Source organism: Mesorhizobium sp. WSM4830 (genome assembly GCF_055811495.1).
In genome coordinates this window covers 67233-110290 of record NZ_JBVVQI010000023.1, presented here as the reverse complement: position 1 = coordinate 110290, position 43058 = coordinate 67233, and the positions used below count along the sequence as shown (strand labels likewise).

The window sequence follows — 43058 nt, the reverse complement described above, 5'->3', positions numbered from 1 at the left end:
ACGTCTCGCCTCTTCCCGTGGTGGGGGTGTCTGTGGGCGGCGCCGCGCCCGCCCCCCTCCACACAATCACCCACTCCCCCCCCCCCCCCCCCCCGGGGGGGGGGGGGGCGGCCCCCCCCCCCTCTCGCTCTCTTGTGTGGCAGTATGGGCCGGCGAGGCGATCCAAATCGGGATGCAAGGGCGCGACGACGGTTCGCAAGTCTGGTTCGACCCGATCGGCATTCTGATCAAGCCAGGGCAGACGGTCCGATGGACCAACCTCAATCCTGGCAATTCGCACACGACGACGGCTTACAATCCGGCAAACTTCGGGCGACCGCTTCGCATGCCCAAGACGGCAAAATCGTGGGATTCCGACTACCTCCTGCCTAAGGAAAGCTTTTCGGTTACTTTCACAGAGCAGGGAGTCTACGATTATTACTGTATCCCGCATGAGCATGCTGGAATGGTCGGCCGTGTTATCGTCGGCGAACCAGGGGCACATGGCTGGGCTGAAATGGTCGGAGCAAATGGCGACCTACCGGAGGAGGCCCTAAAGGCATTCCCGACTGTCGAAGACATCATGACGAAAAGGGTCGTCCGGCGCGCTTAGATCATGCGCATGAAAGGCGCGGCCCTCCGCAACAAAAGCGACCGAAGATGCCAAAACGGGGCGAGAGCTCCTTGGGTGTCGTGAGTGAGGGACTTTCATGACAGGCTGCGTGTTTCCGTGTGAAACTCAAACATCATCTCAGGCCGGACGCGACGCGCGCACCCAAGTGCCGGACGCACCTCTCGATGCCCGAACTGCTGCCGAGCAACGCGAGCGTGCAACGCACCGGCTTGCCGCCTTGGGCGAGATGACTGGCGGTATAGCCCACGACTTCAGAAACCTCCTGGCAGTAATAGAATCCGGGCTCGGGCTCGCTGAGCGAAGAGCCGACGAGCCCGAAAGGGTTCGTGCCTACATTGCGGCAGCGCGGGAAGGAATCGATCGAGGGATCGAGCTAACGTCACAGCTATTGACCTTCGCGAAGCATCAGGAACTCGATATCCACGCTGGCAATTTGAATGAGTTCCTCACGTCTTTCGAGCCTTTCCTGAGGTATGGCGCGGGAGCCGATGTCCGCGTCAGGCTGGAGCTTGGTTCCGGTGTCCCAGACTGTTTGATCGATCCCGCACTTTTCGACACCGCAGTGCTTAATCTCGTCATGAACGCACGAGATGCGATGCCAAGTGGCGGGGAGATCCGCGTCATCACCGAGCGATTGGTGCAGACAACCGCGACACCTGACCCGCCCGGTCCTGGAACCTACGCATGCGTTCGCGTCAAAGACCACGGTTGCGGTATGGCTCCTGAAGTCTTGCGGAAGGTGTTTGATCCATTCTTCACGACGAAGGGTGAGAAGGGTACCGGGATAGGGATGCCACAGGTGCAGGCACTGACCCAGATGGTTGGTGGTCGGATCCGGATAAAGAGTGAACGAGGGATTGGAACAACGGTCGACCTTCTGTTCCCGTCAGTCCCGTCGGACATTTAGACGCCCAACTAGAACTCTCACAATTTGATGTCGCCGCTTGCGACGGAATGCAATCCCGTCAGCGCTGGACCAACTACGCTCTCGTCCGCACTTGCGGATTGCACCGCATAGACCGGATAGGAGAACTGCGGCATCTCAGGCACAAGATGCAGCCGGCCGGCTTCTATGTGAGGCTGCACAGAACTCATCCTGAAATATCCGGAACCGCCGGTTGCTAGAACATAGTTCAGTGCGAGCGGACCGAGATCGAAAGACAGATCCGGCGCAGCGCTTGGGAAATTCATCCCGTGGTGAAGCCCAAAATCCGGCCCCCAATCCATGTAAACATAGTCGGATTCGTCCAGGAGGCGTGCTTCGGAATTGGTAGTCACGAGAACAAGTTTTTCTTCCAGTAGCAGATCGATCTTCAAACCCGGTCTGTGCGGGGGCGCGTACATGATGGCTAAGTCGACCATTCCCGACGCGACCTGATTGATCAAATCCTGCGGCACATCGACGTGCACTCGAAGCGCAATATCCTCAAGCGAGGCGCGCATCCATCGGACCCAGTCAAGCAGCAGAGGTTGCGCAAGGCTGACTTCGCTGCCCACCGTCAGAACAGCCCGGCGTCCCGGCGGCACGGCAACCTGGTGAAGTGTACGTTGCCATAGCTGGACGAACATCGGGGCGTGGCGCAGAAATTGCTCGCCGGCCGGGGTCAGCGAAGCTCCGCCTTTGTGGCGGACAAAAAGGGCCCGGCCCAGTTGCTGCTCGAGGTTGCGGATTCGTGCGCTTACCGTCGTCTGCGCAACATTCAAGCGCTCGGAGGCCCGAATGAAACTGCCGGTCGATACGATCTCGATAAAGGTGCGGGCGAGTTCGATGTCCATCACGGATATAGCATAAAATTTGCGTTTAAATGTCAATCAATTTCGCTTGCCACATAGTTAGTGTGAGCACTACGCTCGAAGAATTCCACCAAGGCTAGCGCTGGATGCTGCGCAGCGCCGGTTGGAGCGGGCGCAAGCTCTCTCCAACCTCACTCATCCTTGCCAGCAGGGTCACAGGAGAAATCATGTCGACGAAAGACAAGAACCAAGACGACGTGGGGCGTCGCGACTTTCTGAAGCTCTTCGGTGCGGCAGGAGCGGCGGCGAGTACCCTGCCGCTGGGTGGGTCCGCATCGGCGACCGAAATGATGGCCGCGGCGACCGGCAAGCCGCATCATCACACAAGCGACGCCTCGAAATCCGATGCAGGCGGCTCCGCTTATGAATTCTTCAATGTCGATGAGTCCGCCTTCATCGAGGCCGCGGTGGACACACTGATTCCGAGCGATTCAACAGGCCCCGGCGCCAAGGAACTCGGCGTTGCGATCTACATCGATAGACAAATGGCCGGCGGGTACGGAAAGGGCGACCGGCTGTATCTGGAAGGGCCATTTGGCGAGGGTACGCCCGAGCAGGGTTATCAATTGCCGATGACGCCATCGGAACTGATCCGGGCCGGCATCGCCGACGTCAGTGCCTACGTGCAGAAAAACCACAAGAGCGCTTTCGAGAGCCTTTCGGCAAAAGATCGTGTCGCGGTGATGAGCGACCTCGAGGGCAAGAAGGTCGAGCTTCCAACAGTGCCAACCGAAACCTTCTTCGGGCTTCTGCTCCAGCTCACGATCGAGGGTTATTTCGCTGACCCGATGTATGGCGGAAACAAGGACAGGGCGGCCTGGAAGATGATCGGTTTCCCAGGCGCCGACGCCATGTACATGGACAAGATAGAACCATTTCGGAACAAGGCCTATGCGGCTGACCCGAAGGGAATTCAGGATCTCGTTTAATCGACGAAAGAAGACGAAGGAGACTGTAGCATGGCCACCAAACTCAACGAGGTCGATGTCCTGATTGTCGGCCTTGGCTGGACGGGCGGAATCATTGCCAAGGAGCTTGCATCGACCAAGCTGAAAATCGTCGCTCTAGAAAGGGGAGGCCCGCGTGACACCAATCCGGACTTCATCGACCCGCAGATCCATGACGAATTGCGCTACGCCGCCCGACACGACCTCATGCAGAACGTGCGGCGGGAAACCATCACCTTCCGCAACAGTGAATCGCAAACGGCGCTGCCGATGCGCCAGCTCGGCTCGTTCCTGCCCGGCCAGGGCGTTGGTGGCGCCGGCGTGCACTGGAACGGCGTCACCTGGCGCTGGCTCGAATGGGATCATCAGGCGCGTACCCGCACGATCGACAAATACGGAGAAAAGATCATCCCTTCAGATATGCAGCTGCAGGACTGGCCGATCACCTATGACGATCTCGAGCCCTATTACGACAAGTTCGAAAAGACCTGCGGCACCTCCGGCAAGGCCGGCAATATCAACGGCCGGAAGATCGACGGCGGCAACATCTTCGAGGCATCGCGAAAGGACGAGTACCCCAATCCGCCTATGATTGCGGCGCAAAGCATGGTGATGTTCGAGAAAGCGGCCCGCAATCTTGGCTATCACCCTTTCCCCAATCCTTCCTCGAACGCGTCGCGGGACTATGTCAATCCCGATGGCGTCGCCTTCGGCCAGTGTCACTATTGTGGCTTCTGCGAGCGCTTCGGCTGCGAGGCGAATGCCAAGGCGAGCCCGCATTTCACCGTCATTCCGCTGGCGCTGGAGAACCCCAATTTCGAGTTGCGCACCAACTCGATCGTGCTGAAAGTCAATCTGGACTCGACCCGCAAGAAGGCAGTCAGCGTCACCTATCTCGACGCACGAGGGCGGGAGTTCGAACAGCCTGCCGACCTCATCATCCTGTCGGCCTATGCGCTCGGCAACGTCAACCTGCTGCTGCAATCGGGCATTGGCGTGCCTTATGATCCGGCAACGGGCAAGGGCGTGGTCGGCCGCAACTATGCCTATCAGTGCGGTGGCGGGGCTACCGCCTTCTTCGACAAAAGAACCATCCTGAATCGCTTCATGGGGGCCGGCGCGCTCGGCACCTGCATGGATGATTTCAACGGCGACAACTACGATTTCGAGAAGGCCGGCTACATCGGTGGCGGCGGCATCAGCTGCAGCAACTCGGGCGCCAGGCCGATCCAGTCGCATCCCACGCCGCGGGGCACGCCGCGCTGGGGCTCCGACTGGAAGGAGGCAGTGGTCGACAATTATGACCACGCGGCCAGCATTGGCAACCAAGGCGCGGTAATGGCGTACCGGCAGAACTATTTGAGCCTCGATCCGACCTACACCGACGTTTTCGGACGTCCGCTGATGAGGATGACGTTCGATTTCCAGGACAACGAGGTAAAGCAGATGAACGCTCAGGCCGACATCTGCGTGACGATCGCCAAGGAGATGGGTGCGACCAAGGTCGATCGGAGCATTCCCCCGGTGCCTTATTCGATCGTGCCTTACCAGAGCACACACAACACAGGCGGGGCAGTCTTCGGAGCCGACTCGAGCACCAGTGTTCTGAACAAATACCTTCAGGTCTGGGATGTCCCGAACGTGTTCGTCACCGGCGCTTGCGTGTTTCCCCAGAACGCGGGGAAGAACCCGACCGGACCCGTAGGCGCTCTTGCTTACTGGGCGGTGGATGCGATCAAGAACCAGTATCTGAAGAGTCCCGGCCCACTTGTTCCCTCCTGAGGCGACATCAATCGATGCGGATCGGCGGTTTGGATCCGGATCCGGGACTCCAGGGATGTTTCGTACCATATTGCCCCGGCCAGTTCGGCCAGAACCAACCCGTGCTCGTTGAAAGCAGCAAACATGAAATGGACCATGCCTGGATTGGCGACCGCGATTCTCACTGCAGTCGGTTCGGCCCATGCGCAGGACACATCTTCCGGCAATGCCGAAGCCGGCGCCGTCGTCTTCAAGAGATGCATGGCGCCTGCCACAAGGTCGGCCTTGAGGCAAAGAACGGAGTGGGCCCGGTCTTGAATGGCGTCGTCGGCCGAGCGGCCGGTGAGTATCCCGATTACAGCTATTCCTCGGCGAACAAGAATTCGGGTCTGACCTGGGATGAACCGACGCTGACGACCTATCTGAGGGCGTCGCGCAAACTGGTGCCCGGCACAAAGATGGCGTTTGCCGGTCTCAGCAAGGACCAGGAGATCGCCGACGTCATCGCCTATCTGAAACAGTTCAACGCTCGGGGCCAGAAGGTCGGCCCCTGACCAGACGGGAAGCTGTCCCTGGGCAAAGTGCAACCTTGATGAAATTTCTCCTGCACAAGGGTCTGGGGGATTCCACGATCCAACAGATCGGCAGCTACCTGCGTAGCCGCGGCGCCGGCCATCACTGGATCGAGCGATATCGCGGCGACATCTTCGTATTCGTGTCGGATGCGGTCGACGAAGAAATCCTGAGGAGCAAATTCGCCAGCCTTCTCGATGCCGTCAACGACACAGACATGGACGGGACAGGATCTCGATGAGCGAAGAAATCTTCAACGAGAGAGTAAGATTGAAGAGGGCATATGAGAGGCCTGCTGCCGGCGATGGCAAGCGCGTATTGATTGACCGGCTTTGGCCGCGTGGGGTCAAGAAGACCGAAGCGGCCATCGACCATTGGGTGAAGGACCTCGCGCCAAGCACCGAGCTTCGGAAATGGTTCGGACACGATCCAGCCCGCTGGTCGGAATTCCGCCGGCGGTATGCGGCGGAAATCCAGGAGCATCGCGGTGAGCTTGACCGGCTGCGCGAGATGATACGGGAGGGCACCGTCACACTCGTCTACTCGGCTCATGACGAGACCCACAACGATGCCGTCGTCCTTAGAGAGCTTTTGCTGAGACAGCGATGAAGACGCCGCATCGCTCCTCCGTTGCCAAAGACGTAGGCGTGCGGTCTCGACAGCGACAACAAACCCGTCTCCCGGAACCAAACCAAGGAAAATTCATCCAATCATCGATGGGCGGGCTCAGTTGAGGAGAAAGACAATGAAATTCTTTGTCGATACCGCCGATATATCTGAAATTCGAGAGCTTGCTGCCGCTGGAATTCTCGACGGGGTAACCACAAACCCGTCCCTTATCGCAAAGACTGGCCGACCGATCAGAGATGTGATCCAGGAGATTGGCCAGACGATCGAGGGCCCGGTTTCAGCGGAAGTCACGGCCATCGACTTTGACGGTATGGTCGCCGAGGGACAGCGCTTGGCCGGCATTGCGACCAATGTGGCTGTCAAGGTGCCGTCCACCTGGGATGGATTCAGGGCTTGCCGGGCGCTCAGTCAGCTCGGACACAAGGTCAATGTCACCCTGTGCTTTTCGGCCAACCAGGCACTGCTCGCGGCAAAGGCAGGCGCGACCTTCATTTCACCATTCGTCGGCAGACTTGACGATCTCGGTCTGGATGGCATGGAGGTGATCCGAGAAATCCGCACGATCTATGACAACGATCAAGCGTTCACGACGGAAATCCTGGCGTCCTCTATTCGCACGCCTCTGCATGTCAAACTGGCGGCAATGGCGGGCGCCGATATCGCAACCGTACCGCCCGCAGTACTCAGAAACCTCGCCAAACATCCGCTCACCGACAAGGGCCTCGAGTCCTTTCTTGCCGACTGGGGGAAGGCAGGGCAAACGATCCTGTAATCGCCCGGGCGAGGAGATGCAGGGAGGCTATCATAAAACTTGCACTCAATTGCCGATTAAATTCGTTTGCATGATGCCGGGAATGGCGGGAAATTGAGCCGTGGAGCGCCAGTTTCGCTCTAGTCGGGCGAAAGCGAAATCGAGAATTCGAAGACGCGCTGGCTTTGTGCGCTCAGAGGCTAATGAGCCTGTCGCCGCTCCCCTGGATGCGATTTTGTCGAAATCGCCAAGGAGAAGAAAATGGCTGTGCACCCTACCGAGGTGATCGGACCAGACCTGGTCCAGGGCATCGCGTTCGCCGATCTTCCCGACGGTGGAAAGCTGGTCGGCCATTGCGGCAATGAGCAGGTGCTGCTGGTGCGCCGCGGGGCCGAGATCTTCGCCGTCGGGGCGACTTGCACGCATTACGGCGGACCGCTCGTCGACGGCCTTGTGGTGGAAGACACGGTCCGGTGTCCGTGGCATCACGCGTGCTTTGATTTGCGTACAGGCGAAGCCTTGCGAACGCCTGCCTTCAGGCCACTCGCGTGCTGGTCGGTGGAACAACGCGATGATCAGATATTCGTGGGCGAGAAGCGCAATCGAACCGCACCCAAGCCGCGCGATGGAGGCTCCGGCCCCGTTCCGGAGAAGATCGTCATCGTCGGCGGCGGCGCAGCCGGTTTCGCGGCGGCCGAAATGCTGCGGCGCGAACACTATCAAGGCAGCGTCGTCATGCTCAGCAATGATGAAGCACCGCCAGTTGATCGCCCCAACCTTTCCAAGGACTACCTCGCCGGCAAGGCACCGGAAGACTGGATTCCGTTGCGTGGCGAAAGCTTCTACGCAAAGAACAATATCGACCTGCGTCTTAATGGCAATGTCGCTCGCATCGACGTACGTTCTCGCGAGGTTGTGCTCGCGGACGGGAGCTCGACTCCTTACGACAAGCTGCTTCTTGCGACCGGGGCCGAACCGGTTCGCTTGACCATACCCGGGGCAGACCAGCCGCATGTCCACGCACTGCGCTCGTTCGCAGATTGCAAGGCGATCATTGAGCGAGCCACCACTGCGCATATCGCTGTCGTGATTGGTGCCAGTTTCATCGGGCTGGAAGCTGCCGCGGCCCTGCGCTCGCGCAAGATCGAAGTTCATGTCGTGGCGCCGGATAAGCGGCCCATGGAGCGGATCCTGGGTCCGCAAATGGGTGACTTCATCCGCACTATCCATGAGGAGAACGGGGTTGTTTTCCATCTTCAGGACACGGCGAGCAGCATCGATGGCAAAAAGGTGAAGCTCAGCAGCGGCGGCACGTTAGCTGCCGACTTCGTCGTCGCCGGCGTAGGCGTGCGCCCGCGGATCGGCCTCGCGGAAAAGGCCGGGCTCATCCTTGACCGCGGGGTTCTCGTGAACGCCTTTCTGGAGACGAGCGCACCAGGCATATTCGCCGCCGGCGACATTGCGCGGTGGCCAGATCCTCACAGTGGCGAGAACATTCGGGTCGAGCACTGGGTGGTTGCAGAGAGGCAGGGGCAAGCAGCCGCGCTCAACATGCTCGGCCATCGTGAGAAATTCGAGGCCGTGCCGTTCTTCTGGAGCCAGCATTACGATGTTCCCATCAACTATGTCGGTCACGCCGAGCGGTGGGACGAGATCGCGGTAGACGGCGACATTGCCGCCAAAGATTGCCTGCTCCGCTTCAAACGAGAAGGGCGCACGCTGGCTGTCGCCTCAATCTTCCGCGACGTTGAAAGTCTGCAGGCCGAGCTGGAAATGGAGCGCCAAATGGCAAGCTAGCTTCGACTTCCGAAAAGCGGAAGTCAGAGTCAGAATGGCGAAGCGGAATGTGGTTGTGACTGAAAGGAGTTCGACTATGTCCACAGAGCAGCAGGAACTAGGTGTCACCCGTGGCTTGGACATGGTTGCGCCCGCCCAGCGTTATTCAAAGATCGTGAAATTCGTCGACGAGGTCGCCAAGCAGGCGGCTAACGATGCACCGACCCTGGTTGAAATCTTCTCGGACAGCGGCCGCTGGTATTGCCGTGTTCGTCGCGGCGATGAAAAGACCCGGCCAATGGGTCCATACACCAAACAACAGGCTCAGCGGATCCAGGAAGCTCGGAGAATGTTGCTCGCCAAAAGAGGTGCCGCTCGCATCATGTTCGAGTAGGAGAAGGAACCCTTGCAATCGTACCGGCCGGCGGACTCCTGCCACAATGATCGTCATGAGTTTTCGAACAATGCAGAGCAGGCCTCCGGCGTCTAGCCGAGCCGGAGGCAAGGACGTCTCAGGCTGGATAGATATTCCGGCATCGTCAACAGACCAGACGGACCTTGTGAGAGAAATTCTCGAGCTTCTCTAGCTTGCGCGTATGCAAGTGTGGTTATGCCCTGACCGCGTCAAATTATAAGATGCGATGTAAAGGGCCTTTGCCGTTCTCCGAGGAAATTTAGGAGCGCGAACGCTTAGCGTGCAGGGTTGGGGTTGCTCATCCTCTATTGATTTTGTACCAAGTAACGATCGACAAACCTGGGATCTGATTATGGACGACTACGATAACCAGAAAGGCGCTGAGCCTGAGGACGTGCGCGCCGCATTGAAGGGGTAGGCATGGTTTGGTGTTCTAATGAGCATTGTCTTTGGTGTCGCCTACGTCCTGATTGAGATGTAGTGGCCCACGAAGCAGCTAGCCCTTGCGGACTGCCCGAGAAGATCGGCAACGTCATTGGCGCGTTTGCAGTGACTTGGGCTGTGCTCGGTGCTGGTATATTTAGGCTGCGGACTAATAAAAGCGAAGTGACGATCTGATGACCGCCAAAGCCATGCTCGACAAGAAGGCGCCGCTGGCACTTTCATCGGTATAACGGGCTTTGGCGCCAGCGGCCCGGCGGAGAAACTCTAAAAAATTTTCAATATGCCGCAAAGCCGGTGCGACATATTGACCGGCGGTCTGTATGCCCATTTCAGGAACACCGGCTCGATGATTCCCAGCACGCTCCAAGCACCCGACTTCCCGGCAAACGTTCGCGAGCTCGACGATGAAGCGCTGCTGGATATCGTGCAACGGCAAACGGCCCGGTACTTCTGGGAAGGCGCACATCCCGTCAGTGGTCTTGCCCGAGATCGCCAGAAGACCACCGGTGCTCCGGCCAACGATCTCGCAGCCATTGGCGGCTCTGGCTTCGGCATCATGGCAATCATCGTTGCTGTTGAACGCGGTTGGATCGATAGCACGGCCGCATTATGCCGATTGCAGCGAATGCTGGATTTCCTGGAAAGCTCGCCGCGCTACCATGGCGTGTTCCCGCATTTCATCAATGGCCGTACCGGTGCGACAATTCCATTCCGTCGCAAGGATGACGGCGCTGATCTGGTCGAAACCACTTTCCTGTTTCAAGGTCTGATCTGCGCCCGCGAGTATTTCGCCGGGATGGCAACCGAGGAGGCACGCCTTCGCCATAGCGTGAACGCGCTGTTGTCACAGGCCGAGTGGAATTGGTTCGCACGCGGGGCCCGGCAACTGATGTGGCACTGGAGCCCGAACCACGGCTGGGCGATGGACAGCCCGATCAGAGGTTGGAACGAATGCATGCTCACCTTCGTGCTGGCGGCGGGATCAACTCGCCACTCCATTGATCCGGGCATCTATCACGAAGGCTTTGCTGGTGGATCCGACTTTCGAAACGGGCGCGATCATTACGGGATCGTGCTACCATTGGGAATGGATTCTGGTGGTCCGCTCTTCTTTTCGCAATATTCCTTCTGCGGGCTCGATCCACGAGGCCTAAGCGACCGATACGCCGACTACTGGCAACAGAACCTCCGTCATACGCAGATCAATTATCGGCATTGCGTCCGCAACCCCCATAACCATTTGGGATACGGCCCTGACTGCTGGGGTCTGACCGCGAGCCATGGGCCGCGAGGATACATCGCAAGTGCACCCGACAGGGACTTTGGCGTAATCACCCCGTCCGCTGCCCTGTCGAGTTTCCCTTATGCTCCGGGGGAAGCGATGCGCGCACTGCGCGGTTTCCTGACCAAGCCTCGAAACCGCATATGGGGCCGCTTCGGCTTTGTCGACGCGTTTTGCGAACCTCGCAACTGGTACTCCCGGACATATCTGGCGATCAATCAGGGGCCAATCATCGCAATGATCGAGAACCATCGTACAGGGCTTTTGTGGAGGCTGTTCATGGGCGCGCCGGAAGTGCGCAGGGGCTTGGCGAGGCTGGGCTTCACCAGCCAGCACCTCGACACATCAACGTCTGCTCAGGGGCCACGAGCTGCCGCGGGTATGGTTCCACTGGGTTGCACTTAGCGCCGCAGGGTGGTTTTGTCCCTGAGTGATCTGCTGGCAGGTCGGAGCAGTTCGCGAAGCGCGTCCCGCCGCGTCCTAGCTACTGCTCAGGATCGGGTAATGTCAGCGACTTGGTCTCGAGAAAGTCTAAGCGCGGGCTCCAAGCACCATCATGTATTCCCGAAGACGATCGAATAGATAGCGGCACCAATAAATAGCGCAGCCGACATTCTCATGAATAGCTGAAATGAAAAATAATCTCTCATCGCGGCCTCCTTTGTTTCTATTAATTTTTCTCGGCCAAGATTTGACCATATCACATGAGGATACGATCTGGTAATTTATTTCCAGGCCCTGCTACGCAGCTCGCTGCTTGAAAATGGTCGACTGAGCCCGTGTCATGTCCAATTAATCGCGACAGGCCAATAGTGGGTGGGTGCTGTCAAAGAATGACAAATCCGCTCAGGCCACGCAACGCTCCGGGTTGACTGCCCTTCAACGGTGACACGGGAGGCAGGCTTCTCGGAAGAGCACATACCTGTTAGTCGCCCTCGGTGGCGATCAAAACCCAGTCGCGCTTCGTTGACTGTGTTTCGCGGGCAAACGTCCAGGTGTCGATCACCTCAACAATCAGCGTGGGATCGCCAGCCACGACCCGGTCGTTGGCTGAACGGGTGACACTGACCACCTCGGAAACGAAGCGAACGCCGATCTCTGCGGTCCCATTCTCCTCGAGAGCCTCGATGACTTTTGCTTCACTCACGCCGATGAGGGTCAGCTGCAGCGTCTCTTCCCGATCCCGGCGCCCGGCAATAGCTCGTTCGAAGGTCTCAAGCACTTCCGGCCCGACAAGGCGTTTCAACGTTTGGATGTCGCCATTTGCATAGGCCCGCAGGATAACTTCATAGGCCGTTTTGGCGCCGGTCAGAAACGCGGCGAGGTCAAAATTCGGATCGATGTCGCGGATCACATCCAAGGGCTGGCCCGCCGATGAAGTGTAATCGGCAACGCCGCTTCGTTGCTCAGTCACCGCATCGCCCAGCTTGGTCTGGTCGTCACCAGAGCGCGGCAGCAGCTGGTCCCAACACGCCAGCAATGCCCAATAAAACGCGACAATTGCTACGAGCAGGATCTGGTTGTTTGGATCTGTGGTCTCGTTCATGACGGTCTCCCGACAATAAGAGATGCCGATTTGGAGCTGGAGGCGAGTGTTAGAGAATGCGCGGCAGCTTTTCCCATTGGTGGAAGGGTGGCGGCGACGGCAGCAGCCATTCGAGGGTGGTCGCCCCTTCGCCCCATGGGTTGGCGCCAGCCTGGCGTTTGCGGCTGAAGGCTTCCGCTACCGTGATGAAGAAGACGACAAGTCCGGCCGTTGAAATGTAGGACCCGATCGAGGAGACGAAATTCCAGCCGGCGAAAGCGTCGGGGTAGTCGGCATAGCGTCGCAGCATGCCGGCCATGCCGAGAAAATGCTGCGGGAAAAAGGCCAGATTGACGCCAATGAACATCACCCAGAAATGCAGCTTGCCCATCGTTTCGTTGTACATATAGCCGGTCATCTTCGGGAACCAGTAATAGAAGCCGGCGAAGATGGCGAAGACCGCGCCCAAAGACAGCACATAATGAAAGTGGGCGACCACAAAATAGGTGTCGTGATACACGCGGTCGATACCGGGGTTTGCAACCATGATGCCGGTGACGCCGCCCATGGTGAACAACAGGACGAAACCGAGAGCCCACTGCATCGGCGTCTTGAACTCTATCGATCCTCCCCACATAGTCGCCAGCCAGGAAAACACCTTCACGCCGGTTGGAACGGCGATAACCATCGAGGCGAAGGCGAAGTAACGCTGGGTGTCCACGGACAGGCCGGTCGTATACATATGATGCGCCCACACGACGAAGCCGATCGCGGCGATCGCCACCATCGCATAGGCCATGCCGAGATAGCCGAAGATCGGCTTCTTGGCGAAGGTCGAGATGACATGGCTGATGATGCCGAAGCCGGGTAGAATCATTATGTAGACTTCGGGATGGCCGAAGAACCAGAACAGATGCTGATAGAGGACCGGATCACCGCCGCCGGCGGGCGCGAAGAAGGTCGTCCCGAAATTGCGATCGGTCAAAAGCATGGTGATGGCGCCGGCGAGTACGGGCAGCGACATCAGCAGCATGAAGGCAGTAACCAGCATCGACCAGGCGAACAGAGGCATCTTGTGCATCGTCATGCCAGGCGCGCGCATATTGAAGATGGTGGTGATGAAGTTGATAGCGCCAAGGATCGAAGAGGCACCCGACAGGTGGATTGACAGAATCACGAGGTCGACCGCGGGGCCTGGCTGGCCATCAGTCGACAAGGGCGGGTAGAGCGTCCAGCCGCCGCCATGGCCAAGCGTGCCGGGCGCTCCTGGAACGAACATCGAGGTGATGAAGAGGATAAATGACATCACCAGCAGCCAGAATGAGATGTTGTTCAAGCGCGGAAAGGCCATGTCGGGGGCGCCAATCATGATCGGTACCATCCAGTTGCCGAAGCCACCAATCAGTGCCGGCATTAGGACGAAAAAGATCATGACCAGCCCGTGGGCACTGACGACGACGTTGTAGACCCCCGGATCGCCAAATATCTGCAGGCCCGGCTCCTGCAACTCCATGCGGATCAACACGGAAAGCGCTGTACCGAAGACTCCGGCCATGATCGAGAACAGCAGGTAAAGCGTCCCGATATCCTTGTGGTTGGTGGAGAACAGCCACCTGACGACAAACCGTGGCTTATGATCATCCAAGGCCGTGGTGGCTGGATTGGACATGATTTGCTTCCTGCTCTTCACTGGAGGCGCGGCGGACTCAAAGATGGACCCGGCCGTCGGCGATCCGCCGTCACAGGAGGATCAGGTCTCGCCTGCACTCATTCATTCATCGGTGACGATCACATCCATCGGAATGTCGTGTGGCTGCGGATAGATGGTCTGGATCCTGCTGCCGGCGTAACCGACGCCCACGACGAGAGGCCGCTTCGGCACGGCCGCCAGGGTCCGGTCAAAAAAGCCCCCGCCATAGCCCAGGCGGTAGTTAGCCTGGTCGAAACCGACAACCGGCGCGATGACGACATCCGGCTGGACCGATGGCCCATTTGACGGAACAAGAATGTTCCAGATGCCGCGTTCGAGCGGGTCTCCTGGTCCCCAGATCCGAAACTCCAGAGGCCAACCTTTTTTGATGACGACCGGCAGCGCGATCCGCCCGCCGCGCTCGATCACCCGTATCGCCCAGTTGCGAAGGTCCGGCTCGCCGCGAAAAGGCCAGTAGCCGCTGATGATGCGCCCGCTGACCCGGCCGACAGCCCGGTCGAGCGCGGAGGCAACGCGAGTAGACCTCGCCAAGCGTTCCTCGGCGTCGACGGCAAGACGCTCATCGATCAAGCGCTTGCGCTCCGCCTTGCGCCATCGACAGACTTCTGTCCATGCGTCTTGCACAACCGGCCCGGTGCCATATCCGGGAACGAGTTCGTGCATGAAGCACGGCGGCGAGGCGTACTCTCGCGTTTCCAAGGGAAGATCCTCCTGATCAGACATTGTGCGCTCCATCAACTCTTGCGGCGGAAGCCAGCGCGACCTTCTGAACGTTGCGCTGCGTAAAACAGGAAGGCAAACGGAATTAAATGCTGTATTGATGCAAAATTATTGCACTGACGGGAGCCAGAATGGACATCGACCGCGCTCGCACTTTTTTGGAAATCGTCCATTCCGGCAGCTTTCTGAAAGCCGCCGACCGGCTCCACGTTACCCAGACCACGGTAAGCGCGCGGATACGCACGCTGGAAGACGAACTCGGCCGTCAGCTCTTTATCCGCAACCGCAATGGCGCGCAGCTGACTCCGGCGGGCCGGGAATTCGAGCGGTTCGCCCAATCATTCGTACAAATCTGGGAACGGGCACGGCATCAGCTCGCCATCCCATCGGGACGGACAAGCGTGGTTGCCTTGGGCGGAGAGCTCAGTCTGTGGAATCCGCTGCTGCTCGACTGGCTGGTCTGGATGAAGAACGCCAGGCCGGAAATCGCCATCCAGGCCCAGGTCGGCGTTCCGGACCAACTCCTCGAGCAGCTGAGGACCGGCGTTCTGGACATTGCCGTGCTCTATGCGCCGAAGCTGCTGCCGGGTTTCAAGGTAGAGCTTCTCGTCGAGGAGCAACTCGTCCTGGTTCGGACCACGGACGGAGACCGGGGAACGGTCGGGTCCAAGGATTATGTCTATGTCGATTGGGGACCGCTGTTTGCGGCCCAGCATGATGCCAGCTCCTCAGCCTTCGGCGAGCCAGGATTGATGGTCGGCCTTGGTCCGCTCGGGCTGAGCTATATCCTGCGCGCCGGCGGAATGGGTTATTTCCGCAGGGGCGCCGCAGCGCCCCATATCGAGGCGGGACAGCTGGAGGTGGTGGAAGGCGCCCCGGAATTCACTTATCCAGCCTATGCAGTCTATCCGGAAGCAAGCGAGGCGCGTGCCGACGTGCAGGAGGCGTTACGTGGTCTGAAGCAGGTGGTGAAATGACAGCGTTGTTTCAGTTCCAAATCATCGGTCATCAAGCCGGAAAGAAATCCGTTGCCATGGGTTGACCGTACATGCCTTATCCATTCCACACCATCGGTCACTCGACGCGGTCGATCGCCGAGTTCGTCGCCCTGCTACGGATCGCAGAGATCACCCTGGTTATCGACATCAGGACTGTCAGACGCTCGCGGGCGAACCCGCAGTTCAACAGCGAGGTGCTTCCCGAAGCGCTGGCAGCGTTCGGGATCGGATATGAATACATTGCCGAGCTTGGCGGCCTGCGCGGCAAGGCGCACGACGTTCCACCTGTGCTCAACGCATTCTGGATCAACCAGAGTTTTCACAATTACGCCGACCACGCGCTGTCGGCGGAGTTTCTTGACGGCCTGAATCGGCTTCTGTCCCTCGGCAGGCAGCGGCGAAGCGCCATCATGTGCTCGGAAACGCTCTGGTGGCGCTGTCACAGAAGAATCGTCGCCGATTATCTCCTTAGCCGCGGCGAGGCTGTCTTTCATTTAATGGGCAAGGATAAGATCGAGCCGGCGAAACTCACCGACGCCGCGAAGGCAAGGGCCGACGGAACGCTTGTCTACCCGTCTTCACATCCTTCGGGATAGTCGAGCTCTCAGGCCGCCGACGGACCTGGGTCGTCGAACCCGGTGTCGAAGGCCGCGATGTTTTTGTCCGCCGCTTGGTCCTGCATCTCATCGGAACGATGAACGACGCGCAGAACCGGCCCGGCCGATCGCGACGAGCCCGGCGCGGCAGCTCCCGCCAGCTTCAATCTCTCGCGCCTTGCGGTTTCCGGCTGATAGACCACTTCATGCACACTCAGCGTTTCAAGGCCGCCGTCCGCAGTTGGAATGGACATCGACTCACCTTCGGCCAAGCCAAGCAGCGCCAGACCGCGCGGATTGGTGATAGGCAAAAGCATTCCAACCAGACCGCGCATCTCGTCATGTGCGACGATGCGGGTTTCGGCAGGGCCGTCGTTTACCCGATAAGCCACGCGGCTGCTGAGCGTCACGACGGTTGCCGGAACATCATCCCGAAACATTACAACGGCGCTCGAAATCTTCCGGTCAAGGATAGCCGAGAGGATTTCGCCGCGGCTCGGATAGCGTTCCCGCATTACTTCAAGAATTGCGTAGTCCTTGGTGGTCAGTTGACAGCTGTCGGTAGTGGGCATGGCGCGTCTCCAGCCGGTTCCGCGGGGCGGAATCCGGCGTTAAGCAATTGATCGGGTGGGAAAACTTCCCCCTGTGCCGGACCATAATAGGCCGGCACAGGGGTCAGACTCCCGCGATCAAGCTGCCCGCGTGATTGAGGAGACGCACGGAAATGCCCATGTCTAGACGCTCGCCTCGATAGTCGAAGGCGCTGGCGGGCGCTGTTCGGTCACGCCTTCCGGAGCCGGTTGTTTCACCGCTAGCACCGAGAGTTCGTGCCGCCGCCCGTCTCGCGCAGTCCACATGATCGACTGTCCGGCCGAGAGGCCGATCAGGGCCGTGCCGATCGGCGTGAGGATTGAAACCTTGCCTTCGGTGATATCCGCATCGCCAGGAAAAACCAGCGTGACCGTTTTCGCGTCGCCGGTGTCTGGCTTGAACGTCACTGTCGAGCCCATCTGGACGGTACCTGTGGGAATCCAACCGTCGGGGACGATACGAGCCCGTTCCAGTTCGGCGAGCAGTTCATCGGAAGCCTCCGGATTTCGTGCGGCGACGGCGCCCGCGAGCGCCGACAGACGCGCATGGTCCGACTGCGAGATGCGGATGTTCGGCCTACGCCGGGTCTTCTTGTCATGCATTTGAATACTCGTATCTCGTTGGGACGCCGCCGCGAAAGATGATGCGAGCGGCCAATTCAAGAATGTCCTGCTCACAGCCGAGCCGAGTCGATCGGCGGCCCGCGGACTTCCATGTCGATTTTTTAAGTGTTGCCCCTCGGCTCGGGGGCACATGCCAGCCGAGCCGGGGGTTACGATCCCGCGATGGGGCAAACCCGGAAAAGAAAGTCGTGACGGATTTTAACGGCGGCATTCATATCATGATAGTTGGTGAACAGATCCGGGAAGTCAAGGAAGCCGCCTCGGCGGGTATTAAAGTCGCGAGCTAGTCAACGCGAGCGCCAAGCAAGGTGTTTATCACCAGCTCTCTTCGAGAGTTTCTGCCTGTCCCGCTCGGTCTCTCTTCGGCAAGCCCGAGGAGATAAGGCGTTCGGCCAATACTTTCGACAGCGCCTGGCAGGTCCACGGTTCGTGCGTTTGAGCGCCGCTGCTCCTCCTCGGTGAGGTCGCTCCAGCCCAGAGCGCGGCCTAAACCGCTGCCCACGAACCTCAACGCTCAAGACGACACCAGAAATTCGGCTGAGCCCATGATCCGGGCTACATTTCGCGTGCGAAGAACGCGGCTGGCGAGATCGTGCCCGCGTTCATGCGCGCGAAGTTGTCCTCGGCTTGCCGGTTGCCAGCGATCGCCCCGAAGAGTTGCTGCATCTCCATTGGCGGCTCCTCGTTGCGAGTTGGCAGGTGAACTCATACATCGGCAGCGAGTGTTGGTCGCGCTGTCGCTGATAGTCCGCCATAGCCGCCTCGAAACTGCTGTCACCCGGCATCGCCAACGAGCGCCCAGCTTTGCAGAGGAGAGTGCTTTGATCCGGCGTTGCGTACAGGACGCAGCCGGCCTATCTGGACAGCGGCGGCCGGCCGGGCGCATTGACAGGCGCGTGTCGCTCACGGACGAACGCTGATGATCGTCTTCCCCGAGCGTCGCTCGGTCGTTTTGAACGCGGAAACGGCATCGTCGAGGGTCGAGATGTTGCCGATGTTCGTCCGCAGCCGTCCGTCCCGCACGCGCTGGACGATTTCACTCAGTTGAGCACGATCGGACTCGACAACGAAGTCGACCGCCAGGCCATTGGCGGGCGGCGCGTCGGGCGGCCCGACGACGGTCACCAGTGTTCCTCCGGCTCGAACCGCAGGAGAGGGGCCAATCCGTGCTGCTTGTCGATGTCATGGGTTCACCGAAAGAAACTTTTGTCTCTTGGACGGCGAATGCCCGCTTCGCGCCTAATGTCGGTCGTTGCGATGATGTGCGAAAATCCCAAAAGCGGACACTCGCCCCGGCGGCTTACCTCTGCGCCACGAACAGTTTGATCAAGGCAGGCAGATGCCGGCAAGGGAAGCAACTGGCTTGATGATATGATATATAGGCAAAGTCATGCAGATCTGCCCGTCGGCGAATAGAATTCGCCGGAGAGCAAAAAGGGGAGACCAAGCCGTCTGCGCGGGCTTGGCCATACGACAGCCACGGCCAGCGAAGCCGTTGAGAGTGAAGCTACGATAGGGTCTCGTCACGGCCGTCGACAGCAGGCGCAAATCTGGCTTTCGCCCGCCGCTTGAAAACAGTGTAGCATGCGAAAAACTGTGCGGACGTTCTCATGAGTTTTGATGATATCGACCTCAATTTGCTACGAGTATTCGACGTTATGATGCGTGAAAGGAGCGTAACGCGTGCAGCGATCGAATTGGGAAGAACACAATCCGCTGTAAGTCATTCCCTATCAAAGCTTCGGTATCTCTTGCAGGACGAATTGTTCACGAGAGACGGGGGGGAGATGCGGCCAACCCCACGGGCGGTGGAGTTGCTGTCAGATATTTCTGCCGCACTGGCAACGATCCGCGCGTCGATCGACCGGCATCAGGTGTTCAATCCGGCAACGACGCGACGCAACTTTCGCGTTGGACTTACCGATTACCACGCCATGATATTTATCCCTGGGCTCATTCGAGAATTTTCGAGGCAAGCTCCTGGCGCGACGCTGAACGTCATTCCCGCAAACGGACCCGAGATCGGTTCATCAGTCTATTTGAGACAAGTCGACTGTGCGCTGACGGGAGCCGCGATACGCGATGACCCGGGTCTCCTGAAGGTGGAACTTGGCCAGGATCAGCTATTTTGCGCGGTGTGGAGTGGAAGCAAGATAGCCAGGAACGCAATGACACTGGAAACGTATTTGGCCAGTTCTCACCTGCAGATTTCCGCAGATGGTCTGGCAGAAGGTCTTGCTGATGCCGCCCTCAAGCTAATGGGTCTACGGCGCAATGTCGTTGCGACCATCCCGAATTATCTGGTGCTGCCCTGGGCGCTTCGCGGCACTGAACTGATTACCCATTGCGGCGATGCCATCCTGCAAATGCTGGATGAGAGGAGCGAGGTGACGCTGGTCCCGCCGCCCCTTCCGATATCAAATGTGAATGCGTGGCTCATTGTTCACCGCCAGATGGCGAATGACCCGGGTACCAAATGGCTCCGGGAAATCATCATTAGCATCTACAACGAGTCGCGGACCAAGAGAGATCAAGGGCCAACCGTCGGAGCACCGGGGTTGGCTGCACAATAGATCGCGCGCACTGTCGCTCATTCGATCAGCCCGCTCAAGCAAACCGGCCCGATCACCACTCAAGTCCCTTTTCACCCGAGAGCGGGTGCCTCGTAAATTATGAGCAGCGCTCATTTTCGTAATGAGAACAATCAATTTGACGAATACTTATGCTTGAGAGCACAGTCTCTTGAAGAAAAACAGGGGAATACCGAAATGAGATCCACGTTCAAGGGCCTCCTTGCCCTCGCTATCGCGTGCACCGCCTCCTCGGTGTGGTCCGCAACCCTCGACAATGTCAAGAAAAATGGCGTGTTGACGTGTGGCACAAATTCGGCCACGGCTGGCTTCAGCCTTCCCGACAATGAAGGCAAATGGACCGGATTTGTGGTCGACTATTGTCGCGCCGTGGCCGCTGCCGTGCTCGGGGATGCGCAAAAGGTCAAGTTCATCCCATTGACGCCAAAAGATCGCTTCACCGCCTTGCAGTCGGGAGAGATCGACATTCTCGCACACAACGCAACCTGGACCTCCTCCCGCGATACATCCCTCGGCATACTGTTTGCCGGCACGTATTTTTATGACGGTCAGGGATTCATGGTGCGCAAGGCGGACAACATCACGTCAGCCAAGGGGCTCGAGGGCGCATCGATATGCGTCACCCAGGGCACCACGACCGAGTTGAACCTTGCCGACTATTTTCGCTCGCAGTCGATCAAGTATACGACGGTTGGTTTCGCCGACGAGGAAGCGGTCGTGAAGGCTTACGAGGAGGGTCGTTGCGACGTCTTGTCCGCGGACACCTCCACCTTGAACGCGTCGCGGCTTCGCATGGCCAAGCCGGACGACAGCATTGTTCTTCCCGAGCTGATCTCAAAGGAGCCGCTTGGCCCGGCGGTGCGGCAGGGTGACGACCAGTGGTTCAATGTGGCGAAGTGGACGCTCTACGTCATGGTAGCCGCGGAAGAAAACGGGGTCACCTCCAAGAACGTCGATGCCATGAAGTCGTCGGACAATCCCAGCATCCGCCGTCTGCTTGGCGTGGACGGTAGCATAAGCAAGGACATCGGGCTCGGCGACGACTGGCCGGTCCAGGTGATCAAACAGGTCGGCAACTACGGTGAAGTCTTTGATCGCAATATCGGCAAGGATTCGCCGCTGAAAATGGAGCGTGGCATGAACGCGCTCTGGAACAAAGGCGGCGTTCAGTACGCTCCGCCGATCCGCTAGGCAAAGCATGGTTGCAAGGCGCTGGCGTGTTACCACCAGCGCCCTGCACGGATCCCGATAGGAACAGGCCATGTCCCATTTGTCGCTTGCCGCGCCGTCGCGCAGGAGCCTGTCGCTGCACGATACGAAAGTGCGAGGCGTTCTCTACCAGCTCTTGCTCGCTGGCTGTCTGCTGGCCTTGGCCCTGGGCATCGGGATGCAGACAGCATCGAATATGCGGGTCCGGGGGATTCCGCTCTCATTCGATTTTTGGAATGAGGCTGCCGGCTTCGACATCAGTCAGACCCTGATCCCGTACGATGCGCTGTCCACCTATGGTCAGGCCTTCTGGGTGGGAGTGGTAAACACCCTCTACGTCAGCGTACTCGCAATCCTGTTGGCGACCTTGCTTGGCTTCGTCATCGGCGTTGCCCGCCTGTCGCGGAACTGGATCGTTTCGAAGGTGGCGACCGCCTATGTCGAGCTTGTGCGCAATGTCCCGTTATTGCTGCAGCTGCTGTTCTGGTACAACGCCGTCCTCAAGCCGTTGCCCTCCCCGAAGGCGTCCATCGCCATTCCCGGCGGCATTTATCTCAACAATCGCAGCCTCATCATTCCGGAGATCCAGTTGCATCCGGGAGCGGGGTTGGTGAGCCTGGCATTCGTGACGGCCATTTCCTGCTGCGTTGCATTCTGGTTTCGCGCCAGGAGCGTCCAGAGACGGACGGGCAAGCAGCTGCCGGTGCTTTTGGTCAGTCTGGCGACGTTGATAGGATTTCCGCTGGTCGTGTTCCTGGCGGCTGGCGAGCCGGTCTCGTTCGTCGCGCCGCAGCTGCGCGGCTTCAATTTTCAAGGCGGGCATCAGCTCTATCCGGAGTTTGCCGCTCTCCTGATCGGTCTGTCGGTCTACACCGGTTCATACATCGCCGAGATCGTTCGAGGTGGAATCCAGGCAGTGCCAAAGGGCCAGACGGAGGCTGCGTATGCGCTGGGGCTGGCGCCGGGCAAGACGCTTCGTCTGGTCGTCGTTCCCCAGGCGCTGCGGATCATCATACCGCCTTTGACAAGCCAGTATCTCAATCTCATCAAGAACTCGTCGCTGGCGGTGTTCATCGGCTATCCCGACCTCGTGCAGATCTTTGCAGGGACGGTGCTCAACCAGACCGGCGCGGCCGTCCAGGTCATGGCGATCACCTTGTCTGTCTATCTCGTTATCTCCCTCGCCACGTCGTTGGCCATGAACGCGTGTAACCGACATTTTGCGATCGTCGAGAGGTGACGCGTGAGCGATCAGTCCATGCATTCGCCTTTTGTCAGCGGTGCGCTCATACCAGCGATGGCGCCCCCCGCCGACGTTCGGCCAGGTCCAGTGACCTGGATGAAAAAGAATCTGTTTTCGACGCCGGCTTCAGGCGCGCTGACAATCTGCTTTGTCGTCCTCGCCGTGTGGCTGCTGCATCACTTTTTGAGCTTTGCGATCTTCGACGCGGTCTGGAGCGGCGGTCGCGAAGCATGCCGTGCGAACAGCCAAGGAGCTTGCTGGCCTTTCATTGCCGAGAAGTTCGACTACCTGCGATACGGCGCGTACCCGGTTTCCGAGCGGTGGCGCGTGGATCTTGCGCAGGCGATCGGCGCCATCCTCATCGTTTGGCTCCTGTGGACGAAGGCTCCGCGGCGCGAAGTGGCGGCGTTGCTATTCTTCCTCGTCTACCCCATTGCCGCGTTCGTTCTGGTGCGCGGCGTCGCCTGGCTCCATTTGCCTGTCATCGACACGACGCTCTGGGGCGGTCTCTTGATCACGCTGCTGATGTCGATTGTGGGCATCGTCTTCTCGCTTCCGATCGGAGTTATCCTGGCGCTTGGACGCCGGTCGGAACTCCCTTTCGTCAAGACGGTTTGCGTCACATTCATCGAAGTCGTCCGGGGCGTGCCGTTTATCACGGTGTTGTTCATGGCGAACTTCATGATGCCGCTTTTCGTCCCCGACTATCTGACGCCTGATCGTCTGCTGCGCCCGCTCATCGCGATAGCGTTGTTCTCATCCGCCTATATGGCCGAGGTTGTGAGGGCCGGCCTTCAGGCGATCCCGAAGGGCCAATACGAAGCGGCGAAAGCGCTCGGGATCAACTACTTCGACATGATGCGCCTGATCGTCCTCCCCCAGGCGTTGACGATCGTTATCCCGAGCATCGTGTCGACCTTCATCGGCCTGTTCAAGGACACGACGCTGGTCGCCATCGTCGGCATAGCAGATTTCCTGAAGGCCGTCGAAACGGCGCGAGTCGATCCGAACTGGGCAGGCCCGACGATCTCCTCAACCGGCTACCTCTTTGCCGGACTGGTCTACTGGGGCTTTTGCTTCGGCATGTCCCGCTACTCGCAATCGATGGAGCGCCAATTGGCGCGTGGCCACAAATCCTAGGACGAGATGATGATGCCACAAGCAATGCACGCAGCGACGAAGGCAACGCCCTACGGCAAGGCGATGGCCATCGAACTGCGTGGCGTCAATAAATGGTTCGGTTCGTACCATGCGCTCAAGAACATCAACCTCTCGGTGACGCGGGGGCAGCGCATTGTGATCTGTGGCCCCTCCGGGTCGGGCAAGTCGACGATGATCCGCTGCATCAACCATCTCGAGGAGCATCAGTCGGGCGACATCATCGTCAACGGCAAGTTGGTAACCGAGGATCTGCGCAAGATCGACGCAGTGCGCAGCAACGTCGGGATGGTGTTTCAGCACTTCAATCTGTTTCCCCACCTTACGGTGCTTGAGAATTGCACGCTTGCGCCGTTTTGGGTGAGAAAGATGCCGCGGTCGGCCGCTGAGGAATTGGCGCGCCATTATCTCGATCGCGTCAGAATTGCGGAGAAGGCGGAGAGCTACCCAGGGCAGTTGTCGGGTGGCCAGCAGCAACGCGCTGCAATTGCCCGGGCTCTCTGCATGAACCCAAAGATCATGCTTTTCGACGAGCCGACCTCTGCCCTCGATCCGGAGATGGTCAAGGAGGTGCTCGACACGATGGTGTCGCTTGCGAGTGAAGGCATGACGATGCTGTGCGTGACGCATGAGATGGGCTTCGCGCGGGAGGTGGCCGATCGGGTGGTGTTCATGGACCGCGGGGAGATCGTCGAAACCAACACGCCCGATCAGTTCTTCACCAACTCCCGATCGGAACGGGCACGGCAGTTTCTGGCGCAAATCCTCAAATAGGGACGTCCGCAGAAGCAAAGCGGCTGTAACCGTAGCAACAGATTTTCTAGGTGACTATCAAATGGCTTGTGCAGACACGCCCGCATCGGCGCTTGGGCAACGAAATATCGCGGGAATAGATTTCGACCAAATCCACGACCGCCAGCAATTCGGATCCGCCAAATGGGCCAACCAGTGGGATGAGTTCTCTCCGCAGGTCGAGGGCCAGAACCTGCTGTCCCTATGGACAGCGGATATGGATTTCCGCGCTCCGGAAACCGTCATCGCGCGGCTGCGCGAGGCCGCGGACCATGGCATTTACGGCTACACACGCCGCGATCCGCGCCATTATGAGATCGTGCAATCGTGGTTCGCGCGCCGGCACAACTGGTCGCCGAAAGTGGAGACCTTGCTTCCCGCCCCGGCGATCATGCCTTCGGTCGCTGCGATACTGCGAACCTTCACGAAGCCCGGTGACGGCGTCATTGTGCAGTCGCCCGTGTACTCCCCCTATTTCGAAGTGGTTCAGGGAAACGGGCGGGTTCTGCTTACGAACCGGCTGAGATTGCACAACAACAGATATGAGCTCGATCTGGAGGATTTCGAGAGACTGGCGGCTGGCGGTGCCAAGGCATTCCTGCTGTGCAATCCTCACAACCCTGCCGGAATGGCCTGGACACTCGAAGAATTGGCGGCGCTTAACGACATTTGTGAGTGCCATGGGATCCTGGTCATATCCGACGACATTCACTGCGACATAAGGTTGTCGGATCGCCCCCACATCGTCTTCTCCTCCATCTCGGAAGATGCCGCGGAGAAATCGTTCATCTGCACCGCGCCAACGAAGACTTTCAATCTTGCCGGGGTTCCTTCGGCAACCATTTCAGTTGCCAGCAAAAAGCGCCGCGAGACGCTTCTTGCCGCAATGCGGGCGTCATTCATGGTAAATGCAAACTTTTTCGGCCGCTTGGCCCTGGAGGTTGCCTACAGCAGCGGCGCGCCATGGCTCGACCAACTCACGCGTTACATCGCCAGCAACATTGATCTGGTTTGCGAGTTCGCCGGTGAACACCTTCCAGGCATCACGCCCATGCGGCCCGACGCATCGTTTCTGGTGTGGCTGGACGCGTGCGCGCTCGATCGCAGAGTGGGTGGTATTCAGAAGTTCTTTGTCGATCAGGCCGGGGTCAATCTCTACGACGGCCGCGTCTATGGGCCTGGCGGCGAAGGCTTCATCCGGCTGAATGTCGGCTGCCCGCGTCCTCTGTTGCACCAAGGGCTGGAGCGCATGTCCAGCGCGCTGGCATCTTTGTGATTGAGCGCAACCAAGCCGGAATGCTGCGAATGCGAATTGCCGTCATCAATCCCAACACGACCGCTTCGTCGCAGCCGCCATGGCGGTGGCGGGCCCAGGGACCGAGATATTGGGCATGCAGTCCATGGCTGGACCTGAAGCGATCGAAGGGCCATTTGACGGTGAACTCTCCGTACCGGGCCTGCTCAAGCAGGTGGTCGCGGCGGAAATGGACAATGTCGACGCCATATTATTGCGTGCTTCGAGGCACCATTGCTGATCGACGCCCGCAAGCAGGGGGAAGCCTCAAGGTGATCCACCGGGTGTCTACTCGCAAATTGGCGACCCGCCCGCCGCCTAATTTACGCGGCGCGTCGTTGAGCGAGGACCGAACGGGCCCGACGAGGGTCGACAGCGGTTACGATGCCGTGGTGGTGATCGCAGTAGACGCGGTCCGGCGAAGTTGACCCAGCACAAAAACGGTAACCGCCGGGTACCGACGGGTCTTCGCTTACCGGGAAGCGGCACTGATAGAGGCCTAGCTGAATGAGGGGGACGTCTCTCGAAATTACTCTGATATTTTCAGGCATGGTTTTCAGGTTCCTAGTTCATAGCCATTGCCGGTTGAGGGCCGCAGTGCGACCGCGGCAGGCCAGCTTCTCTCGTTTTGGAGGGCAATGGATCACCATATGGTGTTGGTTGCAGCGTCAATGAAGCCCGACGGCCTGGTTTCTGAAGCCAATAGTTTGCGACTTAAGGCCACAGTTGCCGCTGGGTAGCGTGCGGTTGACAGCGCGAAGGCGGCCCGGCGCCCATGTTGCCGTACCTCTGATCGTGGCGGTCACTGCCCCTGCCTCAGGCCGGCGAAACCGATGCGTGGGGAACAAGGGTGACAAACAGAGCTGGAGGGCGTATGTTGACATAAAGATGTCTTTATGTGACTTGAGTGCGACTGTCGTCTCGAGGATGAAAAATGTCGCAAAGTTCCTCATCGCTGGATGACCTGTTCGGCCCCGCCACAGCAAAGCCCAACGGTTCCGAAGTGCTTGCTGCGCTGACCGCAGCGGTGCACGAACGCATCCTCATCCTTGACGGCGCAATGGGCACGCAGATCCAGGGCCTCGGGTTTGACGAAGACCATTTTCGGGGTGAGGCCTTCGCCGGCTGTGCCTGCCACCAGCAGGGCAACAACGACCTGCTGATCCTGACGCAGCCGAGGGCGATCGAGGAGATCCACTATCAGTACGCCATCGCCGGCGCAGATATCCTTGAAACCAACACCTTCTCCTCGACCTCAATCGCCCAGGCCGATTACCGCATGGAGGATGCGGTCTACGCGTTGAACCGCGATGGCGTGCGACTGGTGCGCCGCGCCGCTGTTCGTGCCGAGCAGGAGGACGGCAAGCGCCGTTTCGTCGCCGGCGCGGTCGGGCCGACCAACCGCACCGCCTCGATGTCGCCAGACGTGAACAATCCCGGCTATCGCGCCGTAACCTTCGACGACCTGCGCCTTGCTTATGGCGAGCAGTTGCGCGGTCTCATCGACGGCGGCGCCGACATCATCCTGCTCGAGACGATCTTCGACACACTCAACGCCAAGGCGGCGATCTTCGCCTGCAACGAGATCTTCATCGAGAAGGGCGTGTACCTGCCGGTGATGATCTCCGGCACCATCACCGACCTGTCCGGCCGCACGCTGTCCGGGCAGACGCCGACCGCCTTCTGGCATTCGGTGCGCCATGCCAGCGCCTTCACCATCGGCCTGAATTGCGCGCTCGGCGCCAACGCCATGCGCGCGCATCTGGCAGAGATATCCGGTGTCGCCGATACGTTCACTTGCGCCTATCCGAATGCCGGCCTGCCCAATGAATTCGGCGGGTATGACGAGAGTCCGGAATTCATGGCCGCGCAGATCGAGGATTTCGCGCGCGAGGGATTGGTCAACGTCGTGGGCGGCTGCTGCGGCTCGACGCCCGACCACATCCGCGCCATCGCAGCGGCGGTGAAGAAATATCCGCCGCGTGCGGTTCCCGATATCGAACCCAGGATGCGCCTGTCTGGCCTCGAGCCGTTCACGCTGACCGACGAGATTCCGTTCGTCAATGTCGGCGAGCGCACCAATGTCACGGGCTCGGCGAAGTTCAGGAAGCTGATCACGGCGGGCGACTATGTCACCGCGCTCGACGTCGCGCGCGACCAGGTCGCCAACGGCGCCCAGATCATCGACATCAACATGGACGAGGGCCTGATCGATTCGAAGAAGGCGATGGTCGAATATCTCAACCTGATCGCCGCCGAGCCCGACATCGCCCGTGTTCCCGTGATGATCGACAGTTCCAAATGGGAGATCATCGAGGCCGGCCTGAAACGCGTGCAAGGCAAGCCGCTGGTCAACTCCATCTCGATGAAGGAGGGCGAGGAAGCCTTCCTGCATCATGCGAGACTCGTGCGCGCCTATGGTGCGGCGGTGGTCGTCATGGCCTTCGACGAGGACGGCCAGGCCGACACCAAAGCGCGCAAGGTCGAAATCTGCACCCGCGCCTACAAGCTGTTGACCGAGCAGGCCGGATTCCCGCCGGAGGACATCGTTTTCGATCCGAACGTCTTTGCCATCGCCACCGGCATCGAGGAGCACAACAATTACGGCGTCGACTTCATCGAGGCCGCGCGGCAGATCACCACGACACTTCCCCATGTCCATATTTCGGGCGGCGTGTCGAACCTCTCCTTCTCGTTCCGTGGCAACGAGCCGGTGCGCGAGGCCATGCATGCCGTGTTCCTCTACCACGCCATCCAGGCGGGCATGGACATGGGCATCGTCAATGCCGGGCAGCTTGCCGTCTACGACACCATCGATCCGGAGCTGCGCGAAGCCTGCGAGGATGTCGTCAACAACCGTGAGCCGAAAGGTGGTAGCACGGCGACCGAGCGCATGCTGGAACTTGCCGAACGCTTCAAAGGCACGGCCGGCAAGGAGGCGCAGGAGCGCGATCTCGCCTGGCGCGACTGGCCGGTCGAGCAGCGCATTTCGCATGCGCTGGTCAACGGCATCACCGAATTCATTGACGCGGACACGGACGAGGCGCGGGGTGCGGCCGAGCGTCCACTGCATGTCATCGAAGGTCCGCTGATGGCGGGCATGAATGTCGTCGGCGACCTGTTCGGCTCCGGCAAGATGTTCCTGCCGCAAGTGGTGAAGTCCGCCCGCGTCATGAAGCAGGCCGTTGCCGGCCTGCTCCCCTACATGGAGGCGGAGAAGCTGGCGAACGCCGCCCACGGCATCGACAATGGCGAGCGCCAGACCGCAGGAAAGATCCTGATGGCGACGGTGAAGGGGGATGTCCACGACATCGGCAAGAACATCGTCGGCGTGGTTCTGGCGTGCAACAATTATGAGATCATCGACCTCGGCGTCATGGTGCCGGCGACGAAGATCCTGCAGACGGCGCGCGAGCAGCAGGTCGACATCATCGGCCTGTCCGGCCTGATCACGCCGTCGCTAGACGAGATGGCGCATATGGCGGCCGAGATGGAACGCGAAGGCTTCGACATTCCGCTGCTGATTGGCGGCGCGACCACCAGCCGCGTGCACACAGCGGTCAAGATCCATCCACGCTACACCAGCGGCCAGACGGTCTACGTCGCCGATGCCAGCCGCGCGGTCGGCGTTGTTTCGGCGCTGCTGTCGAACGAGGCCAAGGCCGGCTACGTCGACAACGTCCGCGCCGAGTACAAGAAGGTCGCCGACGCGCATGCCCGCTCCGAAGCCGACAAGCAGCGACTGCCGCTGCCCAGGGCGAGGGCCAATGCGCACCGGATCGACTGGTCGGCCTATGAGCCACCGAAGCCGTCCTTCACCGGCGTAAAAGTGTTCGACAACTGGGACTTGACGGAGCTTGCGCGCTACATCGACTGGACGCCATTCTTCCAGACCTGGGAGCTGAAGGGCCGTTATCCTAGGATCCTCGAGGAGGAGGCGCAGGGGCCAGCCGCGCGCCAGCTGTTCGAGGATGCGCAGGCGATGCTGAAGAAGATCATCGCCGAAAAATGGTTCGCGCCCAAGGGCGTGATTGGCTTCTGGCCGGCGAATACCGTCGGCGACGACATCAGGCTGTTCACGGACGATAAGCGCTCGCAGGAACTGGCGACCTTCTTCACCTTGCGCCAGCAACTGGCCAAGCGAGACGGCAGGGCCAATGTCGCGCTGTCGGAATTTCGTCGCGCCCGCCGACAGCGGTAAAGCCGACTATCTCGGCGGCTTCATCGTCACCGCCGGCATCGAGGAAGTGGCGATCGCCGAGCGCTTCGAGCGGGCGAACGACGATTATTCCTCGATCATGGTCAAGGCGCTGGCCGACCGTTTCGCCGAAGCCTTCGCCGAGCGCATGCATGAGAAGGTGCGCAAGGAGTTCTGGGGTTACGCGCCCGACGAGAACCTGGCACCGGACGACCTGATCGGCGAACCTTATCGCGGCATCCGCCCGGCACCCGGCTATCCAGCGCAGCCCGACCACACCGAGAAGGCGACGCTGTTTCGCCTGCTCGACGGCGAGCGCAATGCGGGCGTCAGCCTGACCGAAAGCTATGCGATGTGGCCGGGCTCTTCCGTGTCGGGCATTTATCTCGCCCATCCCGAAAGCTATTATTTCGGCGTCGCCAAGATCGAACGCGACCAGGTCGAGGATTATGCTAGCCGTAAGGCGATGCCAATCGCCGATGTCGAGCGCTGGCTGGGCCCCGTTCTCAACTATGTGCCGGCACACTATGCCGAGGCGGCTGAATAGTGGGAACGGCGGCATCGTAAATTCGTGCCTTCTAAATCTCCGCTGCCTTTTCGACCGGATGGCTTTCGACAGTTTCTTGTGCTCCTTCCTTGCCAAGCGTTTGAGGTAGGCAAAAGACTCTTGAAGCGGGCGGGTTTCGGCCTTCGTAAGAAGGGCTACTTAGCTGGTGCCGGGTCCGCATCGTGCGATACGGACTGAGATACAAACTGTGATACAAATCGCTACGGAATTCTACCAAAAACCCCTTTAAAATCAACGCGGGAGGCGGTGCAGCGTTGCATCTCGACCGCACCAATCAAATTCGAAAGCGGAACCTCACCCGTTGAATTCGAGCACGGCAGTGACCTTGTCAGGGCACGTGCTTTTTGCCTGATTGCGGTCGCGAGTTTGGCCGATGCGAAGAAGCAATCAGCGCGCGTAGCCATATATGCGGTTGGCGCACCTGATTATTCGCGCACCAGGCGTCCGGTCGCCCACCAGATCACCGACACAACAACGATCGATGCGTAGCCGTCCACGGCATAGTGCCAGCCAGTGAACACCGATCCGTACAGGATCAGGTCCGCGTTGTAGCCTGTCTGTTCATTTTCCCGGACATCTGAGTTCACCGTTGGTGATGAACATCGCAGCGAAAGTAAGCACCTTTGCGCTTGCCTTGAAGGCATCCTACTCTGGAGGATAATAGCCGCTCGTGAGCATAGAATGTCGGTACTGCCTTTCTTAAGAATCTACGCACCGCTCAACGCGCTGCTGGCTGCGACTGGGCTTGTGGCGGTGGCTGCGCTCACGACACCGGATATGTCCGCACGAAGCAGACTGGCTCTGGCTACCGTGCTCGCGGTCATTTGGGGCGTCTATCTCCTGCAACTGGCTGAGACGGTCCTCAAGCGCCGGGCGGGAGACGTTCGGGTCAGGACGCCGGCAATTGCCATTGATATGCTCGCGGTTTTGGTTCCACTCGCCGCATTTCTGCTCGTCGGTACGCCTGACCGGAGCCTCTACTGTGCTGTCTGGCTGCTGAAACCGCTGCGCGACTCGACTTTCTTCCCGCTGCTGGGCAGGATCCTGACCAACGAAGCGCGCAACCTGATCGGCGTCACCACGGTCTTCTGCATCGTTCTGTTCGGTGTTTCGCTCGCGGCCTATGTCATCGAGCGCGACGTCCAACCGGAAAAGTTCGGCAGCATCCCCCAGGCAATGTGGTGGGCGGTGGTCACGCTGTCCACCACGGGCTATGGCGACGCTATTCCGGAAAGCTTCGCCGGCCGCGTCCTTGCCGGGGCGGTCATGATGAGTGGCATCGGCATCTTCGCGCTCTGGGCTGGCATTCTTGCCACCGGCTTTTATCAAGAAGTCCGTCGCGAGGATTTCGTCCGCAATTGGCAATTGATCGCCGCCGTGCCGTTGTTTCAGAAGCTCGGCCCGGCCACACTAGTCGAGATCGTGCGCGCATTACGACCTCGCATCGTGCCGGCGGGCGCTGTGATCTGCCGCAATGGCGAGACCGGTGATCAGATGTTCTTCGTCGTGGAGGGGCGCGTCAGCGTCGCGACGCCGACCCCGGTGGAGCTTGGCCCTGGCGCCTTCTTCGGCGAGATGGCGCTGATCAGCGGCGAACCGCGCTCGGCGACCGTCAGCGCCACAACGGTGGTCTCACTCCTGTCGCTACACTCGGCGGATTTCCAGCTGCTGTGCAGCAGCAGCCCGGAGATCGCGGAAATCATCCGCAAGACCGCGCTCGAGCGGCGCGGCGCGGCGCCTAAGGGTTGACCGTGATTAGGTGTTCGTCAGGAGGAGGATGCGACCGATGCAAAATATCGCTCGGTGCGGGTCCCCAGGTGGGAACACACCAGCTGAAACATCAGGACCCGTGCCTTATCCACCTTGGCCAAGTCTATTGCAATGACCCGCGAAACGTCTCCTTTTGCATATTTACCAGCCGCTACCCTACTCGGCGGCCGTCTCCGATGCCGCATCTGCCGGCCCCGAAGGCTCGGCCTCGGTGCGGGGCTTGCGCCGTGAAAACAGCGACCTGAGCGTGACGTAGAACACCGGCGTCAGGAACAGGCCGACGAAGGTGACGCCGAGCATGCCGGAGAACACCGCGGTGCCAAGCGACTGGCGCATTTCTGCGCCCGGGCCCGTTGCGATCACCAGCGGCACGACGCCGAGGATGAACGAGAAAGCGGTCATCAGGATCGGCCGCAGCCTGAGCCGGCAGGCTTCGACGGCAGCCTCGGCGGCCGACAGGCCGCGTTCCTGCGCCTGGCGCGCGAATTCGACGATCAGGATCGCGTTCTTGGCGGCAAGCCCGATCAGCACGATGAGCCCGATCTGCACGAGGATGTTGTTGTCCAGCCCTCGGAAAGACACGCCGAGCAACGCCGCGAGCACGCCGAGCGGCACCACCAGCACAATGGCGAACGGCAGCACCCAGCTTTCATATTGCGCCGCCAGCGCCAGGAACACGAACAGCACCGACAGTCCGAAGATATAGACAGCGGCATTGCCGGTGTTGCGCTCCTGATAGGCGAGCTCGGTCCATTCATAGGAGGTACCGGCCGGCAGCGTCTTTGCCGTGATCCCTTCCATCAATGCCAGCGCGTCGCCCGTGGAAACGCCGGGCGCGGCGTTGCCCTGCAGCGGCACCGAGACGTACATGTTGTAGCGCTGGACCAGCGCCGGGCCGGTGACGTCGCGGATCTCGATCAACGTGCCGAGCGGAACCAGCGCGCCGGTCGCCGAGCGCACCTTCAGTTTCAAGATGTCGGCGCGATCGAGGCGGAATGCCTGGTCGGCCTGCGCCCGCACCTGGTAGACGCGCCCGAAAGCGTTGAAGTCGTTGACGTAGGCGGTGCCTAAATTGATCGACAGCGTCTCGAAGATGTTGGGGATCGGCACGTTCAGGATGCGCGCCTTGTCGCGATCGATCGCCAGGAAGAATTGCGGGCTCGACGCGGAGAACGTGGTGAACACGCCCGTCAGCCCCGGCGTCTTGTTGGCCTTGCCGGCGATTTCGTTGGCAAGCGCCAGGATCTGCCGCATGTCGGCGCTGTTGCGCTCCTGGATCTGCAGCTTGAAGCCGCCGGCATTGCCGACGCCGCGGATCGGCGGCGGCGGCAGTGCGATAATGAAGGCTTCCTTGATGCTTTGCAGACTGCCGAACAGATTGCCGATGACCTGGGTCGCCGACTGGCCGGCTTTCAGTCGCTCGTCAAAGGGCCTGAACCTGGCGAAGATCACGCCCGCGTTGCTGGCGTTGGTGAAGGTCGCGCCGGAGAAGCCGGCGAAGGCGACTGCATAGTCGACGCCTGGCGTTTTCTGGATGATCTGCGACGCCTGCTGGATGACCCCATCGGTCCTCGACAGCGAGGCGCCGTCCGGCAACTGGACGACGACGATCGCATAGCCCTGGTCGAGCGACGGAATGAAACCGCGCGGCACCGCCTGCACCATGTAGACCGTGGCGTAGATGAGGGCCGCGAAAACGGCCAGCATGGCGGCGATCGTTATCCACGAGCCGACCAGCACGCGGACGATGCTCGAATACCAGTGGGCGACCTTGTCGAAGCCGCGATTGAAGCCGTCGGCGAGCGCCCGTCCGAACCGCGCCAGGAAAAAGCGCGGCGGCGCCGCCGCGGCGTGGTGCGGCTTGAACAGCAGTGCGGCCAGCGCCGGCGAAAGCGTCAGCGAATTGAATGCCGAGATCGCCGTCGACACCGCGATAGTGATCGCAAACTGCAGGTAGAACTGCCCAGAAATGCCGGGGATGAAGGCTGTCGGTACGAACACGGCTATCAGCACCAGCGAGATCGCGATGACCGCGGTTCCGACTTCGTCCATGGTCAGGTGCGACGCCGGATTGGGCGCCAGCCCTCTGGCGATATTGCGCTCGACGTTCTCGACCACGACGATCGCATCGTCGACGACGATGCCGATCGCCAGAACGAGGCCGAACAGCGTCAGCATGTTGAGCGAGAAGCCGGCGGCGTAAAGCACCGCCAGCGTGCCGATCAGCGACACGGGGATCGCCACGATCGGCACGATCGCCATGCGCCACGATTGCAGGAAGACGATGATGACGATGATGACCAGCAGCATCGCCTCGAGGATCGTCTTGTAGACCTCCTGGATCGACTCGGCGACGAACTCGGTCGGATTGTAGACGATGTCGTAGCTCAACCCCTTCGGGAAGTCGCGGGAAAGCTCCTTCATCTTGTCCTGGATCTCCGCGGCTGCGGCGAGCGCATTGGTGCCCGGCCGCTGGAAGATGGCGAGCGCCACGGCCGGTTTGCCGTTGAGATAGGAGTTGGTGACGTAATCCTTGGCGCCGAGCTCGATGCGCGCCACGTCCTGCAACGAGATCAGGCGACCGTCGTCGGCCGATTTGACGATCACGTATCGGAAGTCGCGTGCGTCGTTGAAGCGGCCTTGCGTGGTGACCGTGTACTGGAACGCCGTGCCGGTGCTGGTCGGCGGCGCGCCGATCGAGCCACCCGACACCTGGACGTTCTGGTCGCGCAGCGCCTGCACCACATCGCCCGAGGTCATCCCCAGGGCGGACAGTTTTTCCGGATCGAGCCAGATGCGCAGCGAATATTCGCGTTCGCCGAAGATGATGAGGTCGCCGACGCCGTCTAACCTGAGCAGTATGTCGCGCACCCGCGAGCGGGCGTAGTTCGAGACGTAGAGCTGGTCGTAGGTATTGTCGGGCGACAGCATGTGCACGACCATCATCAGGTCGGGCGAGGTCTTGGTGGTGGTGATGCCGAGGCGGCGGACTTCTTCGGGCAGGCGCGGCTCGGCGACCGACACGCGGTTCTGTACCAGCACCTGCGCCTGGTCGAGATCGGTGCCCAGCTTGAAGGTGATGGTCAGCGCCATCGCCCCGTCGCCCGACGAATAGGACGACATGTAGAGCATGCCCTCGACGCCGTTGATCTCCTGCTCGATCGGCGTTGCCACCGTCGCTGCGACCGTCTCGGCGTCGGCGCCCGGATACTGCGCGCGAACGACGATGGTCGGCGGCGCGATCTCGGGATATTGCGCGACCGGCAGCTGGGTATAAGCAATCCCGCCGAGGATTAGCAGGACGATCGAAACGACCGATGCGAAGATCGGACGGTCGACGAAGAAATGTGCGAACCTCATTGCTGCAACCCGGCGGTCTCGGCCCTGGGCGGCAACGTCACCATCTCGACCTTCACCTTGGTGCCGGGCCTGGCGTGCATCAGCCCGTTGACGATGATCGTCTCGTCGCCGGTCAGGCCCCCGCGGATCACCCGGTAGCCGTCGAGAAGCGGGCCGGTGCGCACGGGCTTTGCCGACACCGTCCCGGCCTCATCCACCAGGAAGACGATGCGGCGATCCTGATCGGCGCCGATCGCCTCGTCGGGCACCAGCACGCCGCTATGCGGCAGCGACCCCGGCACGTTGATGCGCCCGAACATGCCTGGCTGGAGAATGCCGTCGGCGTTGGGAAACCTTGCACGCACCCGCATGGTGCCGGTCGCGTTGTCGATCCGGTTCTCGGCAAAATCGAGCTTGCCTTTGAATACCGCCTCCGCGCGGTCGGCGACGCGAACCACCACATCGAGCCCGCCGGCGCCTTCCTGCATGCTGCCGCCACGCTCCTTCGCGTCGCGGGCGTAGCTGAAATACAGGCGCTCATCGACGTCGAAATAGAAGTCGATCGGATCGCGCGTAACGATGGTCGTCAGCAAGGTGGAATCCGGCTGCACGAGGTTGCCGACCGACACCAGCCGGCGGTCGATGCGGCCGGACAAGGGCGCCTTGATCTCGGTGAATTCCATGTTCAGGCTGGCCGTCGTCAGCGCAGCCGTCGCGCCCTGCATCTGCGCCTGCGCCGAAAGGTATTCCCGCCGGCGGTCGTCGACCGTCGCGGTTGAGATATTGCCGGTCTTGGCGAGTTCGTCGGCGCGATCCAGCTGCATCTTGGAGAATTCGAGCAGACTCTTGGCGACGTCCACTTGCGATTTGGCGGCATCATAAGCCGCCTGGTACGGACGCTGGTCGATGGTGAAGAGCAGGTCGCCCTTGTTGACCAGTGCGCCGTCCTGGAAGCTGATTTTGTCCAGATAGCCGCTGACGCGCGAACGGATGGCGACCTGGTCGACGGCTTCGAAGCGCCCGACGAACTCGTCGTCTTCGACGATTTCACGGACCACCGGCTTGGCCACCGTCACCACGGGAAGCTGCTGGTCCTGCGCAAACGCAGTGCTGCTGAAAGCCATGCCGAGCAGGAATGCCGCCGACATGGCAGCGCGGGCAAGCCAGCCGGCCGATCGACGGGGTCGCCCGCCCGCGTCGCGATGCAATTGGCCATTATCTGGGGTGTCCATTTGCGTCCTCGCTCGCTGGACCGGAGGTCGGTTGATCCGCTTCTACGCTCAGGCTTCTCGTCGAGATCAGAGCACTGCAGTGTTGTGCATGGCAACATGATCATTTTCCATGTGGGCTGAAATGTCCACCCTTTGGCTGCCCCGCCATTGGGCTAAAGTCAGTCGCGAATTAAGGGATTCAGGATTCCTTTGATGGACGGCTTATGATTCATATTGGTCGAAGGAGATCGATATGGGCATTACCACGCCGGCCGGATTCAAATGGACTGCAACACTGCGGCATCGAGCAGCCGTTGACATATCCCTCCCGCTGCAGCCGTTGTTCCGTCTCGCTCATTGAAGAGGATACATCGACATAAAGAACCAAGTTCGAGATCCACCGGCAGGGAGCGTCCTTGTAAGGGCACCTGCTTTTTGCCTGGTTACGGTCGCGAGTTTGGCTTATTCGAAGTGGCCATCGGCGGGCATGGCCATCCATCGATAGGCGCACGTGATTATTCGCGCACCAGGCGTCCGGTCGCCCACCAGATCACCGACACAACAACGATCGATGCGTAGCCGTCCACGGCATAGTGCCAGCCAGTGAATACCGATCCGTACAGGATCAGGGCTGCAAAGGTCCAACCCAGAACGCCAAGCCAGCGATTGATCGATGACAGCAAATAGGCGTTCAATGCGGCAAAGGCGACATGCATGCTTGGCATGGCCGAGATGCCGCCGCCAAGACTTGGCCGGCCGCTCTGGTAAGCCATCAGGAGGTATGCCGCGGGGTCCCGCACCATGTAACTATGGTCCAGTCTGTCCAAGGCCGCATTCAATCCGTGGAAGCGATCCACGCCAACAAAGTGGTGGTAGTAAACCGGTCCGACCGATGCCAGCGCCAGGGCCAAGACCGTTCCGAGGACGCACAACGTCAGCGCTGCTGCGCAGAGATAGCGGATGCGGGCAATCTCGTCCGACCAGAGCGACACGAAAAGGATGGTGCCGAACCACTGGTAAAACCAAATGACTTCATAGCTGTTGAAGACGACGAACGACCAATTGTTGCTGTCGAGCTTATGGACGATCTCCCATGGCGGCATCCCGTGCAGCCATTCATCAGCGTCGGCCAACCAGTTGTCGGCATAGTATGGGACGACGGACGGGATGGCGATCTTGTAGGTAGAGAACGCGGTCAAGCTGGCAAAGAAGAACAGCAGCACCAGCAGACAGCCGCGCCAGCGCCCTTGAACCAAATCCAGTGCGTAGCGAACCGGTTGCCGCCGGCCATGGATTAGCGCGGCACAACAGACGCCACCGATAAACAACACCGGAATGCCAACAAGAAACTTGTGAGAATAGATTAAGGCTGACGTATAGAATACTTCTGGATATAGTGCAGATGCGCCTAATACGTATGTCGCCATGAACAGGGAGAGGCGCAATTGCCATATGGCGGAGGGCCTGTAGCGAGAGGCGTCCGTGGTGAGGGCCAAACCAATTTACCCGTTCTTAAAGTTTCGCCGGAGAGACACATACACCGATAAGGTAAAAACCTTGCCGCCAGGTTTACCTTTTCCCCGGTGGTCGACATTTGCCGGCTCGAGACATGGTCCGGCCGTTCAGAGTAAGGTAGTTGCGGGTCGACCGTCGCCTGGCAAAGGAGTTCAAGGCGATGTCGGCGGAAGCACTCGGCTTACCGCTCGGTAGCGTTCCGCCATTTTCCGACATTTCATTTCTTGTTTCTCCACGGCATGTCCTTTTCCCAATCGCCTGCCATGATCGAGCCGTAGGGATCGACAAAGTCCTGGATGGTCGCCAGGCCATGCTTCTCGATTTGGCCAATGACCTGTTTGGCGCTCTTGTAGGCCGCCGGCAATTCGGACAGGTCTGGTCTTCCCATCCAAAACCGGATGTCCAACCCGCGCGTTTCAGCCTTGAGAACGTCGTCGAGTTCCCGCGAGCCGATCACGTCGCGCAAGTAGCGGGTTCTGCTCATGTTTCGGCCGGCACCATGAGGGGAGAAGCCAAGCGACGCCTTTTTGTCGGTGTGGCCGGTGATCAAGATCGGCTCGCTCATATTCATCGGGATCAGCGTACGGCCAACGTCGTCCGCCGAGAAGCGAGAGAACGAAGGCGTTGCGCCTTTGGCATGATAGAAGAGCCCGTCGTCCCGGCGAAAGACGAAGTTGTGCTCGTTCCAGAACCGATCGACAATATGGTTGCCAAGGACACCCTGAACGCGGTCATGGATGCGGAAATGGTTTTGCTTGGTCCACTCGCGAATGGTTTGCAGTGCTTCCCAGTATGCGCGGCCTTCGTCGGTTTCAGCCTCGATCCATGCCGCCCCAGAAGGCGTTCTTGGCGACACTATTGCCGTATGCTTTTTGGCCAATGCCATGCCGCGTTTGTACAGCATCGCTCCCGGACCGCGTGATCCGTGATGGGTTACTATAGCCGGCTGTCCGGTCGACCTGAGATGACCGACATAGAGGAAATGATTGCCGTCGCCCTGCGTGCCCATGTTGCTGTCGCCGATAGGCACAATGTCGGAAAGGAAGCGGTTCGACTTAAATCGCACGGCAAGTTCCCGCGACATGTCCCAACCACGCCGATCCTTACGCCCGCCGGGCCCGAAATGCGTTGCGTCGAACGCCGCGTCGAGTATCTTCTTCGGATCGTCGTTCCTCTTGAACACCGTGATCGCCATCGAGCAGCAAATATCGGCCGAATGGAAACCAGGGTGGATGGCGTTTCTAGCCGCCACGACACCGCCGACGGGGATGGTTCCTGCCGGACATGCGTCGGGCATGACGACCCCGGCCACGACTGTTGGTGTGCGCAGGAGGGCATCCATGGCCTCGACCACCAGGCCAAGGTTTTCGCGCTCGACATCGTTTTCCGGCTCCAGGAAAACGCTAAACGCCAGCGCATTGGTCCTGGGCATCATCTCGACCGGCATCAGTGTTTGCAGATAGGCGAAGATGTCGTCCTGCGAGCGTCCTTCGCTTTCCATGCGTTGCGCGTCGGCGATAGCAGCCGGAAACCACTTGCCCGGCTTAAAACCCCACTGGATGAGTTCCTTGCCGGTGATCACGGCCGTCTCCTGTCGTCAAAAAGATCAGGCTGATTATCACGCTGCCCGAACGCGCGCACCACCCGAGCCTCGGGGGCCGAACCGGCCGGGTGTTTAAACACCGGTCCACCGCTCCGTCAGTTGACCTATCATAAGTTTTAGCTTATCATAAGTCATGATTTATGATTATGCAGGAATGGTGGCCTTGGCCGACCCGACGCGCCGCAAGGTGTTCGAGCTCATCGCCGATCGGCCACGCTCGGTCATCGATCTGACGCGAGTGCTTCCGGTCTCGCAGCCGGCCGTATCGCAGCACCTCAAGGTCTTGAAGGAGGCCCGGCTGGTCCGCGCAGAGCCCAAGGGTGCCAGCAACATCTATCATCTCGACCCGCATGGGCTCGGCGAGATGCGCGCCTGGCTCGACCGCATGTGGGGCGATGCGCTCGACGCCTTCAAACGGGAAGTCGACAACAGTAAGGAGAAGAGGAAATGACGACCATGATCAAGCCCGCGCCGGTCAGGAAGTCGGTTACGGTGGAGGTGCCGCTCGACAGGGCATTCGATGTGTTCACCACAGGATTCGGACGGTGGTGGCCGGCTTCGCACTCGATCGGCAAAGCCGCCCTGACGACCGCGGTGATCGAACCGAAAGCCGGCGGCCGCTGGTACGAGATCGGCGAGGATGGATCACAATGCGATTGGGGCGAGGTTCTCGCCTGGGATCCGCCGTCCAGGCTGACGCTCGCCTGGCGCATTGGAGCCGGCTGGCGCTACGATCCGGGATTGCTGACCGAAGTCGAGATTCGCTTTGTCGCGCTCGGCGAGAACGCGACGCGTGTGGAACTCGAGCACAGGCTTCTGGAGAACATGGGCGAAACCGCAGAGGCGATGCGCGAGGCCTTCGAATCGGAGGGTGGCTGGAGCGGTCTCCTGGACCGCTATGCGGCTGAGGCCAAGCGCCACGCCGCCTGATCGGGAATACCAGCGAGGCCGTCGCACTGTCGGCCTCGCCTCATTCCCGGTGCAGCATGTGCCGCTCTGCCCGGCCACTGGGACCAATATTGTTGGGCGAACGATGCCCCAACCGGAACGGCGGGCACACCCACACCAAGCGTTGTCGCAGACCACCCGGCGGTTGGTCCGCGGCGGTACCAGAGCTGGATTACCGGTGCTTCTCGACGAAGGCCTTGCAGGCGGGTGACAACTGCTCGATCATGCTCTGAAGGTCGCATTTGCCGATCGGTGTCATTGGGCAAAGCCGTTTGTAGTCAGGCTTGCATTCCTTGCCCTGAAAAGATTTGAAGGCCTTTGCCTCGGCGGTAATCGGGCTCAAAAGTATTCCCGAACAAACCAACGCGAATCCGTCCATACCCACGCAGGCAGACGCCTATGCGGCGATGGCTCTGTTCTTCTTAATCTCTGGCTCGAACTTGACGACGTTAGAGTATCTGCTCGGCAATGAAGCTTCTGGCGCTGCCGGTGCATTTCGGTATTCGGCCCGGATCCGACCCAAAGCGGCTGTCCAGCCTCGGGTGGCAAGCGTCAGATTTTCACGATCGGCTAGGCGGCTGTGTCTAGATTCGTTTCGGGCGTCGACGTAGCCCGGCCGGCCCGATCTTGCTCGGTATGTTCCCACCAGTCGCCGAGGGCGTCGACAAGCGGCACAAGCTTGAGGCCGGGCTCCGTGAGGTCGTAATCCACGCGTAGCGGATAGCCGGCGTGCGCCGTTCGCCGCACGATCCCGGCTTCCTCCAGCTTGCGCAGTTCCAGCGCCAGGATGCGGTGCGACACGGTTGGGTTGTCGCGCCTCAGGTCGCTGAAGCGCTTGGTCCCGTCCTTGAGATAGTAGAGAAGCAAGGTGGGCCAGCGACCGCTGAGCACACGCATGGTCTCCTCGATCGGGCAGCGTGAGACGACGTCTTTCATGGCGGGGACCTGGTTACAGAATAGTGCGTAATTTACATGGGGCGACCAGCGTTTAGGGTCAAGTTTCGCTGCGCAGCGTAATCCCTAAATCATGGAAGAGACAAAGAAATGGAACCTATTCTCCTTTACGGCTTCCCGCTGGGAAGTTCGATGGGGCTTGTCGCTGCTTTTGAACGCGTCGGACAGCCCTACCGCCTGTGTCGCGTCGACATGCTCACTGAGATGAAGAACGACGCCTATGCCAGCATCAACGGCCGTCAGGAAACGCCGGTGTTGATCACCGACGAAGGCAGGGTGCTCACCGAGACCATGGCGATCGCCGCCTGGCTCGAAGCTCGTGACACCCAACGCCGTATCAGCTTCGAGCCTCGCTCGCCGGAGGCCGACCGAATGCACCAGCTGATGGCTTTCGTGAACACCGGTTTCACCGCCGCTTTCACCCCGCTCTGGGCTGCATATGAAATGGAATCGGCCGAACCGGTGTTGTTGGCAACCTTGCGTGACTTTGGCCGCAAGATCGTTACCAACCGCCATGACCAGCTCGAGGCGATGATCGCCGACACGGACTTTCTGGTCGGCGACCGGCTGACGCTTGCGGATACCACGCTGATTGGCGTGGCGCGCTGGGCGGAGTTCCACAAGGCGGTCGACGGCGCGAGCTACCCCAAGCTGGCCGTGTTGCGCGGCAGGATCGAAGCCGATCCGGCCGTGCGTTACGCACAGGCCATCGAGGATGGCGAAAATCCGGCGGGTTCGGGTGCCTGTCTTGGCCATGTCCCGCTGGCCGAAGTGATCGATCGTTTCGCTGCCTAGCTTTTGTCACGCAGCTCAGCCGCGGGGGGGGCGCCGGGGGGGGGGGGGGGGGGGGGCCGCCCCGGGGGGGGGGGGTGGGGGGGCGGGGGGGGGGGCCAAAACAAACTGGGGTGGATGGGG

Annotated in this window: 38 protein-coding genes and 3 pseudogenes; 25 read left to right on the top strand and 16 right to left on the bottom strand. The window is 60.1% G+C overall.

All coding sequences use genetic code 11. The annotated features are described in order from the left end of the window. Nucleotides 1–172: 172 nt before the first annotated feature. A complete protein-coding gene (locus AC0L2Y_RS25170; RefSeq protein WP_473560236.1) occupies nt 173–592 on the top strand; it encodes a plastocyanin/azurin family copper-binding protein in 420 nt (139 codons plus the stop codon). 247 nt (nt 593–839) lie between these two features. After that, nucleotides 840–1520 carry an ATP-binding protein gene (locus AC0L2Y_RS25165; protein ID WP_473560257.1) on the top strand — a complete coding sequence of 227 codons (681 nt, stop codon included), beginning with the start codon at nt 840–842 and terminating at the stop codon, nt 1518–1520. A 17-nt stretch (nt 1521–1537) separates the two neighbouring features. Here the strand turns inward: AC0L2Y_RS25165 and AC0L2Y_RS25160 are convergent, their stop codons facing one another. Beyond that, nucleotides 1538–2389: a LysR family transcriptional regulator gene (locus AC0L2Y_RS25160; RefSeq protein WP_473560235.1), complete on the bottom strand. Its 852-nt coding sequence runs from the start codon at nt 2387–2389 to the stop codon at nt 1538–1540. Between the two features lie 104 nt (nt 2390–2493). Here AC0L2Y_RS25160 and AC0L2Y_RS25155 point away from each other — a divergent pair, with 104 nt between their 5' ends. The 8 genes from AC0L2Y_RS25155 to AC0L2Y_RS25120 all read left to right on the top strand — a co-directional run bounded on the left by AC0L2Y_RS25155 (nt 2494) and on the right by AC0L2Y_RS25120 (nt 9239). After that, on the top strand, nt 2494–3336 hold the full coding sequence (locus tag AC0L2Y_RS25155; RefSeq protein WP_473560233.1) for a gluconate 2-dehydrogenase subunit 3 family protein: 843 nt from the start codon (nt 2494–2496) through the stop codon (nt 3334–3336). Nucleotides 3337–3366: 30 nt separating this feature from the next. Continuing rightward, nucleotides 3367–5136 (top strand): GMC family oxidoreductase, encoded by a 1770-nt coding sequence (locus tag AC0L2Y_RS25150; RefSeq protein ID WP_473560232.1) that lies wholly within the window; start codon nt 3367–3369, stop codon nt 5134–5136. Between the two features lie 281 nt (nt 5137–5417). Beyond that, on the top strand, nt 5418–5669 hold the full coding sequence (locus AC0L2Y_RS25145; RefSeq protein WP_473560230.1) for a c-type cytochrome: 252 nt from the start codon (nt 5418–5420) through the stop codon (nt 5667–5669). Nucleotides 5670–5707: 38 nt separating this feature from the next. Beyond that, the gene (locus AC0L2Y_RS25140; protein ID WP_352566349.1) at nt 5708–5929 is read left to right on the top strand and encodes a hypothetical protein; all 222 of its coding nucleotides are present in this window, start codon (nt 5708–5710) and stop codon (nt 5927–5929) included. Next, nucleotides 5926–6297, top strand: coding sequence for a DUF488 domain-containing protein (locus AC0L2Y_RS25135; RefSeq protein WP_352566350.1), 372 nt, complete (start codon nt 5926–5928; stop codon nt 6295–6297). The genes AC0L2Y_RS25140 and AC0L2Y_RS25135 overlap by 4 nt, the downstream gene beginning before the upstream one ends. Nucleotides 6298–6433: 136 nt before the next feature. Continuing rightward, nucleotides 6434–7090: a fructose-6-phosphate aldolase gene (fsa, locus tag AC0L2Y_RS25130; RefSeq protein WP_473560228.1), complete on the top strand. Its 657-nt coding sequence runs from the start codon at nt 6434–6436 to the stop codon at nt 7088–7090. A gap of 240 nt (nt 7091–7330) precedes the next feature. Then, nucleotides 7331–8866 (top strand): FAD-dependent oxidoreductase, encoded by a 1536-nt coding sequence (locus tag AC0L2Y_RS25125; RefSeq protein WP_473560226.1) that lies wholly within the window; start codon nt 7331–7333, stop codon nt 8864–8866. A gap of 76 nt (nt 8867–8942) precedes the next feature. After that, on the top strand, nt 8943–9239 hold the full coding sequence (locus AC0L2Y_RS25120; protein ID WP_473560224.1) for a hypothetical protein: 297 nt from the start codon (nt 8943–8945) through the stop codon (nt 9237–9239). A gap of 613 nt (nt 9240–9852) precedes the next feature. On the opposite strand, the gene AC0L2Y_RS25115 is transcribed toward AC0L2Y_RS25120, so the two are convergent. Beyond that, on the bottom strand, nt 9853–10032 hold the full coding sequence (locus AC0L2Y_RS25115; RefSeq protein ID WP_473560222.1) for a hypothetical protein: 180 nt from the start codon (nt 10030–10032) through the stop codon (nt 9853–9855). A gap of 18 nt (nt 10033–10050) precedes the next feature. On the opposite strand from AC0L2Y_RS25115, the gene AC0L2Y_RS25110 reads away from it, so the two are divergent. Then, complete coding sequence (locus AC0L2Y_RS25110; protein ID WP_473560220.1) at nt 10051–11391, top strand: glucoamylase family protein; 1341 nt, start codon at nt 10051–10053, stop codon at nt 11389–11391. A 520-nt stretch (nt 11392–11911) separates the two neighbouring features. Here AC0L2Y_RS25110 and AC0L2Y_RS25105 read toward each other — a convergent pair. From AC0L2Y_RS25105 to AC0L2Y_RS25095, 3 genes and pseudogenes are all read right to left on the bottom strand, one after another. Then, entirely contained in the window at nt 11912–12532 is a 621-nt protein-coding gene (locus AC0L2Y_RS25105) for a Tim44/TimA family putative adaptor protein (protein ID WP_473560218.1), read from the bottom strand. 49 nt (nt 12533–12581) lie between these two features. Continuing rightward, nucleotides 12582–14147: pseudogene (gene ctaD, locus AC0L2Y_RS25100) on the bottom strand (cytochrome c oxidase subunit I); the annotation flags it as partial. Between the two features lie 135 nt (nt 14148–14282). Then, on the bottom strand, nt 14283–14945 hold the full coding sequence (locus tag AC0L2Y_RS25095) for a 5-formyltetrahydrofolate cyclo-ligase (protein WP_473560255.1): 663 nt from the start codon (nt 14943–14945) through the stop codon (nt 14283–14285). 128 nt (nt 14946–15073) lie between these two features. Between AC0L2Y_RS25095 and AC0L2Y_RS25090 the strand changes: the two genes are divergently transcribed. Together AC0L2Y_RS25090 and AC0L2Y_RS25085 are read left to right on the top strand one after the other, a co-directional pair. Next, nucleotides 15074–15919, top strand: coding sequence for a LysR family transcriptional regulator (locus tag AC0L2Y_RS25090; protein ID WP_473560216.1), 846 nt, complete (start codon nt 15074–15076; stop codon nt 15917–15919). Between the two features lie 71 nt (nt 15920–15990). Further along, nucleotides 15991–16536, top strand: coding sequence for a DUF488 domain-containing protein (locus AC0L2Y_RS25085; RefSeq protein WP_352566370.1), 546 nt, complete (start codon nt 15991–15993; stop codon nt 16534–16536). 8 nt (nt 16537–16544) lie between these two features. Here AC0L2Y_RS25085 and AC0L2Y_RS25080 read toward each other — a convergent pair whose 3' ends face one another. The 3 genes and pseudogenes from AC0L2Y_RS25080 to AC0L2Y_RS25070 form a co-directional block, all read right to left on the bottom strand. Next, nucleotides 16545–17108, bottom strand: coding sequence for a GreA/GreB family elongation factor (locus tag AC0L2Y_RS25080; RefSeq protein ID WP_473560214.1), 564 nt, complete (start codon nt 17106–17108; stop codon nt 16545–16547). 162 nt (nt 17109–17270) lie between these two features. Further along, the gene (gene rnk / locus AC0L2Y_RS25075; RefSeq protein WP_473560212.1) at nt 17271–17729 is read right to left on the bottom strand and encodes a nucleoside diphosphate kinase regulator; all 459 of its coding nucleotides are present in this window, start codon (nt 17727–17729) and stop codon (nt 17271–17273) included. 924 nt (nt 17730–18653) lie between these two features. Continuing rightward, a pseudogene (locus AC0L2Y_RS25070) lies at nt 18654–18896 on the bottom strand (NADP-dependent oxidoreductase); the annotation flags it as partial. Nucleotides 18897–19360: 464 nt separating this feature from the next. Between AC0L2Y_RS25070 and AC0L2Y_RS25065 the strand changes: the two are divergent. The 7 genes from AC0L2Y_RS25065 (at nt 19361) to AC0L2Y_RS25035 (ending at nt 26278) form a co-directional block, all read left to right on the top strand. Then, nucleotides 19361–20323, top strand: coding sequence for a LysR family transcriptional regulator (locus AC0L2Y_RS25065; protein ID WP_473560210.1), 963 nt, complete (start codon nt 19361–19363; stop codon nt 20321–20323). 195 nt (nt 20324–20518) lie between these two features. Then, entirely contained in the window at nt 20519–21532 is a 1014-nt protein-coding gene (locus AC0L2Y_RS25060) for an amino acid ABC transporter substrate-binding protein (protein ID WP_473560252.1), read from the top strand. Nucleotides 21533–21602: 70 nt separating this feature from the next. After that, nucleotides 21603–22790 (top strand): amino acid ABC transporter permease, encoded by a 1188-nt coding sequence (locus tag AC0L2Y_RS25055; protein WP_473560209.1) that lies wholly within the window; start codon nt 21603–21605, stop codon nt 22788–22790. Nucleotides 22791–22808: 18 nt separating this feature from the next. Continuing rightward, nucleotides 22809–23933, top strand: coding sequence for an amino acid ABC transporter permease (locus tag AC0L2Y_RS25050; protein WP_352566407.1), 1125 nt, complete (start codon nt 22809–22811; stop codon nt 23931–23933). Nucleotides 23934–23996: 63 nt separating this feature from the next. After that, complete coding sequence (locus AC0L2Y_RS25045) at nt 23997–24725, top strand: amino acid ABC transporter ATP-binding protein (RefSeq protein ID WP_473560250.1); 729 nt, start codon at nt 23997–23999, stop codon at nt 24723–24725. 61 nt (nt 24726–24786) lie between these two features. Then, nucleotides 24787–26019 carry a MalY/PatB family protein gene (locus tag AC0L2Y_RS25040; protein ID WP_473560207.1) on the top strand — a complete coding sequence of 411 codons (1233 nt, stop codon included), beginning with the start codon at nt 24787–24789 and terminating at the stop codon, nt 26017–26019. A gap of 79 nt (nt 26020–26098) precedes the next feature. Next, the gene (locus AC0L2Y_RS25035; protein ID WP_473560206.1) at nt 26099–26278 is read left to right on the top strand and encodes a hypothetical protein; all 180 of its coding nucleotides are present in this window, start codon (nt 26099–26101) and stop codon (nt 26276–26278) included. Between the two features lie 82 nt (nt 26279–26360). On the opposite strand, the gene AC0L2Y_RS25030 is transcribed toward AC0L2Y_RS25035, so the two are convergent. After that, nucleotides 26361–26588: a GcrA family cell cycle regulator gene (locus tag AC0L2Y_RS25030; protein ID WP_352566386.1), complete on the bottom strand. Its 228-nt coding sequence runs from the start codon at nt 26586–26588 to the stop codon at nt 26361–26363. Nucleotides 26589–26971: 383 nt separating this feature from the next. On the opposite strand from AC0L2Y_RS25030, the pseudogene metH reads away from it, so the two are divergent. Further along, nucleotides 26972–30782, top strand: a pseudogene (gene metH / locus AC0L2Y_RS25025) (methionine synthase). A gap of 446 nt (nt 30783–31228) precedes the next feature. On the opposite strand, the gene AC0L2Y_RS25020 reads toward metH, so the two are convergent. Then, the gene (locus AC0L2Y_RS25020) at nt 31229–31390 is read right to left on the bottom strand and encodes a hypothetical protein (RefSeq protein ID WP_473560204.1); all 162 of its coding nucleotides are present in this window, start codon (nt 31388–31390) and stop codon (nt 31229–31231) included. A gap of 94 nt (nt 31391–31484) precedes the next feature. Here AC0L2Y_RS25020 and AC0L2Y_RS25015 point away from each other — a divergent pair, with 94 nt between their 5' ends. Further along, nucleotides 31485–32552 (top strand): cyclic nucleotide-gated potassium channel, encoded by a 1068-nt coding sequence (locus AC0L2Y_RS25015; protein ID WP_473560203.1) that lies wholly within the window; start codon nt 31485–31487, stop codon nt 32550–32552. 177 nt (nt 32553–32729) lie between these two features. Here AC0L2Y_RS25015 and AC0L2Y_RS25010 read toward each other — a convergent pair whose 3' ends face one another. From AC0L2Y_RS25010 to AC0L2Y_RS24990, 5 genes are all read right to left on the bottom strand, one after another. After that, a complete protein-coding gene (locus AC0L2Y_RS25010) occupies nt 32730–35933 on the bottom strand; it encodes an efflux RND transporter permease subunit (protein ID WP_473560201.1) in 3204 nt (1067 codons plus the stop codon). Further along, on the bottom strand, nt 35930–37036 hold the full coding sequence (locus tag AC0L2Y_RS25005; RefSeq protein WP_473560248.1) for an efflux RND transporter periplasmic adaptor subunit: 1107 nt from the start codon (nt 37034–37036) through the stop codon (nt 35930–35932). Before AC0L2Y_RS25005 ends, AC0L2Y_RS25010 begins: the two co-directional genes overlap by 4 nt. Nucleotides 37037–37352: 316 nt before the next feature. Then, nucleotides 37353–37622: a DUF1194 domain-containing protein gene (locus AC0L2Y_RS25000; protein ID WP_352490230.1), complete on the bottom strand. Its 270-nt coding sequence runs from the start codon at nt 37620–37622 to the stop codon at nt 37353–37355. Nucleotides 37623–37638: 16 nt separating this feature from the next. Then, complete coding sequence (locus tag AC0L2Y_RS24995) at nt 37639–38619, bottom strand: phosphatase PAP2 family protein (RefSeq protein WP_352490229.1); 981 nt, start codon at nt 38617–38619, stop codon at nt 37639–37641. 236 nt (nt 38620–38855) lie between these two features. Further along, nucleotides 38856–40220, bottom strand: a complete 1365-nt coding sequence (locus AC0L2Y_RS24990; RefSeq protein WP_352490228.1) for an RtcB family protein — start codon at nt 40218–40220, stop codon at nt 38856–38858. 154 nt (nt 40221–40374) lie between these two features. On the opposite strand from AC0L2Y_RS24990, the gene AC0L2Y_RS24985 reads away from it, so the two are divergent. Beyond that, the gene (locus tag AC0L2Y_RS24985) at nt 40375–40692 is read left to right on the top strand and encodes an ArsR/SmtB family transcription factor (protein WP_023676569.1); all 318 of its coding nucleotides are present in this window, start codon (nt 40375–40377) and stop codon (nt 40690–40692) included. Next, nucleotides 40689–41171: an SRPBCC family protein gene (locus AC0L2Y_RS24980; RefSeq protein WP_473560200.1), complete on the top strand. Its 483-nt coding sequence runs from the start codon at nt 40689–40691 to the stop codon at nt 41169–41171. The genes AC0L2Y_RS24985 and AC0L2Y_RS24980 overlap by 4 nt, the downstream gene beginning before the upstream one ends. A gap of 588 nt (nt 41172–41759) precedes the next feature. Here AC0L2Y_RS24980 and AC0L2Y_RS24975 read toward each other — a convergent pair. Then, nucleotides 41760–42125 (bottom strand): winged helix-turn-helix transcriptional regulator, encoded by a 366-nt coding sequence (locus tag AC0L2Y_RS24975; protein ID WP_473560199.1) that lies wholly within the window; start codon nt 42123–42125, stop codon nt 41760–41762. Between the two features lie 108 nt (nt 42126–42233). On the opposite strand from AC0L2Y_RS24975, the gene AC0L2Y_RS24970 reads away from it, so the two are divergent. Further along, nucleotides 42234–42938, top strand: a complete 705-nt coding sequence (locus AC0L2Y_RS24970) for a glutathione S-transferase family protein (protein WP_473560198.1) — start codon at nt 42234–42236, stop codon at nt 42936–42938. The last annotated feature ends 120 nt before the right edge of the window (nt 42939–43058 follow it).

Excerpts from the sequence above, each read along its gene's own strand:
- AC0L2Y_RS25030 (WP_352566386.1), bottom strand. The coding sequence starts at position 26,588 with ATGCCTGAAAATATCAGAGTAATTTCGAGAGACGTCCCCCTCATTCAG.
- AC0L2Y_RS25040 (WP_473560207.1), top strand. The coding sequence starts at position 24,787 with ATGGCTTGTGCAGACACGCCCGCATCGGCGCTTGGGCAACGAAATATC.
- AC0L2Y_RS25120 (WP_473560224.1), top strand. The coding sequence starts at position 8,943 with ATGTCCACAGAGCAGCAGGAACTAGGTGTCACCCGTGGCTTGGACATG.
- AC0L2Y_RS25055 (WP_473560209.1), top strand. The coding sequence starts at position 21,603 with ATGTCCCATTTGTCGCTTGCCGCGCCGTCGCGCAGGAGCCTGTCGCTG.
- AC0L2Y_RS25045 (WP_473560250.1), top strand. The coding sequence starts at position 23,997 with ATGGCCATCGAACTGCGTGGCGTCAATAAATGGTTCGGTTCGTACCAT.
- AC0L2Y_RS25035 (WP_473560206.1), top strand. The coding sequence starts at position 26,099 with ATGGCGGTGGCGGGCCCAGGGACCGAGATATTGGGCATGCAGTCCATG.
- AC0L2Y_RS25115 (WP_473560222.1), bottom strand. The coding sequence starts at position 10,032 with ATGGGCATACAGACCGCCGGTCAATATGTCGCACCGGCTTTGCGGCAT.
- AC0L2Y_RS24975 (WP_473560199.1), bottom strand. The coding sequence starts at position 42,125 with ATGAAAGACGTCGTCTCACGCTGCCCGATCGAGGAGACCATGCGTGTG.
- AC0L2Y_RS25010 (WP_473560201.1), bottom strand. The coding sequence starts at position 35,933 with ATGAGGTTCGCACATTTCTTCGTCGACCGTCCGATCTTCGCATCGGTC.
- AC0L2Y_RS25050 (WP_352566407.1), top strand. The coding sequence starts at position 22,809 with ATGCATTCGCCTTTTGTCAGCGGTGCGCTCATACCAGCGATGGCGCCC.
- AC0L2Y_RS25125 (WP_473560226.1), top strand. The coding sequence starts at position 7,331 with ATGGCTGTGCACCCTACCGAGGTGATCGGACCAGACCTGGTCCAGGGC.
- AC0L2Y_RS24980 (WP_473560200.1), top strand. The coding sequence starts at position 40,689 with ATGACGACCATGATCAAGCCCGCGCCGGTCAGGAAGTCGGTTACGGTG.
- fsa (WP_473560228.1), top strand. The coding sequence starts at position 6,434 with ATGAAATTCTTTGTCGATACCGCCGATATATCTGAAATTCGAGAGCTT.
- AC0L2Y_RS25080 (WP_473560214.1), bottom strand. The coding sequence starts at position 17,108 with ATGCCCACTACCGACAGCTGTCAACTGACCACCAAGGACTACGCAATT.
- AC0L2Y_RS25085 (WP_352566370.1), top strand. The coding sequence starts at position 15,991 with ATGCCTTATCCATTCCACACCATCGGTCACTCGACGCGGTCGATCGCC.
- AC0L2Y_RS25105 (WP_473560218.1), bottom strand. The coding sequence starts at position 12,532 with ATGAACGAGACCACAGATCCAAACAACCAGATCCTGCTCGTAGCAATT.
- AC0L2Y_RS25150 (WP_473560232.1), top strand. The coding sequence starts at position 3,367 with ATGGCCACCAAACTCAACGAGGTCGATGTCCTGATTGTCGGCCTTGGC.
- rnk (WP_473560212.1), bottom strand. The coding sequence starts at position 17,729 with ATGCATGACAAGAAGACCCGGCGTAGGCCGAACATCCGCATCTCGCAG.
- AC0L2Y_RS24985 (WP_023676569.1), top strand. The coding sequence starts at position 40,375 with ATGATTTATGATTATGCAGGAATGGTGGCCTTGGCCGACCCGACGCGC.
- AC0L2Y_RS25000 (WP_352490230.1), bottom strand. The coding sequence starts at position 37,622 with ATGGATGGCCATGCCCGCCGATGGCCACTTCGAATAAGCCAAACTCGC.
- AC0L2Y_RS25165 (WP_473560257.1), top strand. The coding sequence starts at position 840 with ATGACTGGCGGTATAGCCCACGACTTCAGAAACCTCCTGGCAGTAATA.
- AC0L2Y_RS25095 (WP_473560255.1), bottom strand. The coding sequence starts at position 14,945 with ATGTCTGATCAGGAGGATCTTCCCTTGGAAACGCGAGAGTACGCCTCG.
- AC0L2Y_RS25065 (WP_473560210.1), top strand. The coding sequence starts at position 19,361 with ATGAGTTTTGATGATATCGACCTCAATTTGCTACGAGTATTCGACGTT.
- AC0L2Y_RS25135 (WP_352566350.1), top strand. The coding sequence starts at position 5,926 with ATGAGCGAAGAAATCTTCAACGAGAGAGTAAGATTGAAGAGGGCATAT.
- AC0L2Y_RS24970 (WP_473560198.1), top strand. The coding sequence starts at position 42,234 with ATGGAACCTATTCTCCTTTACGGCTTCCCGCTGGGAAGTTCGATGGGG.
- AC0L2Y_RS25015 (WP_473560203.1), top strand. The coding sequence starts at position 31,485 with ATGTCGGTACTGCCTTTCTTAAGAATCTACGCACCGCTCAACGCGCTG.
- AC0L2Y_RS25005 (WP_473560248.1), bottom strand. The coding sequence starts at position 37,036 with ATGGCTTTCAGCAGCACTGCGTTTGCGCAGGACCAGCAGCTTCCCGTG.
- AC0L2Y_RS25160 (WP_473560235.1), bottom strand. The coding sequence starts at position 2,389 with ATGGACATCGAACTCGCCCGCACCTTTATCGAGATCGTATCGACCGGC.
- AC0L2Y_RS25170 (WP_473560236.1), top strand. The coding sequence starts at position 173 with ATGCAAGGGCGCGACGACGGTTCGCAAGTCTGGTTCGACCCGATCGGC.
- AC0L2Y_RS25090 (WP_473560216.1), top strand. The coding sequence starts at position 15,074 with ATGGACATCGACCGCGCTCGCACTTTTTTGGAAATCGTCCATTCCGGC.
- AC0L2Y_RS25110 (WP_473560220.1), top strand. The coding sequence starts at position 10,051 with ATGATTCCCAGCACGCTCCAAGCACCCGACTTCCCGGCAAACGTTCGC.
- AC0L2Y_RS25140 (WP_352566349.1), top strand. The coding sequence starts at position 5,708 with ATGAAATTTCTCCTGCACAAGGGTCTGGGGGATTCCACGATCCAACAG.
- AC0L2Y_RS25060 (WP_473560252.1), top strand. The coding sequence starts at position 20,519 with ATGAGATCCACGTTCAAGGGCCTCCTTGCCCTCGCTATCGCGTGCACC.
- AC0L2Y_RS25155 (WP_473560233.1), top strand. The coding sequence starts at position 2,494 with ATGCTGCGCAGCGCCGGTTGGAGCGGGCGCAAGCTCTCTCCAACCTCA.